This is a genomic window from Streptomyces sp. NPDC079141 (genome assembly GCF_040686775.1).
Taxonomy (GTDB): Bacteria; Actinomycetota; Actinomycetes; order Streptomycetales; family Streptomycetaceae; genus Streptomyces.
In genome coordinates this window covers 1-57,041 of sequence record NZ_JBFBLP010000006.1, presented here as the reverse complement: position 1 = coordinate 57,041, position 57,041 = coordinate 1, and the positions used below count along the sequence as shown (strand labels likewise).

The window sequence follows — 57,041 nt, the reverse complement described above, 5'->3', positions numbered from 1 at the left end:
GTCCAGCCGGGTCACCTCGTCGCCGAGGGAACGGGCGAAGCGGGTGATCGCGGTGGGTCCGCCCAGCTCGCGCAGCACCAGGTTGGCCGAGGTGTTGTCGCTGTGCGTGATGGCGAACTCGCACAGCTCCGCGATCGTCATGCCGTCGGCCAGGTGCTCCCTGATCCGGTCCGGGACCGGCGCCACCAGGTCGGCCTCGGTGTAGTGGATCCGGCGGGCGAGCACCTCGCCGTCGCGGTCCAGGTCGCGCAGGACGGCGGCGGCCGCCAGCGTCTTGAACAGCGAGCACATCGGGAAGAGTTCGTCGGCGCGGTACCGGACGGTTCTGCGCGTGGCGAGGTTGTGGGCGTACACGCCGAGGCGGGCGCCGTGCCGCTCCTCCAGCTCGCACAGGCGCGCGTTGACGGAGCCGGCCGGGGCGGCCTGGGCGGGCCCGCCGGCGAACAGGGCGGCGGCGGTGGCGGTGCCGGCCGCGAGGAGCGTACGGCGGGTCATCTGGGACTGGGCGGGGCTTAAGATCTCGGACTCCTTCGCTCGGTTCCACGGCGTCGATCTTCTTCAGTGATCGACGCCGTGGACCCGCCGCCGGTTGCTCATGCGCGGGGGCCGGCGTCGTGGGCCTGCCTCCGGTTGCTCACTTGCGGCGGTCGGCGTCGTGGGCCCGCCGCCGGTTGCTCTCGCGGCGGCCGACGCCGTGGGGTCGCCCTTGTTCGCTCACTCGCAGTGGACGTCCCCGTCCGGCCGCTCGCCCGTCGCCAGGAAGCGGGAGACGAGACGGTCGCCGCACTCGGTGCCGTTGGCCAGGTAGGCGTCGTGGCCGGTGGCGTCGTTGGTCACCATGACCGCCCGGGCGCCGAACGCCTCGCGCATCTTCAGGGCGCTGCTGAGCGGGGTGGCCACGTCACGTGCGTTCTGCACGAGCAGCACGTTGGACGGACCCCGGTCGGTGATCCTGACCGGCGCCTCCTTCGGCGGGAACGGCCAGGCGGCGCACAGCATCGCGTTCCGCGGCATGCCCGCGGTCAGCGGGAACTCGGCCCGGCTCTTCGTGACGCCCTTCTGGTACACGGCGGGGTCCGAGGGCCACGCGGCGTCGTTGCATATGGTCCCCGCGGCCACCGCGATCACGTTCTGGAGCAGCTCCTCCGGTGGGGCCGGGGGCACCGCGGGCACCGTGCCCTCGCGGGCTGCCCGGATCAGCTGGGCCAGCTGGGGGAAGCCGTCCGGGTCGTACAGGGCCGTGAGCATGGCCTGGCGCAGTTCGGTGCCGTCCAGCACGGGCGGGTTGGCGCCCGGCCAGGGGATCGGATCGCGGTCGAGACGGTCGGCCAGGGCCAGGAACTGCGACCGCACCTGCTCGGGGGTCAGGGCGACGCGGTCCGGATTGCCGGGCCTGGACGCCCACTTGGCGAACTCCGGGAAGACGTCCTCCACGCCCCGCTCGAACGCCGCCAGCCAGGTGCGCTCGACCCGGACGGGATCGGGGTTGCCGTTGCTGTCCAGCACGATCCGGTCGGTGCGCTTCGGGAACAGCTCGGCGTAGACCGCGCCGACGTACGTGCCGTAGGAGACGCCCCACGCGGACAGCTTGCGCTCGCCGAGCGCCGCCCGGATGCGGTCGATGTCACGGGCCTCGTTGGCGGTGCTGATGTGCCGGATCAGCTCGCCGCCGTTCTGGGCGCAGGCGTCCGACATGCGTTGGGCGGAGACCATGGTCTCGGTGACGGAGCCGTCGGCGGCGGGCCAGGGCCGCAGCTTCGAGGCGGCCAGGTCGCGCTGTTCCAGGTCGCAGGTGACGGAGGTGGACGGGGCCATCCCGCGCGGGGCGAAGCCGATCAGGTCGTAGGCGTCGCGGACCTCCTGCGGGAGCTTCTGCCCCTTGTCCGAGGGGTCGCCGAGACTGTCGCCGCCGGGACCGCCGGGGATCAGCAGCAGCGCGCCGCGGCGGGCGGCGGGATTCTCGGAGGGGATACGGGAGATGACGAGGTCGATCTGCCGGCCGTCGGGGTCGGCGTAGTCCAACGGCACGGAGACGGTCGCGCACTTCTGCCGGGGGTCGAGCCCTTCGCCTTCGCACGCGGTCCACTCAAGGGCGTCGGCACGCTCGCCGCCGCCACCGCCGTCGAACGCGCCGGCGGGCACGGCGAGACCGAGGACGACACCGGCCGCGGCGATCAGGGCCGCACTTCTCGTGATCTGCTTCATGCACAGCAGCCTCGCGGATCTTGACAGTCCGTCACATCCGGGTAACAGCCTGATGTGCACGGGGGATTACCCCCATACCCGCCCTCGGGATGACCCCTGGGGGTCACAGATGCAGCGTCATCACCAGCCGGTCCTCGTCGGGCCCGAAGTAGTCCTTGTGCACACCCTCGTCGGACGAGAAGCCGATCGACCGGTACAGCACGATCGCGGCGGCGTTCGTCGGCTCCACCGTCAGCCGGACCTCGTGCACACCCTCGGTGCGCATCCGGCGCAGCACCTCCAGCATCAGCCGCCGGCCCAGTCCCCGCCCCCGCTGGTCACGGGTGACGCCCAGGCTGACGATCCAGCCCTGGTAGCCGTCGGAGGTGGTGAGGAAGAGGACGTAGCCGTGCAGCTGGTCCCCGTCGTCCAGGACGAGGATGCGGTCGCCGTGCACGTCGTACAACTGGCGCAGCACGAAGTAGGGGTAGGGCTCCTCGGGGAACGCCTCGCGGTCGACGCGGACGAGTTCGGGCAGGTCCGCCTCGGTGACGCCTCTCATCGTCAGGGGCCGGTCGATGAACGCGCGGTCGCGGAAGAGGGCGGGTCCGGTGCGGCCGCCACGCGAAGGGAAACGTTCCTCTGGAATGGCCGCCATGCCGCCCCCTGCGGATAGGAGTCAATGGTGCGTTGACACCCGTACGGGTGGTACGAGTGGGACGCGAGATGTCTGCCTTTCGGGTGTGTTCGGCAGAGTTCCGACCATCTTGGGCGGGGTGATACGGCCGTTCAAGGCCGCATCGGCTCACAGGAATCCATTCGCCACGATGCGCCCCTGATGCGCCCCGCCCCCGTCGCTGTTTCGTCACATTGGCGCAGAGGGGATCCATGGTGCCCCCGGCGTTGGTACCGTTGAAGAATGACCTTGAGATCCTCGGGGGATGCCCAGCTGAATGCGGACGTGTCCTGGGCGGCATTCGACCCGATCGCCTACGTTGATCACAATTACCGCGACTTACAGGCTGAGGACGCGGAGATCCTTTCCATCATCCGGGATCATTTCGGCGATCATTTCCGGAAGCGGGCCGTCGGACCTGTTTCGGGGATCGACGTGGGCGCCGGTGCGAACCTCTATCCCGCGCTCGCCATGCTGCCCTGGTGCGACGAGATCACTCTCTACGAGCGCTCGTCCGCCAATGTGCGCTACCTCAGGAGCCAAGTCGGCTCCTACGACGGCAACTGGGACCAGTTCTGGCGCGTGTTGTGCAAGAACGACGCCTATGCCGCCTTCGACATGGACCCGCGGGCCCGGTTCCGTGATGTCGTCACGGTCCGGCCGGGCAATCTCTTCGACCTCGTGCGGCACGAGGGGGAGTGGGCCCTGGGCACCATGTTCTTCGTCGCCGAGTCGATGACCTCCTCCCACGAGGAGTTCCACCGGGGCGTCGAGTGCTTCCTGCGCGCCCTGGCCCCCGGGGCGCCCTTCGCCGCGGCCTTCATGGAGCATTCGAAGGGCTATCACGCGGGTGAGCATTTCTTCCCCGCCTGCGACGTGGGCGAGTCGGAGGTGTATGCGAGCCTGGAGCGTTTCGCCGACGACTTCAAGACCACCCGGCTCAAATCCTCGGCCGCCGTGCGCGACGGCTATTCCGGAATGATCGTCGCCTATGGGCGGCGAAATTCGGATTCGCGTATTCCGCCGGCCGTTCGCTGACCGGCGCCGTTCGGCGACTGAATCCTCGGGCACAACAGAAGAGGGTTTTCCTCCATTGATGGCAGTGCGGCCTGTGTGAGGGGCATGGGATGCAGATCAAGCCACGCCAGCATCTGCTGGACATCTGGCAGGCGCTCGCTCGCCACTCGTTCGAGGGCGGAGGGTGGAACTGGGGCGACTGGGGCGGTGAGAGCAGCGTCGCCGACGCGGAGCGGCTGCTCTGCCTCCTCTACCCCGCCACGGAGATTCCCGCCTTCCGGCTGGACGATCCGGACACCACGCAGGACGACGTCCAGCAGGCCATGAGGAAGGCGGGCGGCCGGCTCGACATCCCGGCCAACCTGGTCACCGCGGCGGCCGAGTTCATGCGCCGTCACACCGGCGAGGACAAGCGGCCCACGTTCGCCGGGGGTTACTACTTCGGCACCGCGGACAAGAACGAGGAACTCACCGAGGAACAGCGCCAGGTCGGCGTCGTCGACTCCTTCTCGATGTCCATCACCCTGTGCCTGGCCACACTCGGCTTCCTCAAGGTCTACGAGACCAAGACCCGGCGCACCGACATCAAGGAGACCATCGCCGATCTGCGCGCGGCCACCAGCAACCGCCTCACCGCCGCCATGGTGAGCCTGCTGCGCTCCTTCACCGTCAACGTCTTCGACACCGACTCCTCCCAGGGACAGACGCTCAGCGAACTCCTCGGCCAGGGACGGCTGTCGCAGCGCCAGGTGCTGAAGAAATTCCAGGAGCGCTTCCGGCCGCTGCGCGCCGCGATCGTCGAGAGCCTCCTCCTCGGTATCGACGTCGAGGAAGGACTCAAGGACGAGAACCAGCTCTTCGAGTGCGGCTGGGCCTGGACCCTGGTGAAGGACGCCCCCGAGGTCGAGACCGACGAACCCATCGGCCCCCAGCCCGAAGGCGTCGCCAACGCGGTGCCCTACCTCTACTTCACCGTCGTCGCCCTCGACGGCATCCAGGACCTGTTCTCCGACCGCACCCTCACCCTGGGCCTGCTCAACGCCGAACAGCAGAAGCTCGCCGAGGCGCTCCGGCTGCGCTGGGAACTGACCCAGCAGTACTGGTCCCGCATCGCCCGCTTCGACGCCGACCGCTGGCCCCTGGAGGACATCCCCTGGCGTACGACGGGACAGAAACTGGAGTCCGAGTACTTCTCCCTCTCCGTCACCGCCATCCTCGTGCACGACCTCATGCGGCGCCGGGCCACCGACGAGGAGCTGACCCGCACCGTCCGCATCATGGAGCGCCTCGCCGAACGCGGCCGTATCACCAGCCGGATGACGCAGGACGACCCCATGGTCCACCAGCTGCACAACGTGGGCGTCGCCCTGCCCCTCCAGGGCAGCGAACGCATCGGCCCGCCCATGACCTGGTCCATGAGCGACTTCTCGGCGCAGCTGCTGAAGCGGACCGTCCAACTGTGCACGCTCTCCCGCAACCTGGCCTCGCACGACCGGCTCCTCGGGCTCGCCGAGAGCGTCTTCGACCACATGTGGCGCCGGCGCATCCGGGACGGCGAGGGCGTCGGCCTGTGGGACAACGTCCACGCCGCCTACCCCGAGGCGGACATCCTCAAGCGGCGCGTGCCGGTGTCGTGGAGCATCACCGAGCGGGTCACCGAGGTGATGGTGTCGGCCCACCAGATGTACCAGCAGCCACCGATCCGCAGCCTCGAACTGATCGAACTGTCCAAGGCGTTGCTCAGCGAGGCCGCCCATCTGCTGGGCAACGAGCAGATGGAACCCGCGCCCAAGGACGACGGCCGGCACGGCATGCAACTGCGCAACATCGAGGTCAAGCTGCGCCGCGCCCGCAGCCTGGTGGACGAACAGCCCGGTACCTCCTACTCGTTGGCCCTCGACGTGCTCGGCCAGATCGACGCCCTCGCCCGGGCCCGCGACGCCGCGTCCCAGGGAGTGTGACCCGTGCTGATCTTCGCGGCCTCCGACAAGGGAGGCACGGGCCGCTCGGTCACCAGCGCCAACCTCGCCTACCACCGGGCGCTGGCCGGGGACGACGTCTGCTACCTGGACTTCGACTTCGGCTCGCCCACCGCCTCCGCCGTCTTCGACGTGCCCGACGCCCGCCAGGCCGCCGAGGACCGCGGACTGCACTCGTATCTGGTGGGCGAGGTAGGCGAACCCGTCCGGGTCGACGTCTGGGCGGACACCGAGCACCGGGTGCTGCGCAACCGGCCGCCCGGCTCCGGCCGGCTGGTGCTGATGCCGGGCGACCTCAGCGGCGGCGAGTTCGCCACCACCGACGACAACCTGCGGCGCTGCGTGGATCTGCTGCTGCGGCTCAACTCCGAGTTCGACCTGATCATCGTGGACCTCAGCGCCGGCCGTTCCTACGCCGTCGACATGGCCCTGGAGGCCACCTCGCAGCCCGAGATGAGCGGCGTCGAGGCCCGCTGGCTGGTCTTCCACCGCTGGACCCGCCAGCATGTGGCGGCCGCCGCGAGCCTGGTCTTCGGCAAGCGCGGCATCGTCGCCGGCGGCGTCGCCCGCGGCCATGACGAGGACGCCCTGCGCGGCGCCGTACGCTTCGTCCGGGCCGCCGTGCCCGACCCCGGATCCGCGCTGTGGTCGCAGGTGTCGGCCACCCAGTCGGCGTGGATGCGCGAGTGCGACCGCGACCTCAAGCAGCTCGCCTCCGCCCACGGCATCGGCTACAGCCAGGTCCTGGGCGCCGTACCCCTCGAACCCGTGCTCCAGTGGCGCGAGCAGCTCATCACCGACGAGGACGTCCTCGACAGCCAGATCGCCAACATGGAGACCTGGCAGGCACTCAGCGAACTGGCCGGCCGGCTCACCGACGACAAGTACTGGGAGCAGGCATGAGCGACGTCGTCTTCCGGGAGACCAGCGCCGAGCCACGCACCCAGTCCGTGCCGCTGGCCCACCTCTCCCTGGAGCTGGGCCACCTCTACATGGAGGACTTCGAGGCCGGACCCGAGCGGCTGGGCGAGCACTTCGCGGAGGTGCGGATCTGGGCCGAGGCCGCCCGCGCCTCCGCCGCCCGGCGGGCCGGCGGCAACCGGCCCCGGATCAGCACCTGCTTCCTCGTCGACGACTACTTCACCCGCTTCTCCACCCCCGCCGAACTCATCCCCGTCGTCCTCAAGGAAGCCGAGAAGGCCGGCCTCACCATCGACTACCTGGCCCGCGAGTCCGGCTGTGCCGTCGCCGACCGGATCGAACTCGCCGAGTCCGTCATGCACCGCCTCGTCGAGTCCCCGCCGCCCGGCTCCCACGGCTCCCGCCCGCCCGTCAGCCAGACCGGCTGGCTCGCCAACGGGCAGCGCAGCCCCGGCCGCGGCGCCGCCCTCGCCGAGGTCACCGGCTGGCAGCCGCCCCAGGAGACCGCCGCCCGCAACCACTCCGTCTTCATGGACGTGGAGCTGTGGTCCGACAAGGACGGCCGGCGCCTGTGGTCCTGCCCGTTCCTGGCCGCCGTATGGCAACTGGCCCGGCTCGGCCTGCTGCGCCACCTCGGCGAGCCCGTGCTGACCCCCCGGCAGTGGGACGGCGCCGACTTCCCGCACGACTGGGACCGGCTGCCGCCGCTGCTGCGGCTCAACCCCGACGCCGCCCCGTTCAGCGCGTACCGCACCTGCACCGTGATGCCCAACCGTTTCCTCGCCGTCGAGGACGCCGTACGCCTGATCCTGGACCAGATAGACGTCGACTCCGAAGCCCTCCGCCAGGTCGCCGCGCGATCCGCCGGCGAGAAGGCCGAGGTCCCCGCGGCGGTCGCCCAGCGCGCCGCCTACGTCTTCTACGAGGAGCCCGCGGACTCCTCCGCCGAGGGGGCCTGAGATGGTGGCCCCCGGACAGTCGGCGCGTCCGGTCCTCGCCTGCGGCGAGGTGCGCACCTGTCTGCTGCCGTCCTTCCACGCACTGGACGGCCGGGCCGCGGCCGCGCTGCTCAGGCTGCGCGCCGACGAACACGTCCGGGTCTCCGAGCGGCCCAACCTGTATGTGCGCTCCCCGGAGGTCCTCACCGGAGTGGACTGCCGGCTGCCCACCGCCAACGGCGCCCGCGTCCGGGCCGTCGGCACGGTGGCCGCCCGGGCCGTGCTCACCGAGGGCCGCGTGCTCCAGTCGACCGCCTGGTTCAGCGCCCCGGACTCCGGCCCCGACCTGCGCCGCCCCTGGGGCCACTACCTCGTGCGGCCGGGCCTCGTCGAACCCTTCGGCAAGCTGCCCGAACAGGCCACCGCCGAGGGCGTCCTGCGCGGCGCCGGGCGCGGCGAACTCGACCTCGGGATGATCGCCGAGGGGCTGCTCGCCGGGCTCCTGCGCCATCCCCTCCTCGACCACAAGGCGCCCTTCAAGTCCCGCCGCACCCACCTGCGTTGGGTCGCGCGCCGGGCCCCGGCCGGCGAGGGCCCGGCGCTCACCCGGTTCACGCTGGCCGAGGACGGGCTGCGGACCGTGCAGCTGCGGCTGCCCGAGGACACCCCGGCGGCCGCGGCGGCCGGCCTGTGCGAGGACCTCGCCCTGCACGACTGGCTGCTGACGACCGTTCAGCACATGCTGGAGAACAGCCGGCCCGGCGCGGCGGACGGCCCCGCGGCCGTCCTCGCCCTGCGCCCGGCCGTCGATCACCTGCTCCATGTGTGGATGCCACGCGCGCACGTGGACCGCACGCTGGCCCAGCTGTGGGACGAACTGGAGCAGGAACCGGGCTTCACCCGCCAGTGGCGGAACCTGGTTCAGCGCATCCGTGACCAACTGGCCGTCCAGGCCATTCCGTTGCTGCACGAGGCACTGAGTTCGCGCTGAGGCGGCTGGACAAGACACCCGACGGGGGAGCGACATGAGCGGAGCGACGACAGGGGAAACAGGGGCGCTGCCGCAGCCTGAAGAGGAACGCCGCTCGAAGCTGTTCCGCAAGACGCTGGTGACGGTGTCGCTGGCCGCGGGCACCTTCGTGCTGACCAATGTGCTGACGCCGGACGCCAGCGAGGTCTGGCAGTGGATGATGTCCGTCATGGTCGGCAGCGCCGTGCTGATCGTGCAGTACCTGGTGGACTTCGGGGAGCGGCTGGAGGCCGTGGAGGACGCCCAGAAGCGCCGGATACGCGGGATGCGGGACAGCCTGGCCGACCACCACCGCGAGATGCGGTCGGCGGTCGACGAGAGCTTCGCCAAGATCAACGCGGCGACGGAGCTGTTCAGCCAGGTCGACCGGTCCGTCCTGCGCTCCGACGGCGTGACCCGGCTGGCCCGCAAGTACACCCAGGTCGGCGAGCACGGCTCGGAGATCGTGAAGCGGTTCGCGCAGGAGGAGATCGCCGGTCTCGCCTTACTGATGGAGAACCTCAGCAACGGCACCGCGGACTGCCCCGGCGAGAACAACGAGTGGATCCTCACCCTGACCGCGTGCACGAAGAAGACCCTCTACGCCACCAGTACCTCCGTGGACCGGGACTTCTGGTCCAGCGGGCCCGGCAAGCGCTATCTCGTCGCGCAGGGCGACGCCATCCGTAAACGGGGCGTGGAGATACGGCGGCTGTTCCTGGTGGACAGCCCCGCCGAGATCACCGAGGCCCTGGAGAAACTCTGCGCGAGACAGCGCAGGTTCGGCATCGACGCGCGTATCTGCGACCAGTCGCAGCTGGACGGCGTCCCGGTGACCTCGGTGAACGACTTCATCATCTTCGACGGCGAACTCTGCTACGAGATCGAGCCCGACGTACGGGCCGCCCCCAGCAAGACCCTGCTGAAGATGACCCCGGACCATGTCGCCGAACGCGTCGAACGCTTCAACGACCTCTGGGAGGCCAGCACCCCGGAGGACGAGCTCGGGCCGGACCCCACCCGAGTCTAGGCACGCAAAGCCACCGTGGTGATGCGAAGAGTGAAATCCGGTGGGTGCGGGGAACCAACGGGACGAAGAAGCGCAGGAAACGCGGAAGGAATTTCTGCGGTGAAGCCACCCCTCGGTTCATACGTCATCGACACCCGCACCGGAAGGATCGGCATCGTCATGGGGCACGTAGGACCCTACGTCCAGCTCAGACCGTACGGCGGCGGCCGGGAGTGGGACGCCGCGCCGGAGGCCGTGCGCCGCGCCACCTCTGCCGAGCGGGCCCGTGCGGCTGCCGCGCACACCTGCGGTGAGGTGCCTTGACGCGGGGACGTTAGGGTGCGGCGGCATGGGTTTGTGGAGATGGAGGAAGCAGGGGCCGAAGGCCGTCCGCCGGTACCCCGTGCCGCTGACCGCGCACCAGCTGTGGATGGTGTCGCTGAGCGCGCCGGTGAGCCGGGACCGCAACGCCTCGCGGAGCACCCTGTACCCGTTCACGCGCATCGATGACGACGCGGCCCGGCGGTGGCTGGCCGAGCAGTGGGGCATCACCTCGCGCGAGGCCCTGGCCGGCCGGCTCGACGAGCTGTCCCGCACCGGCTACCGAGCCCGCGCACACCGCCTCACCGGCGTCTCGCCGCTCGCCTGGGACGCCGCCCTGTACGTCGACATCTCGCGCCGGGGCTTCGGCTGCGGGCTGCTCAGCGAGGCCGACGCCTGGACCGCGCTGAAGAACATCGTGCCGGCCGTGGCGCGGACGTACGGCTCGTGGCGGGAGTACGCCGACCACTATCTGCTGGGCCGGAAGGTCTGGCAGGACGGGCTGCGCGGCACCGCCGACGCCGGCTTCCCGGCACCGCAGGCGGACGCGGACGCACACCTGCGGTCCCTGCTGGACCCGGCGAACCGCGCCAGCCCCTGGAACCAGGCCCCCTGGGACACCATCACCCACCCCGACCGCGCCCGCTGACCGTCGGCGTACGGGAGAATGGACCCATGAGTCTGTTCCGCGACGACGGCATCGTGCTGCGTACGCAAAAGCTCGGTGAAGCCGATCGCATCATCACCCTGCTCACGCGTGGCCACGGGCGGGTGCGTGCCGTGGCGCGTGGCGTGCGGCGGACCAAGTCCAAGTTCGGGGCGCGGCTGGAGCCGTTCTCCCATGTGGACGTGCAGTTCTTCGCGCGGGGCAGTGAGCTGGTCGGCCGTGGGCTGCCGCTGTGCACCCAGAGCGAGACGATCGCGCCGTACGGGGGCGGGATCGTCACCGACTACGCCCGTTACACCGCCGGGACGGCCATGCTGGAGACCGCCGAGCGGTTCACCGACCACGAGGGCGAACCGGCCGTCCAGCAGTATCTGCTGCTCGTCGGCGCCCTGCGGACGCTGGCCCGGGGCGAGCACGCGCCGCATCTCATTCTCGACGCGTTCCTGCTGCGGTCGCTCGCCGTCAACGGGTACGCCCCGAGCTTCGGCGACTGTGCGAAGTGCGGCATGCCGGGGCCGAATCGCTTCTTCTCGGTCGCCTCCGGAGGCTCGGTCTGCGTCGACTGCCGGGTGCCCGGTAGCGTCGTACCTTCGCCGCAGACCCTGGAACTGCTCGGTGCGCTGCTTACGGGAGACTGGGAGACGGCGGACGCCTGCGAGGCGCGCCACGTCAGGGAGGGCAGCGGGCTGGTGTCCGCCTATCTGCACTGGCACCTGGAGCGCGGGCTGCGCTCGCTTCGGTACGTGGAAAAGTAAGGGAGACGAGGAGCACATGGTCGTACGCGGGATCCTGGGGCGGCAGCATCGGGAGTACAGGGCGCCGGAACCGCATCCGTCCGGGGCCCGTGCGCCGAAGCTCCCCGGGGAGCTGATCCCCCGCCATGTGGCGATCGTCATGGACGGGAACGGGCGCTGGGCCAAGGAGCGCGGGCTGCCGCGCACCGAGGGCCACAAGGTCGGTGCCGAGCGCGTGCTGGACGTTCTGCAGGGCGCGATCGAGATGGGCGTCGGGTCGATCTCGCTGTACGCCTTCTCCACCGAGAACTGGAAGCGTTCGCCCGACGAGGTGCGCTTCCTGATGAACTTCAACCGGGACTTCATCCGCAAGACGCGGGACCAGCTCGACGAGCTCGGGATCCGGGTGCGGTGGGTCGGGCGGATGCCCAAGCTGTGGAAGTCGGTCGCCAAGGAGCTCCAGGTCGCACAGGAGCAGACCAAGGGCAACGACAAGCTGACGCTGTACTTCTGCATGAACTACGGCGGCCGTGCGGAGATCGCGGACGCGGCGCAGGCGCTGGCGGCGGATGTGCGGGCGGGGCGGCTCGACCCGTCGAAGGTCAACGAGAAGACCTTCGCGAAGTACCTCTACTACCCGGACATGCCGGACGTGGACCTGTTCCTGCGGCCCAGTGGTGAGCAGCGCACGTCCAACTACCTGCTCTGGCAGAGCGCTTACGCCGAGATGGTCTTCCAGGACGTCCTGTGGCCCGACTTCGACCGTCGTGACCTGTGGCGCGCCTGCGTGGAGTTCGCCTCCCGCGACCGGCGCTTCGGGGGTGCGATCCCCAACGAGGAGCTGCTGGCCATGGAGGGTGAGCAGCAGTAACGGGATCGGGGGCGCCCACGGCGCCCCCGAGTCAGTTGTCGGTGCCCGCGCAGTCCGCGCATGTGCCGAAGATCTCCACCGTGTGCGCCACGTTCACATAGCCGTGTTCCGCCGCGATCGCGTCGGCCCACTTCTCCACGGCCGGGCCCTCGACCTCCACGGCCTTGCCGCACACCCGGCAGACCAGGTGGTGGTGGTGTTCGCCGGTCGAGCAGCGGCGGTAGACGGACTCGCCGTCGGAGGTGCGCAGGACGTCGACCTCGCCGGCCTCGGCGAGGGACTGGAGCGTGCGGTAGACCGTGGTCAGCCCGACCGAGTCGCCCTTGTGCTTGAGCATGTCGTGCAGTTCCTGCGCACTGCGGAACTCGTCGACCTCGTCGAGGGCCGCCGCCACGGCGGCCCGTTGCCGGGTGGAACGGCCCTTCACGGGCGGTCCAGCGGTCGTCACGTTGCCTCCTACACGTCTGCCTGCCGGGCCATTGTGCCAGCCCGGCCTGTCACCGGTCAGACGCCGACCTTTCCGTCGGTGCCCCGACTGGCCGGAATCGTGCACTCTGTGGGGTCGCCGGCGCCCTGCGCGGCGGCCAGTGCCCGCGCGCGGCGCCGGGCGAGCGGCGCGGCGAGCGCGGTCAGCAGGATGAACGCCGCGATCGTCAGCAGCACGATCGTCGCGCCGGGCGGTACGTCCTGGTAGTACGAGGTGACCGTGCCGCTGATCGTCACGGTCACGCCGATGGCCACCGCGATCGCGAAGGTCGCGGCGAAACTGCGGCTGAGCTGCTGGGCGGCGGCCACGGGGACCACCATCAGCGCCGAGACCAGCAGCAGGCCGACCACGCGCATCGCGACGGTCACCGTCACCGCGGCCGTGACCGCCGTCAGTAGGTTCAGGGCGCGGACCGGGAGGCCCGTGACCCGCGCGAACTCCTCGTCCTGGCTCACCGCGAACAGCTGGCGGCGCAGTCCGACGGTGACGAGCACCACGAAGGCCGCCAGGAGGCAGATCGCCGTGACGTCCGACTCGGACACCGTCGACAGCGAGCCGAAGAGGTACGACGTCAGGTTCGCGTTCGAACCCGTCGGCGCGAGGTTGATGAACATCACGCCGCCGGCCATACCGCCGTAGAAGAGCATGGCGAGGGCGATGTCGCCGCGGGTCTTGCCGTACCAGCGGATCAGCTCCATGAGGACCGCGCCGAGGACGGAGACCAGCGTTGCCATCCACACCGGGGACCAGGACAGCAGGAAGCCGAGGCCGACGCCGGTCATCGCGACGTGGCCGATGCCGTCGCCCATCAGGGCCTGGCGGCGCTGGACCAGGTAGATGCCGACCGCGGGGGCCGTGATGCCGACCAGGACGGCGGCCAGGAGCGCCCGCTGCATGAAGGCGTAGTTGAGGATTTCCATCAGCTGAGCAGTCCCGTGCGAATCGGTTCGGCGCCCGCCGGCGCGTGCGGGTGGACGTGGTCGTGGCCGGGCAGCGCGTGCTGGCCGACGGCCTTCGGCGGCGGACCGTCGTGTACGACGCAGCCGTCGCGCAGGACCACCGCGCGGTCGATCAGCGGCTCCAGGGGGCCGAGTTCATGGAGGACGAGCAGCACCGTCGCACCGGCCGCGACCTGTTCGCGCAGCGTCGCCGCCAGGACCTCCTGGCTGGCCAGGTCGACGCCCGCCATCGGCTCGTCCATGATCAGCAGTTCGGGATCGGCGGCGAGCGCGCGGGCGATCAGGACGCGCTGGTGCTGGCCGCCGGAGAGCGCGTCGACGGAGTCCTTCGCGCGGTCCGCCATGCCCACCAGCTCCAGGGCCCGGCGCACCGCCTCGCGGTCCGCCCTGCGCAGCAGGCCGAAGCGGGCGCGGGAGAGGCGGCCGGAGGAGACGACCTCGGTCACCGTGGCCGGGACGCCGCCCGCGGCGGTCGTGCGCTGGGGGACGTAGCCGATGCGGTGCCAGTCGCGGAAGCGGCGGCGCGGGGTGCCGAACAGGTCGATCTCGCCGGCGCTGACCGGCACCTGGCCGATGACGCTGCGCACGGCCGTCGACTTGCCGGAGCCGTTGGCCCCGAGCAGCGCGACGACCTCACCGCGGGACACGGTGAGGTCGATGCCGCGCAGGACGGGCCGCGAGCCCAGCTCGGCGCGTACGCCGCGCAGGGATATGACGGGCTCGCTCACGAGGTCCTCCGTAACGATCACTTGGCGCCTAGAGCGGTCTGCAGCGCCTTGAGGTTGGACTCCATGACCTGGAAGTAGTCGTCGCCGCGGGACTTGTCCGTGATGCCCTCCAGCGGGTCGAGCACATCGGTCTTCAGGCCCGCGTCATCGGCAAGGGTCTTCGCGGTCTTGTCGGAGACCAGTGTCTCGTAGAAGACGGTGGTCACGCCGTCCGCCTTCGCCTCCTCCTGGAGCTCCTTCATCCGCGCCGCGCTCGGCTCGCTCTCCGGGTCCAGGCCGGAGATGGCCTCCATGGTCAGGCCGTAGCGCTCGGCGAGGTAGCTGAACGCGGCGTGGTTGGTGAAGAAGACCTTGGTCTCGGTGTTCTTCAGGCCGTCCTCGAACTGGGTGTTGAGGTCGCCCAGCTTCTTGACCAGGTCCGCCGTGTTCTTCTTGTAGTCGGCCGCGTTGTCGGGGTCGGCCTTCTCGAAGGCCTTGCCGACGCCCTCGGCGACCTGGGCGTAGCGCACCGGGTCGAGCCAGATGTGCGGGTCGAGGGCCGACTCCTCCTCGCCGGAGTGCTCCTCTTCCTCCCCGCCGTGACCGTGGCCGTCCTCCTCCAGGTTGCCGTGGTCCTCAAGGGTGGTGAGGCTCGCCGCGTCGATCTTCGTCTTGACCTCGGACTGGGAGATCGCCTCGTCGACGGAGGGCTGCAGGCCCTTGAGGTAGAGGGCCGCGTCGGACTCCTGGAGCTGCGCGGTCTGCTTGGCGCTGATCTCCAGGTCGTGCGGCTCCTGGCCGGGCTCGGTCAGGCTGGTGACGTTGACGTGGTCGCCGCCGATCTGCTCGGCGAGGAAGGCCATCGGGTAGAACGACGCGACGACGTCGAACTTCTCCGTGTTGCCCGCGGCCGCGCTGTCGGAGGAGCAGGCGGAGAGAGTGCCGAGACCGAGAGCGGTGGCCGCCGCGATCGCGATCCCGGATATGTGCTGTCGTCGTACGTTCATGACAGTCATTTTCAGCAAAGATGGAAACCATTGTCAACAAGCGTGAGCGGCCGCCCACAGAGCGCTACCGATTTGATTGAGGGGCAGCAGGCGCCGGTACCCTGGAGCATTCGCTGGAAGCAACTCGCTTCGTCGCCCGTCGTCGTAATGAAGAGAGCACCGTGGCCGCCGACAAGATCGACACCATCGTCAGCCTGAGCAAGCGCCGTGGCTTCGTATTCCCGTGCAGTGAGATCTACGGCGGTCAGCGTGCCGCCTGGGACTACGGACCGTTGGGTGTCGAGCTCAAGGAGAACCTGAAGCGTCAGTGGTGGCGTTACATGGTGACGTCGCGCGAGGACGTGGTCGGTATCGACTCGTCCGTGATCCTGGCCTCCGAGGTCTGGGTGGCCTCCGGTCACGTCGCCACCTTCACTGACCCGTTGACCGAGTGCACCTCCTGCCACAAGCGGTTCCGCGCGGACCACTTGGAGGAGGCGTACGAGGCCAAGAAGGGCCACCTCCCGGAGAACGGCCTCGCCGACATCAACTGCCCCAACTGCGGTAACAAGGGCCAGTTCACCGAGCCCAAGCAGTTCTCGGGTCTTCTCTCCACCCACCTCGGCCCGACCCAGGACTCCGGCTCCGTCGCCTACCTGCGTCCCGAGACCGCCCAGGGCATCTTCACCAACTTCGCCCAGGTGCAGACCACTTCGCGCCGCAAGCCGCCGTTCGGCATTGCCCAGATGGGCAAGTCGTTCCGCAACGAGATCACGCCCGGCAACTTCATCTTCCGCACCCGTGAGTTCGAGCAGATGGAGATGGAGTTCTTCGTCAAGCCGGGCGAGGACGAGAAGTGGCAGGAGTACTGGATGGAGCAGCGCTGGAACTGGTACACCGGTCTCGGCCTGCGCGAGGAGAACATGCGGTGGTACGAGCACCCGCAGGAGAAGCTCTCCCACTACTCCAAGCGCACCGCTGACATCGAGTACCGCTTCCAGTTCGGCGGCAACGAGTGGGGCGAGCTGGAGGGTGTCGCCAACCGCACCGACTACGACCTCGGCGCGCACTCCAAGGCCTCCGGCCAGGACCTCTCCTACTTCGACCAGGAGGCCGGCGAGCGCTGGACTCCGTACGTCATCGAGCCCGCGGCCGGTGTCGGCCGTGCCATGCTCGCCTTCCTGCTGGACGCCTACGTCGAGGACGAGGCCCCGAACGCCAAGGGCAAGCTGGAGAAGCGCACGGTGCTGCGCCTGGACCACCGCCTCGCCCCGGTGAAGGTGGCCGTCCTGCCGCTGTCCCGCAACCCGGAGCTGTCCCCGAAGGCCAAGGGTCTCGCCCAGGCGCTGCGGCAGAACTGGAACATCGAGTTCGACGACGCCGGCGCCATCGGCCGCCGCTACCGCCGCCAGGACGAGATCGGCACGCCGTACTGCGTGACGGTCGACTTCGACACGCTTGAGGACAACGCGGTGACGGTGCGCGAGCGTGACTCGATGAAGCAGGAGCGGGTGTCCCTCGACCAGATCGAGGGCTACCTGGCGCAGCGCCTGCTGGGCTGCTGAGCGCTCCGCTGGAGGTGCCGCGTCGGGCCGTCGGTCGGCTGCGGCACCTTCGTGGCTGGTCGCGCAGTTCCCCGCGCCCCTTCGGGGCGCTGCCGAACCGCAGGCGACTCTGCCCAACCTCCTGAGTTCTGCCTCGCACCGCTTGATTGGCCCTTGATACGGGTCCCGTTGTGGACCTGTATCAAGGGCCTTCGTGTTACCAGGGTGGGGCGCATGAGCCTCGCTTTTCTCCTCACCACCCTCGTGGTGGTCGCGACGCCCGGTACCGGCGTCGTCTACACGCTCGCCGCCGGACTCTCCCGCGGGCGCCGCGCGAGCGTCGTCGCGGCGTTCGCCTGCACGCTCGGAATCGTGCCGCACGTCCTGGCCACCGTCACCGGTCTCGCCGCGCTGCTGAACGCCAGTGCGGCGGCCTTCCAGATCCTCAAGTACGCCGGTGTCGCCTACCTCCTCTACATGGCCTGGGCCAGCGTGCGGGACAAGGAGGCGATCGACGTCGACCCGGACGCCACCCCGCTGTCCGCGGGGCGCGTGATCGTGCGCGGTGTGCTGATCAACCTTCTCAACCCGAAGCTGACGATCTTCTTCTTCGCGTTCCTGCCGCAGTTCGTGAACCCGGACGAGCCGCACAGCGTCCTGCGGATGCTGGCGCTGAGCGGGGTTTTCATGTTCGCCACGTTCGTGGTGTTCGCCGTGTACGGGGTACTCGCGGCGTCGGTGCGCAGCCAGGTGATCTCGCGGCCCCGGGTGATGGCGTGGCTGCGGCGGACCTTCGCGGGTTCGTTCGTGCTGCTGGGGGCGAAGCTGGCGACCGCCGAGCGATGACCGGCGCTTTGCATCTGCCGGATGACAGCTGACAGATTTCAGATGACAGATATTGAAATCTGTCAGCCGTCATGTCATGGTGGACGCATGACGACACAGACCCGCACCCTCGGAACCACCGGCCCCCAGGTCTCCGCCCTCGGTCTCGGCTGCATGGGCATGTCCGCCCTCTACGGCGAGGCCGACCGGGCCGAGTCCATCGCCACCGTCCATGCCGCCCTGGAGGCCGGTGTGACCCTGCTCGACACCGGCGACTTCTACGGCATGGGCCACAACGAACTGCTGATCGGCGAGGCCCTGCGAAGCGCCCCCGCCGCCCACCGCGAGCAGGCCCTCGTCAGCGTGAAGTTCGGCGCCCTGCGCGACCCCGACGGCGGCTGGAGCGGCTACGACGGCCGGCCCGCCGCGGTGAAGAACTTCGCCGCCTACTCCCTCCAGCGCCTCGGCGTCGACCACATCGACGTCTACCGGATCGCCCGCCTCGACCCGTCCGTGCCGATCGAGGAGACCGTCGGCGCGATCGCCGAACTCGTCGAGAAGGGGTACGTCCGCCATATCGGCCTGAGCGAGGTCGGCGCCGACACGATCCGCCGGGCCGCCGCGACCGCCCCGATCTCCGACCTCCAGATCGAGTACTCGCTCATCTCCCGCGGCATCGAGGAGGACATCCTGCCGGCCACCCGCGAACTGGGCATCGGCATCACCGCGTACGGCGTCCTGTCCCGCGGGCTGATCTCCGGCCACTTCACCCCCGACCGGCAGCTCGCCGCGAACGACTTCCGGGCGATGTCGCCCCGCTTCCAGGGCGAGAACCTCCAGCACAACCTCGACCTGGTCGAGGCCCTGCGCAAGATCGCCGAGCAGAAGGGCGTGAGCGTCGCGCAGATCGCCATCGCCTGGGTGCTGGCCCGGGGCGAGGACATCGTTCCGCTGGTCGGCGCCCGCACCCGGCAGCGGCTGACGGAGTCCCTCGGCGCGCTCGACGTCACGCTGGACGCGGCCGACCTCGCCGCGATCGAGCAGGCCGTGCCGTCCGGCGCCGCCGCGGGCGACCGCTACCCGGCCGCGCAGATGTCCCACCTCGGCACGAAGTAGTGCCGCGGGCGCCAGGTACGGTCTCCCTCATGGCAGCGACCTCCGAAGCCCTGACCGCCGAGCGCATCCTCGAAGCCACCGAGGAGGTGCTGCGCAGGCACGGCCCGGCCAAGGCCACCGTGGTGGACGTGGCCCGTGCGCTCGGCGTCAGCCACGGCAGCGTCTACCGCCACTTCCGTACGAAGGCGGTGCTGCGCGAGGCGGTGACCAAGCGGTGGCTGGACCGCACCTCGCAGGCGCTGTCCGGCATCGTCGCCGCGACGGACCGCGACCCGGAGTCCCGGCTGCGCGCCTGGCTGCTCGGCCTGTTCGACGCCAAGCGGCACAAGGCCGGTGACGACCCCGAGCTCTTCGCCACCTACACCGTGCTGACCACGGAGAACAGCGACGCCGTCGACGAGCACATCGCCGACCTCACCGGCCAGCTCGCCGAGATCGTCCGCTCCGGCGTGGAGTCCGGCGCCTTCACCGCCGAGGACCCCCTCGCCACGGCCCGCGCCGTCTTCCAGGCCACCGGCCGGTTCCACGACCCGGGCTACTACCGGGAGTGGGTGCGGCCGGTGGTCGACGCGGAGTTCGAGGCCGTGGTGGACCTGCTGGCCAGAGGGCTTCGGGCCTGAGAGCCCGGCTCACCCGTCCTTGGCCGCCCGCCCCAGGAACGTCGCCGCGCCCGGCTCGGGCACCTCGATCTCATGGAAGCCCATACGGTCGTAGAAGGCCCGCGCCCGGGTGTTGGCCGTGGCCATGGCCAGGTGGACGGCAGGCACCCCGGCGTCCTGGAGGGCCTGGAGGAACGTCCGCATCAGGGCGCGGCCGTGGCCCTTGCCCTGCCAGTCGGGCAGCAGGTCGATGTGCAGATGCGCCGGGTAGGCGAGCAACTCGGGCAGGACCATCCGCTCGGGGTGGTGCAGCAGCCAGGCGATCGTCTCGTCGGGGGTTCCGGTCCCGGGCGGGCCCTCGGGCTCCGGGTAACGGTCCGCGACGGACGGCAGCCACTTCGTACGGAAGTCTGCGGCGAAGCGGGGGGTGTCGGCGGTGCCGAGGATGTAGCCGACGGCCTCCCCCTCACCGTCGTCGAGGACGAAGGCGAGCTCCGGCTCCAGGTGGACGTACGGCGCGGCGAAGGCCGCCGGGAAGACGCCGGGGTCCCTGTAGAAGGGGCGGCTGTCCTCGCCGTTGTGGGCGGTGCGGATACAGATGTCGTCGAGGGCGGGCAGGTCGGCGGGTCGGTAGGGGCGTATATGGGTCACGCGGGAATGGTGCAACTTTGGGAGCGCTCCCACAAGAGGGTTGGGAGCCCGGGGTCCTCGCCCCGGGCCCCCGTCAGGCCGCTGATGGATCCACCGTTGCCTGATGCGCCTCCGCCAGATGCTCCTCCGCCTTCAGCCACGGCAGGAACTGGGCCGAGATCCGCCACCCGCACGTCTCGCATCTGATCGTCCGCTGCACTCCCGTACGCCGTACCCGTACGACGTGCTCGCGTCCGTGCTGGTCCCAGCGGGTCACCTTGCTCGTGTCGATCTGCGGCATGACGCCTCCAGAGTCCGGGAAAGCCAAGGAGGAGTGTGCAGCAAGACCAACATCAACAGGTGCTCATTCACACCGAGTTGGCCAAGCTGTGCTCTGGCAGCCGCAGGCTCAGCAGCCCGGTAGCGGCCACTCCCGCCAACTGCACGACCAGCGTCGTCACCAGGGCGACCCGCATCCCGTGGCCCGGGACCAGGGAGAGGAAGAGCGTGCCCAGGGTGGCAACTCCCAGGGCCAGCGCCGACTGTTGAGTGGTGATCATCACCCCGCTGCCGACGCCGGCCCGGGCGGGCGGCACCTCGGACAGGACGATCCGGAAGACGACGGGGAGCTGGAGCGCCTGGCCCGCGCCGGCGATCGCCACTCCGGGCAGCATCTCGACCGGCCCCAGATCGGGCCAGGAGTACCAGGCGGTGACGGCCAGCAGACCGATCCCCACCCCCTGGAGCACGGCACCGGCGGTCACCACACGGGTGCCGTACCGGGTGACCAGACGCGGTCCGGCGAGCGAGACCAGGAAGAACACCACCGCCATCGGCGCGAGCGCCAGCCCCGCCGAGACCGGGCCGAGGCCCGCCCCCTCCTGGAGCGCCACCGCGATCACGAACATGAAGCCGCTGAAGCCGATCGAGAACGGCAGGATCAGCACCAGACCCCGCCGCAGCGAGGTGAGCGCGAACAGGCTCGGCGGCACCAGCGGCGTACGGCCGCGCCGGTCCGCCCCGCGTTCCACCGCGTAGAACGCCGCCGCCGCGAACGGGAACGCGGCCAGCGACAGCCACGTCCACAGCGGCCAGCCCGCCGCCCTGCCCTCGGTGAGCGGGGCCAGCAGGGTCAGCAGGGCGACGGCCAGCAGGACCGTGCCGGGTCCGTCGACCGGCTCCGGGCGCTGCGAGCGGGTCTCGGGGACGGCACGGGCGGCCAGCACCAGGGCGAGGAGGACGACGGGCGCGTTCACCAGGAACACCGAACGCCAGCCGGTGCCCGCGACATCGGCGGCCACCAGGACATCTGCCCCGCCACCATGGACAGCCCGGCAGTGGCGCCGTACAGGCCCATGGCCTTCGCGCGGCGGGGGCCGGCGGTGGCCGACTGGATGGTGGCGAGCACCTGCGGCAGCATCGCGGCGGACGCGGCGCCCTGCGCGACACGGGCCGCGACGAGCGTCCACGCGGTGGGGGCGAGCCCGCACGCCAGCGAGGTCAGCCCGAAGGCCGCCATGCCGCCCAGGAAGAGTCGGCGCCGGCCGAACAGGTCGCCGAGCCTGCCGCCGAGGACGAGCAGAACGGCGTAGGCGAGGCCGTAGCCGGCGACCACGAGTTCGAGGACGGACTCGCTCGCCGAGAGGTCCTGGCCGATGGTGGGCAGGGCCACGTTGACGATGAAGAAGTCGATGAGAGGGAGGGCCGCGCCCAGCAGCACGGTGAACAGTCCGAGGCCGCCGAGCACGGGCGGTGCCGAGGTGGTCCGGGCCTGGGGTGAGGTCGTGGTTTCGGTCACGCCCCGAGCCTGCGCCCGCGCCGAGGCTGGTACCAGAGTGTTCTTATCCTGGTAGAAGGACTACCTGGAAACAGGGTCCGGGCGGCGGCAGGCTGGGGGAATGACGACCATGGCCCAGGAACAGGCGGTACGGGAGCCGGCGGCACCCCGCGGCCGGGAGGCGGACGTCCGGCGGCACGAACTCGCCGCCTTCCTGCGCCACCGCCGCGAACACGTCACCCCCGAGCAGGTCGGCCTGCCCCGCGGCCGCCGGCGCCGCACGCCGGGACTGCGCCGGGAGGAGGTCGCCCAGCTCTCCGCGGTCGGCGTCACCTGGTACACCTGGCTCGAACAGGCCCGTGACATCCAGGTCTCCGTCCAGGTCCTCGACGCCCTCGCCCGCACCCTGCTGCTCGACCCGAGCGAGCGCACCCACCTCTTCCGGCTGGCCGGAGCGGTGGACCCGACCCCGGCCACCGCCTGCCCGTCGGTCACCCCCGCCCTGCGGGCCGTACTGGAGCAACTGGAGCCGTATCCGGCGTGCCTGCAGAACAGCCGGTACGACATCCTCGCCTACAACCGCACCTACGGGCTGCTGCTGTGCGACCTCGACGCGGTGCCGCCCGAGGACCGCAACTGCATGCTCCTGTCCTACACCCACGAGGAATGGCGCTCGTCGATCGTCCACCTGGAGGAGGTCCAGCGCCTGATGGCCGCCCGCTTCCGCGCCACCATGGCCGGCCATCTCACCGAGCCCGCCTGGAAGATGCTCCTCAAACGCCTGCGCACGGAGTCCCCCGACTTCCGCGAGGTCTGGGCCCGCCACGAGGTGGTGGCCCACCGCACCAAACGCAAGGAGTTCCTCAACCGGCATGTGGGGCGCGTGGTGGTGGACCACACGGATCTGTGGCTGAGCCCGGGGGCCGGGCCGCGGATGGTGACGTATGTGCCGGCGGACGAGGAGTCGAGGGAGCGGCTGGAGCGGCTGCACCGCATTGCGCTGGCGAGGTAAACCCACTCAGGGGCGCGCTGTATCGAATTGCTGCATGCCGACCCGGGACGTCTCGCGCACCTCCACGGACTCCAGCCGCTCAGCCGTACGATCGGCAGTCCTCCGCGCCCAGGGCCCACTGGTCAACGCGCCCACCAGCAGAACCGCGACACCGCATCCCGTCAGGATCCACCACCCCGGCACCGCGGCCGACACGAACGTCTCCCGGTACGACGACGTCCCCACGCCCGCCGCCAGCACCGCTCCGATCACCGCGACGCCGAGGGTCTGGCCCAGCTGGCGGCTGGTGGAGGCGACGGCGGCTGCGACGCCTGCCTGGGCGCGGGGCATGCCGGATACCGCGGTGTTGGTGATGGGGGCGTTGACGAAGCCGAAGCCGATGCCGAACAGGACGTAGCCGGTGAAGAGGGTGACGTTCGAGGTCTCCGCGTCGAACGCGGCGAACAGTGCCGCGCTGGAGGTCATCGCGACGCCCGCGATGAGGAGGGGGAGGCGCGGGCCGCGGGTGCCGACCAGGCGGCCGGAGAGCGGGGCGCACAGGAAGGTCGGGACGGCCATGGGGAGCATCCACAGGCCGGCGTGGAGGGCGTCCAGGCCGCGGACGTTCTGGAGGTAGAGCGTCGAGAGGAAGAGGAAGCCGCCGAGTGCTGCGAAGGCGCTGATCGCGATCACCGTGGCGCCGCTGAACGGTGCCGAGCGGAAGAAGCGCAGGTCGATGAGGGGTTCGGCGCGGCGGGGCTCGTACCAGAGGAGGCCGGCCAGGGCGGCTGCGGCGAGGGCGGCGAAGGGCAGCACCGCGGCGGTGCCGGTCGCGTTCGGCGCCTCGATGATCGCGTACGTCAGTGCGCCGAAGAGCGCGATGACCAGGAGCTGGCCGACCGGGTCGGCGCGGCGGGCCTTGGGGGCGCGGGACTCCGGGATGTGGCGGAGGGTGAGGAGGAGGGCGGCGAGGCCGACGGGGATGTTGACCCAGAAGATCGAGCGCCAGCCGACGGAGTCCGTGAGCAGTCCGCCGACCAGCGGGCCCGCGGCCATCGAGATGCCGACCACCGCGCCCCACACCCCGATCGCGCGGGCCCGTTCGCGCGGATCCGTGAAGGTGTTGGTGATGACCGACATGGCGACCGGGTTGAGCATCGAACCGCCCACCGCCTGGATCATGCGGAAGACGATCAGCGCGTCCAGGCTGGGCGCCATCGAGCACAGGGCCGAGCCGATGGTGAAGATGATCAGGCCCGCCATGAAGACGCGCTTGCGGCCGATGCGGTCGGCCGTGGAGCCCGCGAGCATCAGCAGGGACGCGAGGACGAGCGTGTACGCGTCGATCGTCCACTGGAGGCCTGCCGTGCTCGCGTGCAGCTCCTGCTGCATCGAGGGCAGGGCCACGTTCAGGACGGTGTTGTCGAGGCTCACGATCAGCAGGCTCATACAGCAGATCGCGAGCACCAGCATGCGTCGGCGATGGCTGAGCTCGGGCATGTGCCTCATCGTACGCCGATTTCGATAGTGCGGCTAACTAATGAATTTTACGAACTCATTGCACGGCACAATGGAGGAATGCCCACGACCGCCTCGCCCCTGCAGATCGGCCCGCACACCGTTCAGCCGCCCGTCGTCCTGGCCCCCATGGCCGGGATCACCAACGCGCCCTTCCGCACCCTGTGCAGGGAGTTCAGCGGGGGCAAGGGGCTGTTCGTGAGCGAGATGATCACGACTCGGGCGCTGGTCGAGCGCAACGAGAAGACCATGCAGCTCATTCACTTCGACGCGAGCGAGAAGCCCCGGTCGATCCAGCTGTACGGCGTGGACCCGGCGACCGTCGGCAAGGCCGTCCGCATGATCGCGGAAGAGGGTCTCGCCGATCACATCGACCTCAACTTCGGCTGCCCGGTGCCGAAGGTCACGCGCAAGGGCGGCGGGTCCGCGCTGCCGTACAAGCGGAACCTGCTGCGCGCCATCCTCCGGGAGGCCGTGACCGGCGCCGGGGACCTGCCCGTCACGATGAAGATGCGCAAGGGCATCGACGACGACCACATCACCTACCTCGACGCCGGGCGGATCGCCGTCGAGGAGGGCGTGACGGCGATCGCGCTGCACGGGCGGACCGCCGCCCAGCACTACGGCGGCACGGCCGACTGGGACGCCATCGCGCGGCTGAAGGAGCATGTGCCGGAGATCCCCGTGCTCGGCAACGGTGACATCTGGTCGGCCGAGGACGCGGTGCGGATGGTGCGGGAGACGGGGTGCGACGGCGTGGTCGTCGGGCGCGGGTGCCTTGGGCGGCCCTGGCTGTTCTCCGACCTGGTGGCGGCTTTTGAAGGGCGGGACGCCGACATCGCGCGGCCCTCGCTGCGAGAGGTCGCCGACGTCATGGTCCGGCACGCCACGCTGCTCGGGGAGTGGATCGGGGACGAGGCGCGGGGCGTCATCGACTTCCGCAAGCACGTCGCCTGGTACCTCAAGGGTTTCGCGGTCGGTTCCGAGATGCGCAAGCGGCTGGCGATCACGTCGTCGCTGGCGGAACTCCGGGCCGGGCTGGACGAGTTGGACCTCGACCAGGCGTGGCCGGCCGGCGCCGACGGTCCCCGCGGCCGTACGTCCGGCAACAACCGGGTGGTGCTGCCGGACGGCTGGCTGAAGGACCCGTACGACTGCGCGGGCGTGAGCGAGGACGCGGAGCTGGACACGTCCGGGGGGTGATCAGCCCTCCGACGGGTGCGGGGTGGAGCCGTAGGCCGTCAGGAAGCGGTCGCGGAAGGTGTCCATCTTCCAGACCGGGGCGTCGGGGGCCGGCTTCAGGCCGTCCGTCCAGTTCCAGGCGGTGATCCTGTCCAGGACCTCGGGGTCCTTCGCCACGATCGACACCGGCACGTCCCTGCTGGCGTTGTTGCCGCTGACCCGGGCTATCGGCTGGTGGTCGCCCAGGAAGACCAGGACCGTGTCCTTCGTGCCGTAGCGCTCCAGCCACTGGGTGAGGGCGGTGACCGAGTACTCGATCGACTTGCCGTACTCCTCACGGGACTTGGTGGTGTCCGTGACGACGTCCTGCGGGCTCTTGCCCGCCTTCTCGATCGGGTCGAAGAGGGAGCCGTCGCCCAGGTCGTCCCAGTCGACCAGCTTGGGGATCGGGGCCCAGGGCTGGTGACTTGAGGTGAGGATGATCTCCGACATCAGCGGCTTGTCGCGCTTCTTGCCGTGGACCAGGCGCTGGAAGGCCTCCAGGGTGTACTGGTCCGGCATCGTCGACCAGCTGAACTTGGGGCCTTCGTAGCCGAGTTGGAAGGCGTTGTAGACCTTGTCCAGGCCGTAGAAGTCCGCCTCCGGCCAGGCCTTCTGGACGCCCGGCATGATGCCCACCGTGTCCCAGGCGCCCGTCTTGCGGAACGCCTTGGTGAGGGTGAGGTGGTCGCCGGTCGTGACCGTGCGGTAGCGCTGCTGGTTGTCGATCCACAGGCCCGACAGGAACGTCGAGTGGCCGAGCCAGCTGCTGCCGCCGTACGTCGCCGACGTCAGCCAGCCGCTCCTGGCCCGGTAACCCGCCTTCTCCAGCGCCGCGGTGCTTGTGTCGAGGGTTCTGTTGACGCCGGGCGCCATGATGTCGTCCTCGATCGCGCTGCGGCCGTAGCTCTCGATGAAGGTGAAGATGACGTCCTTGCCGCGCAGGTCGGGGACGAGCTGGGCGCCGGGGGTCGCCCCGAAGGTGTCCTCCTTCGCCTCCTTCGCGAACGCCGCCTCGTCCCTGAGGGTGTCCTGGACGCGGCGGGCCTGCATCGCCAGCGCGGAGGCGGCGCGGTCGGAGGCGACCGGCAGGCCGGCGACCTGGAGGCCGAGGGTGGCGCAGGTGATCCAGACGGTGCCGGCGACGAGGGTGGCCTTGGTCGCGGATTGCTTGTGGGCGGCGAGGAGTTGGGCCAGGCGGACGGTTGCCAGGGCGGTGGCGAGCGGGATCAGTACGACGAGGGCTACGGCGGCGATGGCGGCGAACAGGGCCGTGGTGCCGCCCATCGAGTCCGCCGTGTAGGCCTGGGCGTCGTCGAGGAGGGACCAGTCCAGGACGAGGTTGAAGCCGCGGCCCAGGTAGGCGCGGAAGCCCATGTCGAGGAGGTTCAGGATGGTCAGGGCGCCGAGGGCGGTGCCGGCGACGGCGGCCAGGGCGATGCGGGGGCGGCGGGGGAGGGCCAGCAGGACCGCCGCGCCGATGATCGCCTCTCCCGGGATGCGGGTGAAGCGGTTGGGGCGCAGGGCGGCGAAGCTGTTGGGCAGGAGGAGGGCGGTGAGGACGAGGGCGGCGGAGAGGGTGGTGAGGATCAGGGGCCAGGGGGTGGTGCGTTTTACGGCCTCGGCTTCGCCTTCGGCCTTTGTGTTCCCACCCGCACCACCCGTGCTGCTTTCGTCGGCGGGTGCGGGTGCGGGTGCGGGCCTGTCGAGGGGCGTCGGCTCATCGGTTCTGCCGGGCAGTTGACGAAGACGCGTGAAGACAGGCACCCGAAGGTCCTTCCGTGCGAGACCCGTTGGCGGAACGTGGGGCGGGCCCGGAGCCCGTCGTCATTCCGTACGGCCCGGTCCCCGCCCCTGTTCACAACCGTGGGCAAACGCCCGGCAAACCTTCTCCCCTGGCTCTACGCCCCGCCCACTGCCGTCAACAGAGCCAACGGCGCCGCCGCCGACCGGGACTCCCGTACGCACGCGTGCGGGTACGGCACCGGCTCGGCGTGGACGTCGCGGCCGTACCCGGCCAGGACTTCCGGGAGCCGGTGTCCGGTCACCGTCGCCGCGTCGACCAGGCCGTGGGCCACCGTGCGGGCCTCGTCGTGCAGGCCGTAGCGGGCCAGGCCCAGGGTGATCAGGGCGTTGTCGTGCGGCCAGACCGAGCCGCGGTGGTAGGAGAGCGGGTGGTAGGCGGGCTGGTCGGCGGCCAGCGTGCGGACGCCCCAGCCCGAGAAGAAGTCCGGTTCCAGCAGGCGGCGGCCCACCAGCTCGCCGTACTCCTTGTCCAGCAGGCCGGACCAGAGGAGGTGGCCGGCGTCCGAGGCCAGCGCGTCCACCTGGCGGCCCTCGCCGTCGAGCGCGAGCGCCGGGAAGGAGCGGTCCGGCATCCAGAAGTCCCGCTGGAAGCGGTCCCGCAGGTCGCCCGCCGCCTGTTCCAGGAGGGCCGCGTAGGTCTCGTCCTCCCACACCGTGCGCGACAGCCAGGCCGTGCGGCGCAGGGCGTCGTACGCGTAGCCCTGGGCCCCCGCCGCCATCACCGGGCCGCTTGCGCGGGTGCCGTCGGACCAGCAGATGGCGCCGGGGGAGTCCTTCCAGTTCTGGTTGGCGAGGCCGCCCTGGTCGGCGCGGTAGACGAGATAGCCGCGGGAGGTGAGGCCGCCGTGGTCCAGCATCCAGGCGATCGCCGCGCGGGCGTTGGGCTCCAGGCGTCGGGCCAGCGCGGCGTCGCCGGTCTGTTCCACGTAGGCGCCGAGGAGGACCAGGAAGAGCGGGGTGGCGTCCACCGAGCCGTAGTAGCGGCCGTAGGGGACCTGGCCGAAGTGGGCCAGCTCGCCGTGGCGCACCTCGTGCACGATCTTGCCGGGCTGGGACACCGAGAGGGCGCCGGTCTCCGTGGCCTGTGTCGCGGCCAGCGCGGGCAGGGTGGCGGCGGCCAGGCCGGGGCGGTAGGGGAGGGCGAAGAGGGAGGTGAGGAGGGCGTCGCGGCCGAGGAGGGTGAGGAACCAGGGGGCGCCGGCGGCCGGTACGCGTACTTCCTCGCCGTCGAGTCCCGTCGCCGGGACCTGGAGCGAGGCCAGGTCCGCGAGACCGCGGGCGCAGGCGGCGGCCAGCTCGGGCCACCCGGTCGGGAAGGCCACGTCCGCCACGAACTCGCCCTCCAGCGCGAGGAGTTCCTCGTTGAGGGCGGCGGGGGAGCGCGGGACCCGCAGGGCCCGCTTGTCGCCGTGCGGGCGGGCCATCACCCGCAGGGCCAGCTCGGCCGTGCCGTGCGGCGCCAGGTCCAGGGTCCATACGAGGCGGCGGGCGCCGGTGCCCGTCTCCTCGACGCCGTCCGGGGCGGGCTCCGCCGAGACCGTCGTACACGATCGCCATTCGCCGCGCTGGTAGGCGAACTCCACGCCGTGGTCGAGGACTTGGCGGGAGCGGGTGGCGCCGGTCTTGATGTAGGTGCGGTAGTCGGAGCGCAGTTCGAACTGGTCGGTGAAGTCGGCGTCGGCAGTGATCGCGAGGCGGAGGGTGGTGGGTACCGGGCGGTTGCTCGTCACCCGCAACGACTCGACGAACGCGCCGTCCCCCACCGCCTGTTCGCGGAAGAGCGTGTAGGCGGGGGGCTCCTGGCGCCCGCCGCGCGGTACGAGCACACAGCGGGCCGTGTCCCCGTCGGCGACCGGGGTGAGCGCCTCGGGGACCGCGCCGTCCACCGTCAGCTGCCAGCGGCTCAGGTGCCGGGCGTCCCGTACGAACAGTCCGTCCGGGGAGCTGCCGCCCCGGACGCCGCTGATGTCCCCGCCGTCACCCACGGCAGCGAACGTCCCCCCGTGCACGAGCAGATGATGCCGGTCCGTCATCCCCGGTCCCCTCCCTTGAGCTCCTTGACGCCGTGTGTGTCCCATGCGGGCTCTTCGTGCAGCAGGTCGAGCGTGAGCGCGGCGGTCCAGCTGAAGTCCGCGGTGCCGCAGGGCTCGCCGGTGTACGGATCGACGTACTCCGCGAAACCGGAGGTGTCCGCGAGTTCCAGTACCGCCTCGCGCAGGCCGTCGGCGAGGAGCTGCTCGCCGTGCGTGCGCAGGCCGCGCTCCACCAGCCACGCGGTGTTGAACCAGGCCGGCCCCCGCCAGTACCGGTGCGGATCGAAGGCCTCGCCGAGCAGGTCGTGGCTCGGGACGAGGCGGGTGGTGGTGCCCAGGCCGAAGTGCGGGCCGCGGGCCGTGCGGACGAGGGCGGCGACCACCTCGCGCGGGAGCGTGGGCAGCAGCAGGGGAATCAGGCCGGAGACGCTGCGCTCCGGGATCAGCTCTCCGGCGCGTACGTCCCGGCAGAAGAACATCCCCTCGGCCGGATCCCACAGGCGCTCCAGCAGGGCCCCCGTCAGCCGTTCCGCGCGCGCGTGCCGGGCCGTGCCGGTGGCGCCCAGTTCGCGGGCGATGCGGGCGAGGGCGTGCTCGGAGGCGATGAGGAGGGCGTTGAACGCCGGGTCCTCCACCGCGAAGTCGCTCACGCCGTCGGCGTAGGCCCGGTCCCGGTAGTCCGTCGCCAGGCGCACGTACCTGCCGTAGTCCAGGTCCGTCGGGCGGTCCTCGGGGGCGCCGTGGTCGAGGTCGGCGCGGCGGAAGGAGCGGGCCGGGGCGGGTGTGATGCGGGCGAGCGGGGCGTCCCAGCAGGGGCTGTTGTCCATACCCTGTTCCCAGGGGTGCACGACGGAGGCGAGGCCTGACGCGCCGAGGTCGCGGCGGTGCAGCAGATAGCGGTGCCAGGCGGCCAGCCGGGGATACATCCGGGTGAGAAAGCCCCGCGCCCGGGACAGGCCCGGGTCGGCGCAGTGCACCAGCCAGGCCGCCAGCGCGTGCACCGGTGGCTGCACGATCCCGGAGGTCTGTACGGTGCGCGGGGCGCCCGCAGCGCGCCCCGCGGTCGAGGAGCGCCAGAAGTCGGGGCTCGGGAAGTACGCGTCGAGCGGTACGGAGGGGTTGAAGACGATGTGCGGGATGCGCCCGTCGCCCCACTGGGCGTCCAGCAGCGTCTCCAGCTCCGTCTGGGCCCGTAACGGCGACAGGTGCCTGAGGCCGATCGCGATGAACGCCGAGTCCCAGGACCACTGGTGCGGATACAGGCCGCGCGAGGGCACGGTCGACGCCCCCGTCCAGTTGTCCGCCAGGACGCGGGCGGCGCTGACGTGCAGCGAGTTCGCCTCGGTGGCCGGATCGTATGCAATGCCGCCCGGTGACGGACGGGCGATGAGCTGGGCGGTGCGATCCACTCGGGGCTCCCCGAAGACGAGTCGGCCGATCGGTTCGGCAGTGGCTACCGTAGGGTTACGTCTATTTAACACGCAAAACTCAATATGTAATGCAAGCTTGGGAAACACAAGGGGGTGCGCATGACTGGTCGGGGTCAGGTCAGCGCCGGCGATCTGCTGGAACTCGTGCGCAGCGGCCGGGCCACGACGCGTGGTGCCCTGCAACAGGTCACCGGGCTGTCCCGGGCCACCGTCGGACAGCGCCTCGACCGGCTCTTCCGCGCGGGCTGGCTGCGCGAGGGCGCCGGCGGGCCGGTCGACTCGCCGCTGGGCGGGCGCCCCTCCATCACCCTGGAGTTCGACGACGCGCACGCGATCGTCCTGGCCGCCGACCTCGACACCCGGCACGCGCGCGCGGCCGTCCTGACGCTCACCGGCGAGATCCTCGCCGAGCACGGCGGCACCCTGGTCGTCGAGGACGGGCCGGAGGCGGTGCTCGGGGAGCTGGGCCGTTGGTTCGCGGAGCTGCTGGAGAAGGCCGGGCACCGGGCGGACGAGGTCTGCGGCATCGGCCTCGCGGTACCCGGGCCGGTCGACAGCGAGACCGGCCGGGTCGTCCAGCCGCCGATCATGCCGGGCTGGGACGGCTACGACATAAGAGGCCGCCTCGCCAGATCCTTCAGGGAGCACACCGGGGCCGGGTCGGTACCGGTCCTCGTCGACAACGACGCCAACCTCATGGCCTACGGCGAACAGCGCACCGGCTACCCGGGCTGCTCGGCGTTCGTGCTGGTGAAGGTGTCCACGGGTATCGGCGCCGGCGTCGTCGTGGGCGGCTCGGTGTACCGGGGCATCGACGGGGGCGCGGGCGACATCGGGCACATCCGGGTGGGCACGGACGCGCTGTGCCGGTGCGGGTCCTACGGCTGTCTCGCCGCCGTCGCGAGCGGTGGCGCCGTGGCGCGGCGGCTGGCGGAGGCCGGGGTGCCGGCCGCCTCCGGCTCGGATGTGCGCGATCTGCTGGCGGCCGGGCACCCTGAGGCGGTGGGGTTCGCCCGGGAGGCGGGGCGGCAGGTCGGGGACGTACTGGCGACGGTCGTGACGCTGCTCAACCCCGGTGTGCTGATGATCGCCGGAGATCTGGCCGGAACACCCTTCCTCACGGGTGTGCGCGAGCTGCTCTACCAGCGGGCGCTGTCCCGCTCGACCGCTCATCTGGAGGTCGTCACCTCGCGACTGGGGGAGCGGGCGGGGCTGGTGGGGGCCGGGGCGCTGGTCGTGGAGCACCTGTACGCGCCGGAGCGGGCGGAGGAACGGCTGGCGGCGCTCGGGGTGTGACGGGCGGACCGCGGGCGCCTCGTGTGACGAGCATGTTTCCGTTCCGAGGCCGTCCGGATCGGCGTCCGGATGGTGAAATTCCGGCGTCTGTGAGCGCGTGATTCTCGCCACCCTTGATAAGGGTTGCGCTCAGATGAGCGGATCAAGGGCGGCTGCACTTCTCCAAGGGGTGGCACCGAGTGCCACCCCTTGATCGTTCATTGATCGAAATCAGGCGTGCTGACACGCGCTCATCAGAGCGGAAATCAGGGTCTACGGGGGTTGATGCGTTCAAGAAGTGAACACAATCGGGGCCTTTGCCTTACCAACCTTTGACTTTCGATCCGGTGGCGGACGCCCGGTTACAGGCGCATGACGCACAAGTGGACGTACCCACGCGCCTTCGATCTGGGTATGTTCCTGGCCGTCAGGGCAGCCACCGGGTCCGCTAGGGAGTCGAGAACCGTGTCGGAAAACAAAGAACCCCACGTAGCGAAGTTCGTCTACGACTTCACCGAGGGAAACAAGGACCTCAAGGACCTCCTCGGCGGCAAGGGCGCGAACCTCGCCGAGATGACCAACCTCGGTCTTCCGGTCCCTCCGGGCTTCACGATCACCACCGAGGCCTGCAAGGTCTACCTCGACAGCGGCGAGGAGCCGGCGGCACTGCGTGACGAGGTGAGTGCGCACCTCGACGCGCTGGAGCAGCGCATGGGCAAGAAGCTCGGCCAGGCCGACAACCCCCTCCTCGTGTCGGTCCGTTCGGGCGCCAAGTTCTCGATGCCCGGCATGATGGACACGGTTCTGAACATCGGCCTCTCCGACAAGTCGGTCCAGGGCCTCGCCAAGCAGGCCGGCGACGACCGCTTCGCCTGGGACTCCTACCGGCGCCTCATCCAGATGTTCGGCAAGACCGTCCTCGGCGTCGACGGCGAGCTCTTCGAGGACGCGCTGGACGCGGCGAAGGCGGCCAAGAAGGTCACGGTCGACACCGAGCTGGAGGCGGCCGACCTCAAGAAGCTGGTCACCAAGTTCAAGAAGATCGTCAAGACCGAGGCCGGCCGGGACTTCCCGCAGGACCCGCGCGAGCAGATGGACCTCGCCATCGAGGCGGTCTTCAACTCCTGGAACACCGACCGCGCCAAGCTCTACCGTCGCCAGGAGCGCATCCCGCACGACCTGGGCACGGCCGTCAACGTCTGCTCCATGGTGTTCGGCAACCTCGGCCCGGACTCGGGCACCGGCGTGGCGTTCACCCGTGACCCCGCCTCCGGCCACCAGGGCGTCTACGGCGACTACCTGCAGAACGCCCAGGGCGAGGACGTGGTCGCGGGTATCCGCAACACCGTGCCGCTCGCGGAGCTGGAGTCGATCGACAAGAAGTCGTACGACCAGCTGATGCAGATCATGGAGACCCTGGAGAACCACTACAAGGATCTCTGCGACATCGAGTTCACCATCGAGCGCGGCCAGCTCTGGATGCTCCAGACCCGCGTCGGCAAGCGGACGGCCGGTGCCGCCTTCCGTATCGCCACCCAGCTGGTGGACCAGGGTCTGATCGACGAGACCGAGGCGCTCCAGCGCGTCAACGGCGCCCAGCTCGCCCAGCTGATGTTCCCGAAGTTCGACGAGGACGCGAAGGTCGAGCAGGTCGGCCGGGGCATCGCGGCCTCGCCGGGTGCGGCGGTCGGCAAGGCGGTCTTCGACTCGTACACCGCCGTGAAGTGGTCGCGCTCGGGCGAGAAGGTCATCCTGGTCCGCCGGGAGACCAACCCCGACGACCTCGACGGCATGATCGCGGCCGAGGGCATTCTCACCAGCCGCGGCGGCAAGACCTCGCACGCCGCCGTCGTCGCGCGCGGCATGGGCAAGACCTGTGTCTGCGGCGCCGAGGAGCTGGAGGTCGACACCAAGCGGCGCCGGATGACCGTGCCGGGCGGGCATGTCGTGGAGGAGGGCGACCTCATCTCCATCGACGGCTCCAGCGGCAAGGTGTACCTCGGTGAGGTGCCGGTCGTCCCGTCCCCCGTCGTGGAGTACTTCGAGGGCCGGATGCACGCGGGTGCCCAGGACGCCGACGAGCTCGTCGAGGCCGTGCACCGGATCATGGCGTTCGCTGACCGCAAGCGCCGGCTGCGGGTGCGCGCCAACGCGGACAACGCCGAGGACGCGCTGCGCGCCCGTCGCTTCGGCGCCCAGGGCATCGGCCTGTGCCGTACCGAGCACATGTTCCTCGGCGACCGGCGCGAGCTGGTCGAGCGGCTGATCCTGGCCGACACGGACGCCGAGCGCGAGGACTCCCTCAAGGAGCTGCTCCCGCTGCAGAAGCAGGACTTCGTCGAGCTGTTCTCGGCGATGGACGGCCTGCCGGTCACGATCCGCCTCCTCGACCCGCCGCTGCACGAGTTCCTGCCGGACATCACCGAGCTGTCGGTGCGGGTGGCGCTGGCGGAGGCACGCAAGGACCCGCACGAGAACGAGCTGCGGCTGCTCCAGGCCGTCCACCGGCTGCACGAGCAGAACCCGATGCTGGGTCTGCGCGGTGTACGCCTCGGTCTGGTCATCCCCGGTCTGTTCACCATGCAGGTCCGGGCGATCGCGGAGGCCGCGGCCGAGCGCAAGAACGCCAAGGGCGACCCGCGCGCGGAGATCATGATCCCGCTCGTCGGCACGGTCCAGGAGCTGGAGATCGTCCGCGAGGAGGCCGACCAGGTCATCGCCGAGGTGGAGGCCGCCACGGGCGTCCGCCTGAAGCTGGCGATCGGCACGATGATCGAGCTGCCGCGCGCCGCGCTGACCGCCGGTCAGATCGCCGAGGCGGCGGAGTTCTTCTCCTTCGGCACCAACGACCTCACCCAGACGGTGTGGGGCTTCAGCCGGGACGACGTGGAGGCCTCGTTCTTCACGGCGTACCTGGAGAAGGGCATCTTCGGCGTCAGCCCCTTCGAGACGATCGACAAGGACGGCGTGGGCTCGCTGGTCGCGGCCGCGGCGAAGGCGGGTCGCGCGACCCGTCCGGACCTGAAGCTCGGCGTGTGCGGCGAGCACGGCGGCGACCCGGAGTCGGTCCACTTCTTCCACGAGGTCGGTCTGGACTACGTCTCCTGCTCGCCGTTCCGGATCCCGGTGGCGCGGCTTGAGGCGGGCCGGGCGGCCACCCAGTCGGAGGGCAGCGACCACCGCTAAGCGCTCCGCTGGAGCTGAGGTGACGGGTCGTCGTTCGGCTGCGGCGCCGTCGTGGCTGGTCGCGCAGTTCCCCGCGCCCCTGGAGGGCGTTGCCGAACCGCAGTTCACCAGGCCCTCGCCTCCTATGACTCCGGAGCCGCCGTCGGTCCCCGACCCTCACCGATCGCGGCGGCTCCGGAACGCGAGGAGAGGGGCGGCACCCGTGCGGGGGTGCCGCCCCTTCGTGTTCACCGCTCCGCGTCCGTACGGCGCCGGCGGACCGCCAGCAGTACACCGCCGCCGGCGAGGATGACGGTCGCGCCGCCGGCCGCGAGGTACGGCGTGACGCCGTTGCCCCCGGTCGCGGCGAGGTCGGTCTCCTCCTCCGAGCCGGAGGCGGTGTCGGCGTCGTCCTCTGCCGGTTCGAAGTCCGCGGGCGGCTGGTCGCAGCCGATGCCGTCCTGGTCGCGGTCCAGGTGGCTGCCGTAGTGCTCGTCGCCCTCCTCGATGTTGGCGTACCCGGCGTCGTAGGCCTCGGAGCAGTTCTCGAACGGGTGGCTGCCCTCGTGCGCCACGGCGGTGGCGGGCAGCGCGGCCAGGGCGAGCGCGGTGACGGCCAGGGCAGCGGGTGTGCGGACAAGCTTCACGACGTGCATAGGGGACCCCCCAGATTCGTACTGATATCCGTACGCTTGATCGCTACGGGGCGATCGGCCGGATTTGAGGTGTAGACGGTATTGAGGAGCCGAGGGGGCCGGGGCGGTTCGGCGGACCTGTGATGCAAGCGTGACGTGACCGGAAGGTAGCTCTCCGCACTCGATGCGCGCCGGGTCAGCTCACCACGTAGTCGTCGTGAACCCGTGTGTCCAGGTAGAACCACTCCGCCTCGGGGCCCGGCCGCACGGCCGCCGCCTCCGGCTCCTTCGCCGGTCCCGGCATCAGCAGTTCGACCCGCACCCCCGCTCCCCGCTGCTGCGCCGTGAACTCCTCCACCTGGCTGCGGCAGGCGTGGTCCAGATGCGTCACGCCGGTCAGGTCCAGGCGGATACGGGGCCGGCCCGAGGCGGCGGCGGCCTCCAGGGCCTCGATGACCTGGGGCAGCCGCAGGAAGGTGGCGTTGCCGGCCATGACGACCTTCGCCGTGTCGTCCTCCACCTGCTGCCGGATCACGGTCCGCGACATGCGCAGGGCGGCGAGCACGATGCCCGCGACCAGGCCGACCAGGACGCCCTCCAGCAGGGCCGTGGCCACGATGACCAGCGTGGTCACGGTCATCACGACGAACTCGCCCCGGTCCTGGCGCCACATCTTCGGGAACTCCTCGGGCGCGAACAGCTTCCAGCCGCTGTGCACCAGGACCCCGGCGAGCACCGAGATCGGGATCAGTGCGAGGACCTGCGGCAGCAGCAGGGCGAAGGCGAGCAGCCACAGGCCGTGCAGGGTGCGGGAGATCCGGGTCCTCGCACCGGCCTGGACGTTCGCCGAACTGCGGGCCACGACCGCCGTGATGGGTAGGGCGCCGACCAGTCCGGCGAGCGTGTTGCCGGCGCCCTGGGCGATCAGCTCGGCGTTGTAGCGGGTGCGCGGGCCGCTGTGCATACGGTCCACGGCGGCCGCGGTGAACAGGCTCTCCGCGGAGGCGATGACCGTGAAGGTGAGTACGGAGGTGATGATCGCGGCGTCGGCGAGCCCCGCGAACTCCTCGGCCCCCGGAGGCTGCACGGACGCGAGCAGATTGCCGACCTGGAGCGTCTTCACCTGCACGCCGGGCAGCGCGGCGACCGCGATGCCGATGCCCACGGCGACCAGCGCGGCCGGGATCTTCCGCAGCGGCCCCGGGACCTTCTTCCACAGGAAGCTCAGGGTGATCGTGACCACGCCGAGCAGCGTGGCGGTGAGCGCCTGCCGATCGGTGAGGATCCGGCCGAGCAGGTCGGGTACGGCCGCCATGTTCTCGACCGGAGTGCCGGGGGCTTTGTCGTCGGCCATCGGGTACAGCTGACTGAACATCAGCGGCAGCCCGATCCCGGCCAGCATGCCCTGGACCACGGCCAGGGAGATCGCCTGGAACATGCGGCCCAGCCGTACGACCCCCAGGACGATCTGGAGGAGGCCGGAGAGCAGGACGATCACTCCGAGCATCGCCACCCCGTGCTCGGCGACGGTCTCCGCGACGAGCGCGGCGAGCCCGGCCGCGGGCCCGCTGACCTGGAGCGTGCTGCCCCGGATCGCGCCCACCACCAGGCCGCCGATCACCCCGGAGATGATGCCGAGTTCGGCCGGGACGCCGGACGCGACGGCCACCCCGATGCACAGCGGCAGGGCGACGAGGAAGACGACGAGTGAGGCGGTGATCTCGGTGACGAGGTCGGTGCCAGTGCCAGTGCCAGTGCCGGTGCCGGCGGCGGACTTTCTGGCGGCGCGGGTCCGGCCGCGCGCGTGTGCCCCGCTCATTCGGCATGCACCCGGAAGCGGCCGTCGTGGTCGAGCTCGTACAGCCGGCCGCTGTCCACCTCGTAGTACCAGCCGTGCAGGCGCAGCCGTCCGGTGTCCTCCCGTCGTCGCACCACCGGGTAAGTGCGCAGCACGGCAAGCTGGTTGACGACATTGCGCTGGGCCACGTCGGGCAGCGACGGGTCGTCGGTCCCGGTGGTGAGCACCGACGCCAGTTCCGGCCGGGCCAGTTGCAGCCAGGCGTCGACGCCCGGCATGGCGGACAGGTCGTCCCCGGACTTCAGCGCCCCCATCGCGCCGCAGTGTGAGTGACCGCACACGACGACGTCCTGAACTTCGAGCACCTCCAGTGCGTATTCGAGGGTGGCCGCCTCGCCGGACGCCCCCGGGCTGCCGTACGGCGGCACGATATTGCCCGCGTTTCGCAGCTCGAATATCTCTCCGGGCCGTGCTCCGGTAATCAGGGCGGGTATCACCCGCGAGTCCGAGCAGGTAATGAAGAGCGCCTCGGGATGTTGCCCCTCGGCCAGTTTCCGGTATTCACCGCTCTCGAAATCCACCCGTCGCCTGAATGAACGGGCGCGGAACAGCAGTGCCTTCAACGTTGCCTCCTCCACAGGGAGTTCGACCAGCTCAGGCCACCGTAAAGGAGCCCGCACCAGGCAAGGGTTAAGTAACTGCCAGGCCCCGGCCAGCAAATGGACATTCTTTGGCCCAACCCCCCGTAAGCGCTTGTTCCTTGTAGCGTGTGGACTCCAGGGCAGAGAATGTCAATTCGGAGAGACGGGATCAATGGGCATACAAGTGCTGCTCATCGAGGACGACGAAACCATTGCCGAGCCGCTCGCCGAGGGGCTGGCGCATTTCGGGCTCACGGTGGACCACGTGACCACCGGAGCCGAGGGTCTGAGCAGGCCGTACGGCGATGTCGTGCTGCTCGACCTCGGGCTGCCGGACATGGACGGCATCGACGTCTGCCGCGGCATCCGGCAGACATCGGACGTGCCGGTCATCATCCTGAGTGCGCGGGGTGAGGAGGCCGACCGGGTGCTGGGTCTGGAGCTCGGCGCGGACGACTATCTGGCGAAGCCGTTCAGTGTGCGGGAGTTGGTGGCGCGCGTGCGGGCGGTCACCCGGCGGAACCGGCGCACGGAGGCGGTGCCGGAGGCGGTGCCGGAACAGGTGGTCACCCCGGCGGACGAGCCCCGGCCGCCGTACGCGCCGGGCCCCCTCGTCGTCGACCGCCGCACCCGGCAGGTCTGGGTCGGCGAGGTCCCCGTCACCCTCACCCCCAAGGAGTTCGAGCTGCTGGCGCTGCTGACCGAGGATCCGGGCGCGGTGTACTCCCGGCAGCAGATCCTGGACCGGGTGTGGGACCCGCACTACGAGGGCCCGACCAAGACGCTGGACGTCCATGTCGCTGCGCTGCGCCGGAAGTTGGGCCATCCGGCCTGGATCCGGACGCTGCGCGGGGTCGGCTTCCGGCTCGCGGTGCACGCCGAGCCGGGCGGCCCGCAGGTGTCCTCGCCGTGACCCGCCGGCTGCTGCTCAGCTATCTCAGCCTCGCCACGCTCGTCCTGCTCTGTGTGGAGATCCCACTGGGCTTCGTCTACTCGCGCAGCGAGCGGGAGCGGGTGGTGGGCGCGGCCAAGGACGAGGCGGAGTCGGTGTCCGCGTACGCCTCGCTGTCCCTCCGTGCGGGTCGGGCCGAACGGGACCTGCCCCGCCGGGTGGCGCACTGTGCCGAGCGTCTCGGCGCGAAGGTGGTGGTCGTGGACGCCTCGGGCGCGCTGCTCGCCGCCTCGCATCCGCGGGCCGCCGTCATGTCGGCCGACCTCGCCTCCCGTCCCGGCATCGCGGCCGCCCTGAAGGGCACCTCGACGGTGGACGTCCGTACGTCGACCATCGGCGGGGTCGAGTACCTGTCGGTCGCCGGGCCGGTCCGGGACGGCGGGCGGCTTCAGGGCGCGGTGTGGCTGACGGTGCCGACCCGGACGGTGTACGAACGGGTCTACCGGGTCTGGCTGCTGCTGGGCCTGGGCGGGCTCGTCGTACTGACGGCGGTGGCCGTGGCCGGGTTCGTCGTGGCCCGCTGGACCGGCCGGCCCATCCGCGAACTGGAGCGCGCCACGCACGAGTTGGCGGACGGCGGCCGGGCCGAACCGGTGACGATCACCAAGGGCCCGCCCGAAGTGCGCAGGCTCGCCGCCGCGTTCAACCGTACGGCGGCCCGGCTCGCCCATCTCCTCGCCGCCCAGCACGCCTTCGCGGGCGAGGCCTCCCACCAGCTCAGAACGCCGCTCGCGGCACTGCGGCTGCGGCTGGAGAACCTGGAGCCGAACGTCGCGCGACCCGGCCGGGGCAGCCTGGCCGCCGCCGTGACCGAGACGGACCGGCTGGCCCGGATGGTCGAGGGGCTGCTGGCGATGGCACGCCTGGAGGAGGACGCGGCCACCCCGGTCCCGGTCGACGTGGGCGAGATCTGCGCGGAACGGCACCGCACCTGGCTGCCCCTCTACGGCCGCAAGGACGTCTCCCTCGTGCTGTTCGCCGGGAGCGTCGGCCCGGTGTCGGCGGTGCCGGGCGGGGTCGAGCAGATCGTGGACAACCTGCTCTCCAACGCCCTGCGCGCCTCACCGCCCGGCTCCACGGTGACCATGGAGCTACGGCTGTACGTCCCGGCCCGCCGCGCCCTGCGGGACGCCCGCCCGGCCTGGGTCGACCTGCACATCACCGACGAGGGCCCCGGGATGACCCCGGAGCAGCGCGCCCGCGCCTTCGACCGGTTCTGGCGTGCGCCGGGCGCCCCCAAGGGCGGTACGGGACTGGGTCTTTCGCTGGTCCAGCGCCTCGCCCACGCCAGCGGCGGCGAGGCGAGCCTGCACGCCGCGGCCGCGGGCGGACTGGACGCTGTGGTCCGCCTGCCGTCGGCCGAGCCGCCGCAGACGACCGGCGGGCACCACCTCGGGCGGCCGGGGCAGCGGCGCCGGGAGATGCCGGTACTGCCCGCGTGAGCCTGCGCGGCCGGGCGTCCACATCTTGTCCACGACACGTCAACCCGAAGTCCGCCGACGTCGTAACTCGGCGCGCCTAAGGTCGCTGACCGCGCGACCCCGCCCCCGACCGGCGGCGGGGCGGTCACGGCACCCTTTGGAGCACCAGTGGAACGTCGTACCTTCCTCCGTGCGACCGCGATCGGCGGCACCTCCGCCGTCCTCGGCGGAACCCTGTGGCGCGGCGCCGCGTACGCCGCGCCGGCCCAGCCCGGCACGGGCCCGTACGGCCCCCTCGGCTCGCCCGACGCCAACGGCATCCGCCTGCCCAGCGGCTTCACCAGCCGGGTCGTCGCCCGCTCCGGCCAGACGGTCTCCGGTACCTCCTACACCTGGCACAACGCCCCCGACGGCGGCGCCTGCTACGCGGACGGCACCGGCTGGATCTATGTCTCCAACTCGGAGATCAACCCAAGCGGCGGGGTGAGCGCGATGAAGTTCTCGTCCACCGGGGCGATCACCGGGGCGTACCGCGTCCTGTCCAACACCCGGCAGAACTGCGCGGGCGGCAAGACCCCGTGGAACACCTGGCTGTCCTGCGAGGAGGTCTCCCTCGGCTACGTCTACGAGACGGACCCGTGGGGAGTGAACGCGGCCGTGCGCCGGGACGCGATGGGCCGCTTCAAGCACGAGGCGGCGGCCGCCGACCCGGTGCGCAAGGTGATCTACCTGACCGAGGACGAGTCCAACGGCCGCTTCTACCGCTTCGTGCCGACGACCTGGGGCAACCTCTCCTCCGGCACGCTCCAGGTGATGGTCGCGGGCTCGGGCACGTCCGGCTCCTTCAGCTGGGCGAACGTGCCCGACCCGGACGGCTCCCCGACCAGCACCCGCACCCAGGTCTCGGGCTCGAAGTCCTTCAACGGCGGTGAGGGCTGCCACTACGCCGACGACACGGTCTGGTTCACCACGAAGGGCGACAACCGCGTCTGGCAGCTCAACCTGACCAGCAACACCTACGAACTGGCCTACGACGACTCCCTGGTGACCTCGGGCACGGCGCCCCTCACCGGCGTCGACAACATCACCGGCTCCTCCTCCGGCGACCTGTTCGTCGCCGAGGACGGCGGCAACATGGAGATCTGCGTGATCACCCCGGACGACGTCATCGCGCCGTTCCTGCGCATCGACGGGCAGTCGGGCTCGGAGATCACGGGGCCGGCGTTCTCCCCGGACGGCACCCGGCTGTACTTCTCCAGCCAGCGGGGGACGACCGGGAGTTCCTCGGGCGGGATCACCTACGAGGTGACCGGGCCCTTCCGCGCGTAACGGTCAGTCCTTACGGCCGCGCGTAACGGTCAGTCCTTGCGGCCGGTCGCGGCGACCGTCACACCCAGCCCGATCATGGTCAACCCCCCGACGCCGCCCACCAGGGACAGGCGTCGGGGGGAGCGGGCGAACCAGCCGCGGGCGGTGGCCGCGACCAGGCCCCAGACGCTGTCCGAGGCGAGCGCGATGAGGTTGAAGACCAGGCCGAGCAGCAGCATCTGGGACGACACGTGGCCCTGCTCGCGGTCGACGAACTGGGGCAGCACGGCGGCGAAGAACACGATCGTCTTGGGGTTGGTCACGCCGACGGCGAAGCCCTCCCAGAACGTGCGCTTGCCGCCGTGCGGTGGTGTCTCGTCATTGGCGAACGCGGCGCGCAGGGCGCCGCGTTCGCGCCATGCCTTGATCCCCAGATATACGAGGTAGGCGGCACCGGCGAGCTTGAGCGTCGTGAAGACCAGCACCGAGCGCTCCACGACCGAGCCGATCCCGAACGCCACGGCCACGATCAGCACATAGGCGCCGACGGTGTTGCCCACCACCGTCATCAGGGCGGCGCGGCGGCCCTGGGCGAGCGCCCGGCCGATGACGAACAGCACGCTGGGGCCGGGGACCACGATCAGCAGGAACGACATGGCCGCGAAGGCGAGAAGACGGTCGGAGGACACCATGCGGGTCATACAAGCAGTGGCGGTCCATGGCCCTCCAACGGTTTTTCAGGCCGCCGCGCCGCTGTCCACCACCAGGTCCGTGCCCACGACCGAGGCCGCGTGGTCCGACGCCAGGTACAGGACCGCGGCGGCGATCTCGTGCGTTGCCGAGATCCGGCCGAGCGGGAGGGTGGCCTGCGCGCGCTCCGCGCGGTCCGCCTCCGTCTCGCCGGGGTGCAGGGACATGGGGGTCTCGACCGCGCCGGGGCTGACGGCGTTGATGCGGACGCCGTCGCGGATGTGGTCCAGGGCGGCGCCCCGGGTGAGTACGGAGACGGCGGCCTTGGTCGCCGCGTAGGCGGCGGCGCCGGGGTGGCGGGCGTGCACGCCGAAGATGGAGGCGATGTTCACGATCGCCCCGCCGGCCGGCTGGGTGCGCATCTGCCGGACCTCGGCCTGGAGGGCGTGGAACACGCCGGTGACGTTGATGTCGAGCTGCGTCTGCCAGTCCTCCTCGGACAGTTCGGCCAGGGGGGCGCCGCCGCGGAAGACGCCGGCGTTGTTGACGGCGACGTCGAGTTGGCCGAAGTGCTCTACGGCGGCGTCCACGGCCGCGCGGATGTCGGCGGGGCGAGAGACGTCCGCGGTTACGGCCAGTGCCTTGCCGCCCGCCTTCTCGATCAGGGTCACTGTTTCGTCGAGCGGCTCCCTTCTGCGGCCGGCCACGACGACGTGCGCGCCCTCGGTGGCGAACGCGAGCGCTACGGCCCGGCCGATGCCGGAGCCTGCGCCGGTGACGAGGACGGTCCTGTCGGTGAAGCGGGCGTGCTGAGGTGCGGTGGTCATGATCTCCCCTGTTTCTTGACCGATCGGTTCAGTATGAGGGTGTGCGGCAAGGAGGTTGCGTTTGGGTGGGAATGCCTCAGTCCAGTAGTGCCAGAGCCTGTTCCGCCGCGTCCCGGACCCTGGCCGGGTCCGAGGACGCCTTGCCGACCACCCGGAAGCCCTGGAGCAGTACGAGCAGCATGCGGGCGAGGGTGAGCGGGTCGCGGGTGGTGGGTAGTTCGCCCTGTTCGCGGGCGCGGATCAGGGCCGAGTGCAGCACCGTCTCCAGACGGTCCCAGTTGCGCTCGACCTGCCGTGCGGCGGCCGCGTCGTGCGGGGCGAGTTCGGACGCCGCGTTGGTGACGAAGCAGCCTCGCGGGCGCAGGTCGTCGTCGGCGGCCTCGGCCGCGTAACGCCGTACCAGCGCCCTGACGGCGGGTAGGGCGGGGCCGGGCTGGGACAGGTCCCGCAGGATTCCCGGGAGGCGGTCGTCCTGGTAGCGCTCCAGCGCCTTCACGTACAGCTCGTGCTTGCTGCCGAAGGTTGCGTAGAGGCTGGCGCGTCCGATGCCGAGGTGTGCCACCAGGTCGGACATGGACGTCGCTTCGTAGCCGCGCCGCCAGAACAGCTCCAGGGCCGAGGTCAGCGCGGTGTCGGGATCGAACTCCTTGGTTCTGGCCACGTTTTGCAGCCTAGGCTTTTCTGGAACGATCAGTCAACTGTGGTGTGTGTGCGGGGGTGCCTGCGGCGGCCCGTTCGGGGTCGGTGGGGGTCTGCGTAGCGCCTTCGGGGGTGTTTTGAGTCGGGGCCGCGCCGGGGGGTGTCCGTCCTCGGACCGGCGGTGCTGTCTTTTGATGGGGGGCTGTGCATAAGCGCCGGCCTCTGCGGGCGGACACCCCCCGGCACGTCCCCTGCTCGCCGTACGCGGGTGCGGGCAGTCTTGCCGCACGAGCCCCTGGCTGTCCGTCGGGCAGGGGCTCGTGCGCGTCCGTCAGGCCGTGCGGATCTCGTACGTTGTGACCTGTACCGACTCGTCGTCCAGGCACTGGCCGGACTTGAGGTCGATGCGCTGCTTCAGCAGCGGGGAGGCCACGAACGGGCGGCCCTGGTGGGTGCCGGTCAGGCCGCGGGACATGACCGCGGCGCCGCTGAAGGGGTCGCGGTTGTCGATGGCGTAGAGCGCGCCGGCTCGGTCGCGGAAGAGGGCCACCTGGCTGCCGTCCGGGAGCAGGGCCGCCACTCCTCGGCCGGGGAGCAGCTGGTTCAGGTCGCAGACGGTGAACCAGCCGTCAGCCAGTTGGAGCTGGATCTTCAGGTCCGTTGTCTCGGGTGCCAGGGTCATCGCTGGGCGCTTCCTTCCAGGGGACGGTGGCCGATGGTGAGCAGCGGCAGGTCGGGCTTGATCTGGTCGCGCTCGGGGACGAAGCCGACCACCGGGTCGGGGGTGTCGGGCGCGTTGATGAAGGACACGAACCGGGCCAGCTTGTCGGGGTTGTTGATGGTGGTCGCCCACTCGTCGGCGTAGTTCGCCACGTGATCCGCCATCAGGGACTCCAGCTCCTCGCAGATGCCGAGGGAGTCCTCCACGACCACGTCCCGTACGTGGTCCAGGCCGCCGGGGATGCGGTCCAGCCAGACGCTGGTGCGCTCCAGGCGGTCCGCCGTGCGGATGTAGAACATCAGGAAGCGGTCGATCAGGCGGATCAGTTCGGCGTCGGAGAGGTCCTGGGCCAGCAGGTCCGCGTGGCGCGGGGTGGCGCCGCCGTTGCCGCCTACGTAGAGGTTCCAGCCGTTGGCCGTGGCGATCACGCCGAAGTCCTTCGACTGGGCCTCCGCGCACTCACGTTGGCAGCCGGAGACCGCCGACTTCAGCTTGTGCGGCGAGCGCAGACCCCGGTAGCGCAGCTCCAGGTCGATGGCCATGCGGACCGAGTCCTGGACGCCGTAGCGGCACCAGGTCTGGCCCACGCAGGACTTCACCGTGCGCAGTGCCTTGCCGTACGCGTGACCCGACTCGAAGCCGGCGTCCACCAATCGGGCCCAGATCAGGGGGAGTTGTTCGACCCGTGCGCCGAACATGTCGATGCGCTGGCCGCCGGTGATCTTTGTGTAGAGGCCGAAGTCGCGGGCGATCTCGCCGATCACGATCAGGCCCTCGGGGGTGACCTCGCCGCCGGGGATGCGGGGGACCACCGAGTACGAGCCGTTCTTCTGGAGGTTGGCCAGGAAGTGGTCGTTGGAGTCCTGGAGGGAGGCTTGTTCGCCGTCCAGGACGTAGCCGCTTGCGCCGATCGTGGGGGCGAGGGAGGCGATGATCGAGCCCACCGTGGGCTTGCAGATCTCGCAGCCGTCGGTGCCGCGGGCGTTCTCGCGGCCGTAGCGGTCCAGGAGGTCCTGGTAGGTGTTGATGCGCAGGGCCAGGACGATCTCGTAGAGCTCCTCGCGGGTCTGCGAGAAGCAGCCGCACAGGCCCTTGTCGACCTCGACGCCGCTCGCCTCCAGCTCGGCGGTGACCAGCTGGCCGAGGACCTTGACGCAACTGCCGCAGCCCGTACCGGCCTTGGTGCACTTCTTCACCTCGGGCACGGTCGTGCACTGGTGGTCGGTGACCGCGCCGCGGATCGTGCCCTTGGTGACGTTGTGGCAGGAGCAGATGACCGCGTCGTCGGGGAGCGCGGAGGGGCCGAGCTGGGCGGGGGCGCCCGCGCCGGCCGGCAGCACCAGTGACTCGGGGGAGATCGGCGGGACCGAACCGGTCAGCGCGCGCAGCGTGCCGTAGGCCTCCGCGTCGCCGACCAGGATGCCGCCGAGCAGTGTGCCGTCGCGGCCGATGACCAGCTTCTTGTACAGGCCCGCGCGGGAGTCGGAGTAGACGACGTCCAGGCAGTCCTCGGTGGCGCCGTGCGCGTCACCGAAGGAGGCGACGTCGACGCCGAGCAGCTTGAGCTTGGTGGACAGGTCCGCGCCGGTGAAGGACGCCTCGTCCGCGGCGATGGTCGCGGCCGCTGTCGAGGCCTGCTCGTAGCCCGGTGCGACGAGGCCGTAGACCCGGCCGTCCGCCGCCAGTGCGCACTCGCCGATGGCGAAGACGTGCGGGTCGGTGAGGGTGCGGCACTGCTCGTCGACCGCGATGCCGCCGCGCTCGCCGACCTGGAGGCCGCAGTCGCGGGCGAGCTGGTCGCGGGGGCGGACTCCGGCGGAGAACACCACCAGGTCGGTGGAGAGTTCGGAACCGTCGGAGAGCTTCATGCCGGTGACGGCGCCCTCGGCGTCGACCACGATCTCCTGCGTGCCCACGCCCGTGTGCACGGACAGGCCCATGTCCTCGATGGTGCGCAGCAGCGCCGCGCCACCGCCCTCGTCGACCTGCACCGGCATCAGGCGCGGCGCGAACTCCACGATGTGGGAGGTGAGTCCGAGGCCCTTCAGCGCGCCGGCCGCTTCGAGGCCGAGCAGTCCGCCGCCGACCACGGCGCCGGTCGTCGCCGTCCTGGCGTACTCCTCGATCGCGAGGAGGTCCTCGATCGTGCGGTAGACGAAGCAGCCGGTGGCGTCCTTGTTCGGCACCGGCGGCACGAACGGGAAGGAGCCGGTGGCCAGGACGAGGACGTCGTACTCGAAGACCTCGCCCGACCGGGCCGTGACCTTCTTCGCCTCACGGTCGACCGTCTCCGCGGGGTCGCCGACGCGCAGGTCGATCGAGTGCTTCTCGATGAACTCCATGTCGGTCATCGACAGGTCCTCGGGCGTCTTGCCCGAGAAGTACGAGGTGAGCGCCACACGGTCGTAGGCGGGGCGCGGCTCCTCGCAGAGCACGACCACGCGGTGCGTGGCGGTCATGCCGCGCTCGGCGAGCGCTTCGAGGAAGCGCTGGCCGACCATGCCGTGGCCAACGAGCACGATCGTGGGGGTGGCCCCCGGGGTGGCGGTCATCAGGAGCCTCCATCGTTGGTGAGCAGGTGGAGCAAAGGGCCGCCGTCGGAGGGGAGCGGCTCTGCTCCCTCCCAGGCGCGGGCGAGCGCGCCGACGGTGCCGAGTTCGCCGACGAGCACCCCGCCGACCACGCGGTCGTCGCGGACGACGACCTTGCGGTAGGTGCCGCGGGTGGCGTCGGTGAGCTGGACGACGTCGTCGCCCGGAAGCGCCTCCGTCTCGCCGAACGCGGCGAGGTCGAACGCGGTGTGGCCGTTGAGGGTCAGCCGGGTCAGCGACCGGGTGCCGGTGTAGCGGGCGGTTGTGTCACCGGCCAGCAGCTCGGCCAGCACCTCGGCCTGTTCCAGCGCCGGGGTGGCCAGCCCGTACAGGGTGCCGTCGTGCTGCGCGCAGTCGCCGACGGCCCGGATGTGCGGGTCGGAGGTGCGCAGCTCGTCGTCGACGACGATGCCCTTGCGGACGTCCAGGCCCGCGGTCTGTGCGAGGCCCACGCGGGGGTGGACCCCGCAGGCCAGGACGACGAGGTCGGCGTCGAGGGCGTATCCGTCGGACATCTCCACCGAGCGGACGGCCCCGCCGACGCAGCGCACGTCACGCACGCGGCACTCGATGTGCACCTCGACGCCCAGGTCCTTCAGGTGCCGCAGCACCAGCTTGGAGGCGCCCGGGTCGAGCTGGCGTTCCATGAGCCGCTCGGACTGCTGGGCGAGGACGACCTGCGCACCGCGCACGGCGAGCGCGCGGGCCGCGGACACGCCGAGCAGCCCGCCGCCGATGACGACCGCGCGTGCCCCCGGCCGGACCGCCTTGGACAGGCCCAGGCAGTCGTCCATGGTGCGGAACGCGTGCACGCCCTCGGGCAGCTCGTGGTCCGGGGTGAACAGTCCGCGCAGCGGCGGCAGCACCGGGTTGGAGCCGGTGGCCAGCACGAGCGTGTCGTATGCGATCACCGAGCCGTCCGCGAGATGCACGGCGCGCAGCTCGCGGTCGATACCGGTGACCCGGCCGCGCGTCAGCTCCGCGGGCGCCGGAAGGGCGATCACGTCCGGGCTGTACCGTCCGGCCAGCACCTCGGCGAGCAGGACCCGGTTGTACGGCCGGTGCTCCTCGTCGCCGATCAGCGTCACGGGCGTACCGAGCTCGCCGAGCCGCCGGGCGAGACGTACGCCCGCGAGGCCGGCGCCGATCACCACCACACGCGAATTCGAGGTCATGCCCTTGAGCGTGCGGTGCCGGTGTTACCCGACCGCATCACGTTTGTTTCCCGTGAGGAACGCTGCCCTCAGCAGAGGCGGTGGATAGGTGTGAGGGTTCCTGGGGTCGGGCGGGGGTGCGCTGTGAGCACAAGGAGAGGCCCGCCGGGGAACCTCAGAAACCCCTCAGGTAGATGGACGTCACATGTATCCCGTCCGTAGGGTCGCGATCATGCCCGACATATCCCTGACCATGATCGTCGTCCTGTGTATCGCGGCCCTCGCGGCCGGCTGGATCGACGCCGTGGTCGGCGGCGGCGGGCTCCTGCTGCTCCCGGTGCTGCTGCTCGGCCTGCCGGCGAGCACGCCCGCCGCGTATGCACTCGGCACCAACAAGGCGGTCGCGATCGTCGGCACCTCGGGCGCCGCGGATGGGGGCACCTCCCACGCCCTTTAGGCAGTGGGGGACTACGCCCGCAAGGCCCCGGTCGACGTCCGCACCGCCGTCCGCATCGGCCTCGCGGCGCTGGCCGGCTCGTCGGGCGGGGCCTTCCTCGCGGCCGGTATGAGCACGGACGTCCTCAAGCCCGTGATCATGGTGGTGCTGCTCGCGGTCGCCGCCTTCGTGATCCTGCGCCCCGCCTTCGGCACGGCCCCAGCGACCGGCCCGGCCACCCGCCGCCAGATCCTCGCCGCGATCGGCCTGGCCGGCCTCGGCATCGGCTTCTACGACGGCCTGATCGGCCCCGGCACCGGCACCTTCCTCGTCCTGACCCTCACCGCCGTCCTCCACCTCGACCTGGTCACCGCCTCCGCCACCGCCAAGATCGTCAACTGCTGTACCAACGCCGGAGCGCTGGCCACCTTCGCCTGGCAGGGCACGGTCCTGTGGCAGCTGGCCGCCGTGATGGCCGTCTTCAACCTGGCGGGCGGCACGCTCGGCGCGCGCACCGCACTGAAGAAGGGGAGCGGCTTCGTCCGGGTCGTGCTGCTGACGGTGGTGTTCGCCCTGGTGGCGAACATGGCGTACGGGCAGTGGGTGGCCTAGGCCCGCTCGTCGATCAGCAGGTCGACCATTCCGGTGGTGTCCTCCTCTCCCCGCCCCTGGGCCACCAGCCGGTCCAGCAGGTCCATGTACGGCGTCAGCAGCTGCGGGCTCACCCCCTGCTCCTCGGCGGTGCGCAGCAGCGTGGCGTTGCCCGCCGCCTGCATGGCCAGGTTGGAGACGACGTTCTTCGTGAAGTCCTCGCTCTGCAGCTGGTCGGCCGTGTTGTGCAGGGTGTGCGCCATCGCGGTGAGCCAGCCCTCCAGCAGCGGCGCGAAGTCCTTGGGCGCGATGTTCTCCCGGCGCACCAGCGCGAAGGCGTGGAAGGCCCCGGCGAACATGCCGGTCATCGCGCTGAGCAGCGCCACGTCGTGCAGCGCCGCGAAACCGGGGTCCGCCCCGACGTACACGGTGCCGGCGGGCACGGCCAGCGTCTCCCGGTGCTCCTCGAAGAGCCCGGCGGAGCCGCTGTAGAGGACGTACGCCCCACTGTCGGGGCTGCCGATCATCGGCGGTACGGCCATGATGCCGCCGTCGACGAACCGCGCGCCGCGCGCCTCGGCCCAGGTTGCGCGGGCGCGGGCCTGGGCGGGCGTGCCGGTGGTCAGGTTCACCAGGTCGCGGCCGGTCAGGTCGGCCGTGGCGAGGGTCTCGCCGAGCGAATCGTCGTCGAGCAGGCAGGCGACGACCAGCCGGTTCGCGGCCACGGCGGCGGCCGCGCTCGGGGCGACCGTCGCGCCCTCGGCGGCGAGGTGCCCGGCGCGGGCGGGGGTGCGGTTCCAGACGGTGACGGGGTGCCCGGCGGCGAGCCAGGCGCGGGCCAGGGCGGTGCCCATGGCGCCGGTGCCGAGAACGGTGATCGGGGCAAGTGTGTTGTCAGTCATGGGCATTAGGCTCGTTGGTGGTGGAAGGCCTGCTCAAGTACGTACTTGGGAGTGGGTGGTTACCACCGGGAAAGCATCCAGGCAGACACCGGGCAGGGGGACGGGACATGGCGATCGGTCGGCGGCCGGGGGCGCACGAATGCGGTGTCGACGCGGCGATGGACGTGATCGGCGGCAAGTGGAAGGTGCTCATCCTCTGGGCGCTGCATGTGCGTCCGCGCCGCTTCGGGGAGCTGCGCCGCGAGCTGCCCGGGGTGACGGAGAAGGTGCTCGCCGCCCAGCTGCGGGAGCTGGAGGCGGACGGGATCGTGCACCGGGAGGAGTACGACGAGGTGCCGCCGAGGGTGGAGTACTCGCTGACCCCGAGGGGCGAGAGCCTCAACACGGCGCTGGAGCCGCTGTGCGAGTGGGGGAAGAACAACTTCCTGGTGCCGTCAGCGGCTGCCGGTGAGGTGCGCGAAGACGACGACGTTGCCCTGATAGCCGGTCGTGCGTGAGTAGCCGCCGCCGCAGGTGATCACCCGCAGCTCCGGCCGCCGCGCGGCGCCGTAGACCTTCTCGTCGGGGAAGTTCCGGGCGTCGTACACCTCGACGGAGTCGACGCTGAAGACGGCCGTGGTGCCGTCGCGCCGGTCGAGCTCGATCGTGGCGCCCTTCCGGAGAGCGCCGAGGCGGTAGAAGACGGCGGGGCCCTCGGCGTTGTCGACGTGCCCGGCGACGATCGCGGTGCCCGTCTCGCCGGGGGTGGTGCCGGCCTCGTACCAGCCGGCGAGGTTCTGCCGCGCGGCGGGCGGGACGTCCAGTGAGCCGGTGGGGGTGAGGCCGAGGCCCGTCAGGGGGGCGTCCACCCGGATCGAGGGGATGCGGACGCGGTCCGGGGGAGAGGGCGGCAGCGCGGGGGCCGCGGAGCGCTGGGTGCGCGGATCGGCGTGGGCCTGTGCGGCGGACGGCTGCGGCGGGGCGTGCGTCTCGGCGCCGCTGCGCAGCAGCCACGCGCCTGAGCACAGGGCCACCACGGTGACGGCGGCTATCGCGGAGTTGCCGAACCTGCGTCGCACGTGCGCCTCCTTGTCGTCGGACCCCGAATCCCCCTCCGGGCCGCGAGGGGCGTCGGACCCGGAGGGGGAGGGGACATGCGGTACCGGCGGACGGACAGCGGAGGGTGTCCGTCAGATCCCGTCGCCTCTCGCCCGGCGATGCAGGAGCCAGGTACCGCCCGCGGCGGCGACGGCGAGAGCCGCCACGCCGGCCGCGGTCTGCACGGGGTCGGGGCCGAGTGCGCCGCCGACCCCCGTCTTCACACTTCCTCGCGGATGCACCCGCTGCCGCTGCGAGACCAGCGTCACCACCAGGTCACCCGTCACCCGCCGCCCGCCCTCCGTGCAGGTCGCGGTGATCTCGTACGTCCCCGGCTGCGCGCTCGGCGGCACCCGGAACTGCCCGATCGCGTTCTCCTTGTGCGTGCTCGGCGCGAGCGTGAAGGACCCGGCGCCCACCGCGCTGGCGTCGCCCGCCGCCGTACCGCCGTCCGCGCAGGCCGTCGTGTTCACCGTGACCTGGCCGCCCGGCACGACCGAGGAGGGGTACACCTCCAGACGGTCACCACCCGCCGCGTAGGCGGGAGCGGCGGCCGCCACGGCGAGCACGCTCCCGGTCAGCAGACGGGCGGTACGGCGCATCGGTGCTCCCTGAGGATCAGCGTGGGTCGCAGTGGTGGGTCCCTGCCCTTCCGAGGTAAGTGGCAGGAGGCCGGGACCGCTTCCTGAGGGCACGTCAGAAATAGGGTGAACGGGTGTCAGGTCCCACCGCTGTGCGGCCTGTTTTGGCAGGTCAACGTAGCCGTACGGGCGTGTCGGAGAAGAGAACCCGAAGGGCGCAGCGGGGGCGTGTGAACGGGTGACCCGGTTCACGGGGCAATCGGGGGCTTGACCTCAACAAAGGTTGAGGTACCAGGCTCTACGGCATGACCACACACACCGCTCCCGAAGTCCCCCTCAACCTCGCCGTCGTCATCGGCAGCAACCGCCACGGCCGCTTCGGCCCCGTCGTCGCCGACTGGCTCCTGGACCGCGTCAGCGGCCGCGAGGACTTCACATCCGAGGTCGTCGACGTGGCCGACATCCCCCTGCCCACGTCCTTCGCCCGCACCCCCGAGGCGACCGAGGCCCTGACCGACGTCACCCCGAAGCTGGCCCGCGCCGACGCCTTCGTCGTCCTCACTCCCGAGTACAACCACTCCTTCCCGGCAGGCCTGAAGAACCTCATCGACTGGCACTACGGCGAATGGCGCGCCAAGCCCGTCGCCGTGGTCTCCTACGGCGGCCTCGCCGGCGGCCTGCGCGCCACGGAACACCTCCGCCAGGTCTTCGCCGAACTCCACGCCGTCACGGTCCGGGACACGGTGTCCTTCCATGGCGCGGGGGCGGCGTTCGACGACTCCGGGAGGCTGAAGGATCCCTCCGGGCCGGATGCGGCGGTGAAGACGATGCTGGATCAACTGGTTTGGTGGGGGCGGGCGTTGAGGGAGGCGAAGGAGAGGCGGCCGTACGGGGGCTGAGCGTGCCGCTCCGCTTGCGTCGTAGTGACGGTCGACGAGATGGCCCGGTCGAATGTGATGTGGTTCATGGGCTCTCGGCGGAACCGGTGGTTCCACCCTCTGTCCTCGCAATGTTCACGATAGTTGCACTCCCGCTTCACTGATCAACTTCTGGGCTGAGTCGGCTTCACCGCGCTGGGGAGCGCGGTCGGTTCAGCTTCAGAGGCGGATGTTTGCTTGCGGACTGTCGGTTCGCGCGGCATCGCGCGGAGCCGCCTGGGGTGGGAGTTCGAGTGCTTGCTCGGCGTGCGCGTTTGTTGTCCGTCACCGTTGCGGGGGCGGTGCTGGCCGGTTTGTTGTCGACGGTGTCGGTGGTGACCCCGCCGCAGGCGGCGGCAGCCTCTGATGATGCGACGCCTGGTCGGACTGGCGCGGCTACCAGCGCGTCGAGGTCACTTCGGGCAGCGGTGCGGTCAAGCACTCCACCTTCCACTGGCTCTACCGCGGCCTGGACGGCGACCGCACCGACAAGAGCGACCCCTCCAAGACGCGGTCCGTCTCGGTGACCGACGGCGAGGGCGCCTCGTACACCGACTCGCCCTGGCTGCAGGGCCGCACCATCGAAACCTCCGCCCGTGACGACGCCGGCGTCTCGCAGCAGAAGGTCTTCCACAAGTACTGGACGCACAACACCGCCCAGTACACGGGGCTGCCCGACGCCCGCTTCGTCCGCGAATCGCAGACCACCACCGAGACCAGGATCTCCACGGGCTGGCGCACCCATGTCGTGCAGAACGAGTACGACGCCTCCACCGCGACCTCAGCCACCTACGGTCTGGCGCTGCGTACAGACGACCAAGGCGAAGCGGCCGTGGCCGACAACCGCTGCACCACCTACGGCCGCGCCTACAACACCGACCTGTACGACGGCACCAATATCCAGCGGTGGATGGTGGTGGTCGACGAGACCCGCCACTACTCGACCGGCTGCGTCGACCGCGCCGCGGAAAAGCAGGACGGCTACAGCGTCACCCTCTATGACAACGCCGCCGACGTGGCCGGCAACAAGCCGACCGACGGCAACCCCACCGAGACACGCACCTACACCGCGGACAGCGCCCACCTGACGGCAAGGTACGGCTACGACGACGCCGGCCGGATGCGCTGGACCGAGGACGCCAACCGCAACCGCACCACCACCACCTACAGTCCGGAGAACACCTGGCCCCTGGACGGCGTGACCACCACATCCCCCAGGCCGAGCAAGGACCTTGCCGACACGCGCGGCCCGCTGACCACGACCGTGTGGAAGTCCCGTTTCTGGGGCGTGCCGTACCAGACCAAGGACGCCAACGGATATCTCACCAAGACGACCCTGGATGCGGCGGGCCGTCTGACCGAGGTGTGGAGGCCGACCGAGACCGGCACCTCGCCCTCCCTCAAGTTCAGCTACAGCATCCCCACCTCCACCAGCAACGGCATCCCCGACTCGGTCGACGGCTACCCGCGCGTGGCCAGCCACATCCTTCAGTCCGGCACCACCTACCTGTCCTCCTACGCCTACACCGACGCTCTCGGCAGGGCACGCGAGACACAGGCGCCGATCCCGGACGGCACCGACTCGACGGGCGCGGAGGTCCCCAACCGGCAGGTCGCCGTCACCCGCTACGACACGGCCGGACACGTCACCGGCACGTCTGCCGTCTTCCGCAACCAGGGAACCGCGGGCTCGGGCGGACCGGTCAGCCCCAAGGTCGAGGACCTGCCCTCCTACACCGACCTGACCCTGGACTGGGCCGGACGCACCACCCAGTCGCAGATCCTCGTGGGAGACGGCACCAGCACCAAGACCACGCTCTACGGGCGCATGCTGACCGCCTACCACGGCGACTACACCACGGTCACCCCTGCCAACTCCGGCGCCGTGGACACCTACACCGACGTGTACGGGCAGACGTCGAAGGTCGTCGAGCACAACGGCAGCGCCACCTTCACCACGCAGTACAAGTACACGGCCACCGGTGCGCTGAGCCAGATCACCGACCCACGCGGCAACGACACGTTCTACAACTACGACTGGGCCGGACAGCGCGTCAGGGTGGTGGACCCGGACGCCGGTGTCAGCACCACGACGTACGACGAGAACGGCCAGGTCAAGGAGACCACCAGCAACGGTGGCACGACAGTGCTCTCGTTCGACTACGACGACCTGGGCCGCAAGATCCAGGTGCGCAGCGGTACCTCCAGGCTCGCCTCCTGGACCTGGGACGGAGTGGGCGTACCCGGCGGCAAGGGGCAGGTCACCGCAGCAACCAGCTGGAACACGGTCGGCATCGCGAACACCGTCAAGACGGACAAGTTCGACGAGCGGGGGCGCCCGCTGGCCACGACCGTCAGCATCCCCACCACTGTCACCGGCCTGGCGGGCGACTACACCACCGGGTTCACCTACGACGCGGCCGACCACGTCACCTCGGTCACCTATCCGCAGGCCGGCGGCCTGGATGCCGAGACCGTCACCACCTCCTACAACGCCTACGGCCAGCCTCGCAGCCTGACCTCCGACCTGGAGACCTACGTCCGGTCTACGGCCTACGACGCCTACGGCCTGCTGACGGACCGCTACTACGGCAGCGCGACCGATGTCGTAAGCGGCGTCGCCGCCCAGCGCTCCTACGACTACTCCTACGCCAACGGCACGCGCTGGCTGAACAGCATCACCACCAACACCACCGTGAACCGCTACACCAGCGAGAGCCAGAAGGACCTCTACAGCTACGACTTCGACGGCAAGGTCACCGAACTGCGCGAGCAGGCCACCGGCCAGACCGCCCAGTCGCAGTGCTTCCACTACGACGACCAGGCCCGCCTGACCAACGCCTACACCCGCGCCGAATCCGGCGTCTGCGCCCTGAACAGCGGCTCCGACTTCACAGGAACGGCCCCCTACCAGACGGCCTACGCCTACGACCGCCTCGGCAACCTCCAGGCGGTCACCGACACCGACGCCACCGGCAAGGCCACCACCCGCGACTACCTCTACCCCGGCTACGACGACGCGGGCACCTGGACCACGGCCAACGCCAACCGGCCGCACGGCGTCCGCAAGATCAACACCAACACCGGCGGAAGCACCACCGGGACAGAGACCTTCACCTACGACAGCGCCGGCCAGATGGACACACGCGTGGCGCCCGGCACCACCACCGACTACGACTGGACCAAGCTCGGCCGGCTCTCCACCGTCACGACCACCAAGTCCAGCGGCAGCCAGCTCACCCGCTACACCCACGACGCCGACGGCAACCTCCTGGTCCGCACCACCCCCGAGGAGACGGTCGCCTCCATCGGCGGCATGGAACTGCGCACCACCGACGGCACCAAGGTGACGGCGACCCGCTACTACACCAGCGGCTCCTCGCTCGTCGCCATGCGCACAACGCAAGGCACGACCACCGCCAACGGCAAACTCACCTACCTGTTGGCCGACACCCAGGCCTCAACCCAGCTCACCGTCGACGCCACCACCGGCACCACAACCCGCCGCCGCTACACGCCCTTCGGCGACGAACGCAGCGGAGACCTGCCCACCGGCACTAACAACGGCTTCCTCGGCAAAACGGAAGACACCAGCACCGGCCTCTCCCTCCTCGGCGCCCGCGCCTACGACCCACACCTGGGTCGCTTCCTGAGCCCCGATCCCCTCAGCCACGGCAGTTGTAGATCTGGTCATGGCTGATCTTGGAGGACGTGTCGGTGCTGGTGGCAGGCTCGCGCGACAGCTTGATGGTGTCGGCGCCAGGT

Annotated in this window: 49 protein-coding genes and 2 pseudogenes (1 of these 51 running past the window's edge); 25 read left to right on the top strand and 26 right to left on the bottom strand. The window is 70.7% G+C overall.

Annotated elements, in window-relative coordinates:
* The 3 genes from bla to AB0Q90_RS18825 form a co-directional block, all read right to left on the bottom strand.
* Positions 1 to 495, bottom strand: the 5' portion of a protein-coding gene (gene bla / locus AB0Q90_RS18835; RefSeq protein ID WP_363160137.1) for a class A beta-lactamase. It extends 381 nt beyond the left edge of the window; the window shows 495 of its 876 coding nt (coding positions 1–495); it begins with the start codon at positions 493 to 495; its stop codon lies beyond the left edge, outside the window.
* Between the two features lie 219 nt (positions 496 to 714).
* The gene (locus AB0Q90_RS18830; protein WP_363160136.1) at positions 715 to 2,205 is read right to left on the bottom strand and encodes an alpha/beta hydrolase; all 1,491 of its coding nucleotides are present in this window, start codon (positions 2,203 to 2,205) and stop codon (positions 715 to 717) included.
* A gap of 103 nt (positions 2,206 to 2,308) precedes the next feature.
* On the bottom strand, positions 2,309 to 2,842 hold the full coding sequence (locus AB0Q90_RS18825) for a GNAT family N-acetyltransferase (protein ID WP_363160135.1): 534 nt from the start codon (positions 2,840 to 2,842) through the stop codon (positions 2,309 to 2,311).
* Positions 2,843 to 3,103: 261 nt separating this feature from the next.
* On the opposite strand from AB0Q90_RS18825, the gene AB0Q90_RS18820 reads away from it, so the two are divergent.
* The 10 genes from AB0Q90_RS18820 to AB0Q90_RS18775 all read left to right on the top strand — a co-directional run bounded on the left by AB0Q90_RS18820 (position 3,104) and on the right by AB0Q90_RS18775 (position 12,326).
* Entirely contained in the window at positions 3,104 to 3,898 is a 795-nt protein-coding gene (locus AB0Q90_RS18820) for an SCO2525 family SAM-dependent methyltransferase (RefSeq protein WP_363160134.1), read from the top strand.
* Positions 3,899 to 3,987: 89 nt separating this feature from the next.
* A complete protein-coding gene (locus tag AB0Q90_RS18815; RefSeq protein ID WP_363160133.1) occupies positions 3,988 to 5,838 on the top strand; it encodes an SCO2524 family protein in 1,851 nt (616 codons plus the stop codon).
* Positions 5,839 to 5,841: 3 nt separating this feature from the next.
* A complete protein-coding gene (locus AB0Q90_RS18810) occupies positions 5,842 to 6,759 on the top strand; it encodes an SCO2523 family variant P-loop protein (RefSeq protein WP_363160132.1) in 918 nt (305 codons plus the stop codon).
* The gene (locus AB0Q90_RS18805; protein WP_363160131.1) at positions 6,756 to 7,736 is read left to right on the top strand and encodes an SCO2522 family protein; all 981 of its coding nucleotides are present in this window, start codon (positions 6,756 to 6,758) and stop codon (positions 7,734 to 7,736) included. Before AB0Q90_RS18810 ends, AB0Q90_RS18805 begins: the two co-directional genes overlap by 4 nt.
* 1 nt (position 7,737) lies before the next feature.
* The gene (locus AB0Q90_RS18800; protein ID WP_363160130.1) at positions 7,738 to 8,706 is read left to right on the top strand and encodes an SCO2521 family protein; all 969 of its coding nucleotides are present in this window, start codon (positions 7,738 to 7,740) and stop codon (positions 8,704 to 8,706) included.
* 34 nt (positions 8,707 to 8,740) lie between these two features.
* Entirely contained in the window at positions 8,741 to 9,754 is a 1,014-nt protein-coding gene (locus tag AB0Q90_RS18795) for a DUF6879 family protein (RefSeq protein ID WP_363160129.1), read from the top strand.
* A 99-nt stretch (positions 9,755 to 9,853) separates the two neighbouring features.
* Positions 9,854 to 10,057, top strand: coding sequence for a hypothetical protein (locus tag AB0Q90_RS18790; protein WP_363160128.1), 204 nt, complete (start codon positions 9,854 to 9,856; stop codon positions 10,055 to 10,057).
* 25 nt (positions 10,058 to 10,082) lie between these two features.
* A complete protein-coding gene (locus AB0Q90_RS18785) occupies positions 10,083 to 10,703 on the top strand; it encodes a DUF1266 domain-containing protein (RefSeq protein WP_363160127.1) in 621 nt (206 codons plus the stop codon).
* A 26-nt stretch (positions 10,704 to 10,729) separates the two neighbouring features.
* Complete coding sequence (gene recO, locus AB0Q90_RS18780) at positions 10,730 to 11,476, top strand: DNA repair protein RecO (RefSeq protein ID WP_363160126.1); 747 nt, start codon at positions 10,730 to 10,732, stop codon at positions 11,474 to 11,476.
* A 16-nt stretch (positions 11,477 to 11,492) separates the two neighbouring features.
* Positions 11,493 to 12,326, top strand: a complete 834-nt coding sequence (locus AB0Q90_RS18775) for an isoprenyl transferase (RefSeq protein WP_363160125.1) — start codon at positions 11,493 to 11,495, stop codon at positions 12,324 to 12,326.
* 31 nt (positions 12,327 to 12,357) lie between these two features.
* Here the strand turns inward: AB0Q90_RS18775 and AB0Q90_RS18770 are convergent, their stop codons facing one another.
* Genes AB0Q90_RS18770 through AB0Q90_RS18755 form a run of 4 tightly spaced genes read right to left on the bottom strand, consistent with a single transcriptional unit; the run spans position 12,358 to position 15,486 of the window.
* Positions 12,358 to 12,774 (bottom strand): transcriptional repressor, encoded by a 417-nt coding sequence (locus AB0Q90_RS18770; protein WP_363160124.1) that lies wholly within the window; start codon positions 12,772 to 12,774, stop codon positions 12,358 to 12,360.
* A 56-nt stretch (positions 12,775 to 12,830) separates the two neighbouring features.
* Complete coding sequence (locus tag AB0Q90_RS18765) at positions 12,831 to 13,733, bottom strand: metal ABC transporter permease (protein WP_363160123.1); 903 nt, start codon at positions 13,731 to 13,733, stop codon at positions 12,831 to 12,833.
* On the bottom strand, positions 13,733 to 14,500 hold the full coding sequence (locus tag AB0Q90_RS18760) for a metal ABC transporter ATP-binding protein (protein ID WP_363160122.1): 768 nt from the start codon (positions 14,498 to 14,500) through the stop codon (positions 13,733 to 13,735). Before AB0Q90_RS18760 ends, AB0Q90_RS18765 begins: the two co-directional genes overlap by 1 nt.
* A gap of 17 nt (positions 14,501 to 14,517) precedes the next feature.
* Positions 14,518 to 15,486 (bottom strand): zinc ABC transporter substrate-binding protein, encoded by a 969-nt coding sequence (locus AB0Q90_RS18755; RefSeq protein WP_363160121.1) that lies wholly within the window; start codon positions 15,484 to 15,486, stop codon positions 14,518 to 14,520.
* A gap of 161 nt (positions 15,487 to 15,647) precedes the next feature.
* Between AB0Q90_RS18755 and AB0Q90_RS18750 the strand changes: the two genes are divergently transcribed.
* The 4 genes from AB0Q90_RS18750 (at position 15,648) to AB0Q90_RS18735 (ending at position 19,570) form a co-directional block, all read left to right on the top strand.
* Positions 15,648 to 17,030, top strand: a complete 1,383-nt coding sequence (locus AB0Q90_RS18750) for a glycine--tRNA ligase (protein ID WP_363160120.1) — start codon at positions 15,648 to 15,650, stop codon at positions 17,028 to 17,030.
* Positions 17,031 to 17,243: 213 nt separating this feature from the next.
* The gene (locus AB0Q90_RS18745; protein WP_363160119.1) at positions 17,244 to 17,855 is read left to right on the top strand and encodes a LysE family translocator; all 612 of its coding nucleotides are present in this window, start codon (positions 17,244 to 17,246) and stop codon (positions 17,853 to 17,855) included.
* A gap of 87 nt (positions 17,856 to 17,942) precedes the next feature.
* Complete coding sequence (locus tag AB0Q90_RS18740; protein WP_363160118.1) at positions 17,943 to 18,950, top strand: aldo/keto reductase; 1,008 nt, start codon at positions 17,943 to 17,945, stop codon at positions 18,948 to 18,950.
* Positions 18,951 to 18,979: 29 nt separating this feature from the next.
* A complete protein-coding gene (locus tag AB0Q90_RS18735) occupies positions 18,980 to 19,570 on the top strand; it encodes a TetR family transcriptional regulator (protein WP_363160117.1) in 591 nt (196 codons plus the stop codon).
* A 9-nt stretch (positions 19,571 to 19,579) separates the two neighbouring features.
* Here AB0Q90_RS18735 and AB0Q90_RS18730 read toward each other — a convergent pair whose 3' ends face one another.
* From AB0Q90_RS18730 to AB0Q90_RS18720, 3 genes and pseudogenes are all read right to left on the bottom strand, one after another.
* On the bottom strand, positions 19,580 to 20,200 hold the full coding sequence (locus AB0Q90_RS18730; protein ID WP_363160116.1) for a GNAT family N-acetyltransferase: 621 nt from the start codon (positions 20,198 to 20,200) through the stop codon (positions 19,580 to 19,582).
* A 73-nt stretch (positions 20,201 to 20,273) separates the two neighbouring features.
* Complete coding sequence (locus AB0Q90_RS18725; RefSeq protein ID WP_363160115.1) at positions 20,274 to 20,480, bottom strand: hypothetical protein; 207 nt, start codon at positions 20,478 to 20,480, stop codon at positions 20,274 to 20,276.
* Positions 20,481 to 20,547: 67 nt separating this feature from the next.
* Positions 20,548 to 21,977, bottom strand: a pseudogene (locus AB0Q90_RS18720) (MFS transporter).
* 100 nt (positions 21,978 to 22,077) lie between these two features.
* Between AB0Q90_RS18720 and AB0Q90_RS18715 the strand changes: the two are divergent.
* Positions 22,078 to 22,968 (top strand): helix-turn-helix transcriptional regulator, encoded by an 891-nt coding sequence (locus AB0Q90_RS18715; RefSeq protein WP_363160114.1) that lies wholly within the window; start codon positions 22,078 to 22,080, stop codon positions 22,966 to 22,968.
* 6 nt (positions 22,969 to 22,974) lie between these two features.
* On the opposite strand, the gene AB0Q90_RS18710 is transcribed toward AB0Q90_RS18715, so the two are convergent.
* Complete coding sequence (locus AB0Q90_RS18710) at positions 22,975 to 24,447, bottom strand: MFS transporter (RefSeq protein WP_363160113.1); 1,473 nt, start codon at positions 24,445 to 24,447, stop codon at positions 22,975 to 22,977.
* Positions 24,448 to 24,525: 78 nt separating this feature from the next.
* Here AB0Q90_RS18710 and dusB point away from each other — a divergent pair, with 78 nt between their 5' ends.
* Positions 24,526 to 25,668, top strand: a complete 1,143-nt coding sequence (gene dusB, locus AB0Q90_RS18705) for a tRNA dihydrouridine synthase DusB (protein WP_363160112.1) — start codon at positions 24,526 to 24,528, stop codon at positions 25,666 to 25,668.
* On the opposite strand, the gene AB0Q90_RS18700 is transcribed toward dusB, so the two are convergent.
* The 3 genes from AB0Q90_RS18700 to AB0Q90_RS18690 form a co-directional block, all read right to left on the bottom strand.
* On the bottom strand, positions 25,669 to 27,453 hold the full coding sequence (locus tag AB0Q90_RS18700; protein ID WP_363160111.1) for a CDP-alcohol phosphatidyltransferase: 1,785 nt from the start codon (positions 27,451 to 27,453) through the stop codon (positions 25,669 to 25,671).
* 134 nt (positions 27,454 to 27,587) lie between these two features.
* Complete coding sequence (locus tag AB0Q90_RS18695) at positions 27,588 to 29,525, bottom strand: glycogen debranching N-terminal domain-containing protein (RefSeq protein WP_363160110.1); 1,938 nt, start codon at positions 29,523 to 29,525, stop codon at positions 27,588 to 27,590.
* Positions 29,522 to 30,934 (bottom strand): trehalase family glycosidase, encoded by a 1,413-nt coding sequence (locus AB0Q90_RS18690; RefSeq protein ID WP_363160109.1) that lies wholly within the window; start codon positions 30,932 to 30,934, stop codon positions 29,522 to 29,524. Before AB0Q90_RS18690 ends, AB0Q90_RS18695 begins: the two co-directional genes overlap by 4 nt.
* A 120-nt stretch (positions 30,935 to 31,054) precedes the next feature.
* Between AB0Q90_RS18690 and AB0Q90_RS18685 the strand changes: the two genes are divergently transcribed.
* Both AB0Q90_RS18685 and ppdK read left to right on the top strand, forming a co-directional pair.
* Entirely contained in the window at positions 31,055 to 32,251 is a 1,197-nt protein-coding gene (locus tag AB0Q90_RS18685; protein ID WP_363160108.1) for an ROK family protein, read from the top strand.
* Positions 32,252 to 32,695: 444 nt separating this feature from the next.
* The gene (gene ppdK, locus AB0Q90_RS18680) at positions 32,696 to 35,416 is read left to right on the top strand and encodes a pyruvate, phosphate dikinase (protein ID WP_363160107.1); all 2,721 of its coding nucleotides are present in this window, start codon (positions 32,696 to 32,698) and stop codon (positions 35,414 to 35,416) included.
* Between the two features lie 227 nt (positions 35,417 to 35,643).
* On the opposite strand, the gene AB0Q90_RS18675 is transcribed toward ppdK, so the two are convergent.
* The 3 genes from AB0Q90_RS18675 to AB0Q90_RS18665 form a co-directional block, all read right to left on the bottom strand.
* Positions 35,644 to 36,042: an excalibur calcium-binding domain-containing protein gene (locus tag AB0Q90_RS18675; RefSeq protein ID WP_363160358.1), complete on the bottom strand. Its 399-nt coding sequence runs from the start codon at positions 36,040 to 36,042 to the stop codon at positions 35,644 to 35,646.
* 184 nt (positions 36,043 to 36,226) lie between these two features.
* Complete coding sequence (locus AB0Q90_RS18670; protein ID WP_363160106.1) at positions 36,227 to 37,849, bottom strand: SulP family inorganic anion transporter; 1,623 nt, start codon at positions 37,847 to 37,849, stop codon at positions 36,227 to 36,229.
* A complete protein-coding gene (locus AB0Q90_RS18665; RefSeq protein ID WP_363160105.1) occupies positions 37,846 to 38,451 on the bottom strand; it encodes a carbonic anhydrase in 606 nt (201 codons plus the stop codon). Before AB0Q90_RS18665 ends, AB0Q90_RS18670 begins: the two co-directional genes overlap by 4 nt.
* 190 nt (positions 38,452 to 38,641) lie before the next feature.
* On the opposite strand from AB0Q90_RS18665, the gene AB0Q90_RS18660 reads away from it, so the two are divergent.
* The 3 genes from AB0Q90_RS18660 (at position 38,642) to AB0Q90_RS18650 (ending at position 42,171) form a co-directional block, all read left to right on the top strand.
* Positions 38,642 to 39,382: a response regulator transcription factor gene (locus tag AB0Q90_RS18660; RefSeq protein ID WP_363160104.1), complete on the top strand. Its 741-nt coding sequence runs from the start codon at positions 38,642 to 38,644 to the stop codon at positions 39,380 to 39,382.
* Positions 39,379 to 40,863 (top strand): ATP-binding protein, encoded by a 1,485-nt coding sequence (locus AB0Q90_RS18655; protein WP_363160103.1) that lies wholly within the window; start codon positions 39,379 to 39,381, stop codon positions 40,861 to 40,863. Before AB0Q90_RS18660 ends, AB0Q90_RS18655 begins: the two co-directional genes overlap by 4 nt.
* Positions 40,864 to 41,010: 147 nt before the next feature.
* Positions 41,011 to 42,171 carry an alkaline phosphatase PhoX gene (locus tag AB0Q90_RS18650; protein WP_363160102.1) on the top strand — a complete coding sequence of 387 codons (1,161 nt, stop codon included), beginning with the start codon at positions 41,011 to 41,013 and terminating at the stop codon, positions 42,169 to 42,171.
* Between the two features lie 29 nt (positions 42,172 to 42,200).
* On the opposite strand, the gene AB0Q90_RS18645 is transcribed toward AB0Q90_RS18650, so the two are convergent.
* The 6 genes from AB0Q90_RS18645 to AB0Q90_RS18620 form a co-directional block, all read right to left on the bottom strand.
* Positions 42,201 to 42,842: a LysE family translocator gene (locus AB0Q90_RS18645; protein WP_363160357.1), complete on the bottom strand. Its 642-nt coding sequence runs from the start codon at positions 42,840 to 42,842 to the stop codon at positions 42,201 to 42,203.
* 45 nt (positions 42,843 to 42,887) lie between these two features.
* Entirely contained in the window at positions 42,888 to 43,667 is a 780-nt protein-coding gene (locus AB0Q90_RS18640) for a glucose 1-dehydrogenase (protein ID WP_363160101.1), read from the bottom strand.
* Positions 43,668 to 43,743: 76 nt separating this feature from the next.
* A complete protein-coding gene (locus AB0Q90_RS18635; RefSeq protein WP_363160100.1) occupies positions 43,744 to 44,328 on the bottom strand; it encodes a helix-turn-helix domain-containing protein in 585 nt (194 codons plus the stop codon).
* A gap of 309 nt (positions 44,329 to 44,637) precedes the next feature.
* Positions 44,638 to 44,988 (bottom strand): nitrite reductase small subunit NirD, encoded by a 351-nt coding sequence (gene nirD, locus AB0Q90_RS18630; protein ID WP_363160099.1) that lies wholly within the window; start codon positions 44,986 to 44,988, stop codon positions 44,638 to 44,640.
* Positions 44,985 to 47,579 (bottom strand): nitrite reductase large subunit NirB, encoded by a 2,595-nt coding sequence (nirB, locus tag AB0Q90_RS18625; RefSeq protein WP_363160098.1) that lies wholly within the window; start codon positions 47,577 to 47,579, stop codon positions 44,985 to 44,987. Before nirB ends, nirD begins: the two co-directional genes overlap by 4 nt.
* A complete protein-coding gene (locus AB0Q90_RS18620; RefSeq protein ID WP_363160097.1) occupies positions 47,579 to 48,793 on the bottom strand; it encodes an FAD-dependent oxidoreductase in 1,215 nt (404 codons plus the stop codon). Before AB0Q90_RS18620 ends, nirB begins: the two co-directional genes overlap by 1 nt.
* Before the next feature lie 211 nt (positions 48,794 to 49,004).
* On the opposite strand from AB0Q90_RS18620, the pseudogene AB0Q90_RS18615 reads away from it, so the two are divergent.
* A pseudogene (locus tag AB0Q90_RS18615) lies at positions 49,005 to 49,820 on the top strand (TSUP family transporter).
* On the opposite strand, the gene AB0Q90_RS18610 reads toward AB0Q90_RS18615, so the two are convergent.
* The gene (locus AB0Q90_RS18610) at positions 49,817 to 50,701 is read right to left on the bottom strand and encodes an NAD(P)-binding domain-containing protein (RefSeq protein ID WP_363160096.1); all 885 of its coding nucleotides are present in this window, start codon (positions 50,699 to 50,701) and stop codon (positions 49,817 to 49,819) included. The pseudogene AB0Q90_RS18615 and the gene AB0Q90_RS18610 sit on opposite strands and share 4 nt — an antisense overlap.
* A 107-nt stretch (positions 50,702 to 50,808) precedes the next feature.
* Here AB0Q90_RS18610 and AB0Q90_RS18605 point away from each other — a divergent pair, with 107 nt between their 5' ends.
* Entirely contained in the window at positions 50,809 to 51,198 is a 390-nt protein-coding gene (locus tag AB0Q90_RS18605) for a helix-turn-helix domain-containing protein (RefSeq protein WP_363160095.1), read from the top strand.
* On the opposite strand, the gene AB0Q90_RS18600 is transcribed toward AB0Q90_RS18605, so the two are convergent.
* Both AB0Q90_RS18600 and AB0Q90_RS18595 read right to left on the bottom strand, forming a co-directional pair.
* On the bottom strand, positions 51,136 to 51,759 hold the full coding sequence (locus AB0Q90_RS18600) for a class F sortase (RefSeq protein ID WP_363160094.1): 624 nt from the start codon (positions 51,757 to 51,759) through the stop codon (positions 51,136 to 51,138). The genes AB0Q90_RS18605 and AB0Q90_RS18600 overlap by 63 nt on opposite strands.
* 111 nt (positions 51,760 to 51,870) lie before the next feature.
* A complete protein-coding gene (locus tag AB0Q90_RS18595; protein WP_363160093.1) occupies positions 51,871 to 52,380 on the bottom strand; it encodes a hypothetical protein in 510 nt (169 codons plus the stop codon).
* 284 nt (positions 52,381 to 52,664) lie between these two features.
* Between AB0Q90_RS18595 and AB0Q90_RS18590 the strand changes: the two genes are divergently transcribed.
* Positions 52,665 to 53,258: an NAD(P)H-dependent oxidoreductase gene (locus AB0Q90_RS18590; protein ID WP_363160092.1), complete on the top strand. Its 594-nt coding sequence runs from the start codon at positions 52,665 to 52,667 to the stop codon at positions 53,256 to 53,258.
* Positions 53,259 to 53,799: 541 nt separating this feature from the next.
* The gene (locus tag AB0Q90_RS18585) at positions 53,800 to 56,976 is read left to right on the top strand and encodes an RHS repeat-associated core domain-containing protein (protein WP_363160091.1); all 3,177 of its coding nucleotides are present in this window, start codon (positions 53,800 to 53,802) and stop codon (positions 56,974 to 56,976) included.
* Positions 56,977 to 57,041: the final 65 nt, after the last annotated feature.

Bases quoted from the DNA above. Each gene is read 5' to 3' on its own strand.
- AB0Q90_RS18775 (WP_363160125.1), top strand. From the start codon at position 11,493: ATGGTCGTACGCGGGATCCTGGGGCGGCAGCATCGGGAGTACAGGGCG.
- AB0Q90_RS18640 (WP_363160101.1), bottom strand. From the start codon at position 43,667: ATGACCACCGCACCTCAGCACGCCCGCTTCACCGACAGGACCGTCCTC.
- AB0Q90_RS18785 (WP_363160127.1), top strand. From the start codon at position 10,083: ATGGGTTTGTGGAGATGGAGGAAGCAGGGGCCGAAGGCCGTCCGCCGG.
- recO (WP_363160126.1), top strand. From the start codon at position 10,730: ATGAGTCTGTTCCGCGACGACGGCATCGTGCTGCGTACGCAAAAGCTC.
- AB0Q90_RS18825 (WP_363160135.1), bottom strand. From the start codon at position 2,842: ATGGCGGCCATTCCAGAGGAACGTTTCCCTTCGCGTGGCGGCCGCACC.
- AB0Q90_RS18685 (WP_363160108.1), top strand. From the start codon at position 31,055: ATGACTGGTCGGGGTCAGGTCAGCGCCGGCGATCTGCTGGAACTCGTG.
- AB0Q90_RS18740 (WP_363160118.1), top strand. From the start codon at position 17,943: ATGACGACACAGACCCGCACCCTCGGAACCACCGGCCCCCAGGTCTCC.
- AB0Q90_RS18735 (WP_363160117.1), top strand. From the start codon at position 18,980: ATGGCAGCGACCTCCGAAGCCCTGACCGCCGAGCGCATCCTCGAAGCC.
- AB0Q90_RS18795 (WP_363160129.1), top strand. From the start codon at position 8,741: ATGAGCGGAGCGACGACAGGGGAAACAGGGGCGCTGCCGCAGCCTGAA.
- AB0Q90_RS18670 (WP_363160106.1), bottom strand. From the start codon at position 37,849: ATGAGCGGGGCACACGCGCGCGGCCGGACCCGCGCCGCCAGAAAGTCC.
- AB0Q90_RS18710 (WP_363160113.1), bottom strand. From the start codon at position 24,447: ATGCCCGAGCTCAGCCATCGCCGACGCATGCTGGTGCTCGCGATCTGC.
- AB0Q90_RS18755 (WP_363160121.1), bottom strand. From the start codon at position 15,486: ATGAACGTACGACGACAGCACATATCCGGGATCGCGATCGCGGCGGCC.
- AB0Q90_RS18745 (WP_363160119.1), top strand. From the start codon at position 17,244: ATGAGCCTCGCTTTTCTCCTCACCACCCTCGTGGTGGTCGCGACGCCC.
- AB0Q90_RS18800 (WP_363160130.1), top strand. From the start codon at position 7,738: ATGGTGGCCCCCGGACAGTCGGCGCGTCCGGTCCTCGCCTGCGGCGAG.
- dusB (WP_363160112.1), top strand. From the start codon at position 24,526: ATGCCCACGACCGCCTCGCCCCTGCAGATCGGCCCGCACACCGTTCAG.
- AB0Q90_RS18590 (WP_363160092.1), top strand. From the start codon at position 52,665: ATGACCACACACACCGCTCCCGAAGTCCCCCTCAACCTCGCCGTCGTC.
- AB0Q90_RS18660 (WP_363160104.1), top strand. From the start codon at position 38,642: ATGGGCATACAAGTGCTGCTCATCGAGGACGACGAAACCATTGCCGAG.
- AB0Q90_RS18695 (WP_363160110.1), bottom strand. From the start codon at position 29,525: ATGACGGACCGGCATCATCTGCTCGTGCACGGGGGGACGTTCGCTGCC.
- AB0Q90_RS18715 (WP_363160114.1), top strand. From the start codon at position 22,078: ATGACGACCATGGCCCAGGAACAGGCGGTACGGGAGCCGGCGGCACCC.
- AB0Q90_RS18830 (WP_363160136.1), bottom strand. From the start codon at position 2,205: ATGAAGCAGATCACGAGAAGTGCGGCCCTGATCGCCGCGGCCGGTGTC.
- nirD (WP_363160099.1), bottom strand. From the start codon at position 44,988: ATGACCCTGGCACCCGAGACAACGGACCTGAAGATCCAGCTCCAACTG.
- AB0Q90_RS18815 (WP_363160133.1), top strand. From the start codon at position 3,988: ATGCAGATCAAGCCACGCCAGCATCTGCTGGACATCTGGCAGGCGCTC.
- AB0Q90_RS18610 (WP_363160096.1), bottom strand. From the start codon at position 50,701: ATGACTGACAACACACTTGCCCCGATCACCGTTCTCGGCACCGGCGCC.
- nirB (WP_363160098.1), bottom strand. From the start codon at position 47,579: ATGACCGCCACCCCGGGGGCCACCCCCACGATCGTGCTCGTTGGCCAC.
- AB0Q90_RS18725 (WP_363160115.1), bottom strand. From the start codon at position 20,480: ATGCCGCAGATCGACACGAGCAAGGTGACCCGCTGGGACCAGCACGGA.
- AB0Q90_RS18645 (WP_363160357.1), bottom strand. From the start codon at position 42,842: ATGGTGTCCTCCGACCGTCTTCTCGCCTTCGCGGCCATGTCGTTCCTG.
- AB0Q90_RS18805 (WP_363160131.1), top strand. From the start codon at position 6,756: ATGAGCGACGTCGTCTTCCGGGAGACCAGCGCCGAGCCACGCACCCAG.
- AB0Q90_RS18765 (WP_363160123.1), bottom strand. From the start codon at position 13,733: ATGGAAATCCTCAACTACGCCTTCATGCAGCGGGCGCTCCTGGCCGCC.
- AB0Q90_RS18595 (WP_363160093.1), bottom strand. From the start codon at position 52,380: ATGCGCCGTACCGCCCGTCTGCTGACCGGGAGCGTGCTCGCCGTGGCG.
- AB0Q90_RS18620 (WP_363160097.1), bottom strand. From the start codon at position 48,793: ATGACCTCGAATTCGCGTGTGGTGGTGATCGGCGCCGGCCTCGCGGGC.
- AB0Q90_RS18605 (WP_363160095.1), top strand. From the start codon at position 50,809: ATGGCGATCGGTCGGCGGCCGGGGGCGCACGAATGCGGTGTCGACGCG.
- AB0Q90_RS18820 (WP_363160134.1), top strand. From the start codon at position 3,104: ATGACCTTGAGATCCTCGGGGGATGCCCAGCTGAATGCGGACGTGTCC.